Here is a 57,671-nt window from a genome sequence, read left to right on the forward strand (position 1 = left end):
GGCGAGTAGGGATATATTTTACAAGCAGGAGGTCTGTTTTCGTATATTGTACATTTGCCGTTATTTAAATATGGGCAGGATATTTCGTTACTGAGCAGCATTACCGGTCTTAAATAATCAAGTTTAGCTATTAAAATAGGAAAATAATTATAAACTTTTTTGAAATCTTCAAGTATTAAAGGTGCCAGAGGTTTTTTACAGCATTCGGTACATTCTTTGCATCCTTTGAATTTAAGCAGTTCCAGATGTCTTATATCTACAAACATATTTATACTTTGTAAAATTTTTTTAATTCTTTGTGGATATCCGGAAAATGCTTTTTTAAAATATCCGGTTTAGAAAAATAATATTCGCTCATTACTGCAAAAAATTCTGCAGGATTTGTAGCTGCATATTTGTCAATTAACGAATATTTCCCTAAAAATCTGTTTAATGAAAGTCTTTTTTTGAATTTTTTATATTCACCGTACATTATTTTGCTCCACTCGCCAAACTGTTCTTTTTCCAAAGGAGGTATTCCGTTTACGGCGCCTTCTTCAAAATCCAGCTCATGCGCAAATTCATGAATAACGACATTTCTTTTGTTGGTTTTAATTTCTTTTTTTAACTCATCCCAGGCTATTACAACCGCTTCACCCACAGCTTCTCCGCTGATCAGTACGGTTTCATGTGATGCTATATCGTTTATTATCGATTTTTGGTTAAGTATCATTGTATGCGGATATACATATATGTATTGAAGCATCGGATAACAAAAATCTTTAAAGGATATAGTCGGAATACATGCAAAAAAGCTTATAGTGTATTTTATTTCGTCTGTAATTTTTAATTTAACGCCTATGAACTGTTTTTCTTTACAAAATCTTAGAATTTTATAGTGAAGGATATTTTTTTGGTGATTGTTTAGATTTTTATACTGAGGAAAGTTTGCAATAGTTTTTATTAATAAAGGAGGGGGAGGGGTCTTTTTTAAAGACCGTATCCATATTCTGTATTTAATTTCTATTAACAGCTGAATCAGGATAAATATAAAAAAAGCAATCCATAAAACAATTAAAAATGTTTTAAAATTATCCATTATCTCAATATGGCTTCAACAGCTTTAAAACCGGCTCCCGCTAAAATAATACATCCTATTACATTTAATAAAACATATGATAACGCCTGAATATATAAAGCGTTTCTAAATAAGAAAAAGCTTTCAACGGCAAATGTTGAAAATGTGGTAAATGCGCCCATCATTCCTGTGGTAAGAAGTGATTTTAAATAAGGGTTTTGAATTCCACCGTACTGAATGGCTCCTATAAAAATTCCTAATAACAGACTACCGATAAGATTAACGCTTAAAGTACCGAAAGGTATATCGTGTTTAATGGCATTATTAACAAGTCCTGCGGTATAAGCTCTCAAAATCGCACCTATAAATCCGCCTATACCTATAGCAATCATAGTATCGAATTTCATAACTTTCCTTTATAATTAAATTAATATAATCTTATAATTTTAAACTTAAATTATTATTAAAGCTTTTGATATTCTTTATCTAAAATATTTTGCATTTTTGCTTTTGTCTCTTCAAACCAGTCAGGGTTTTCCTTAGGATTAAATGAAGGCAGAAAAATTACTTTTAAAGTCTGTTTTTCAATTCTGAACGGATGTTTCTTAAACGCATAAGGAAGGTTTATAATTACAAAAGGCTGAACCTTTAAGTTTAATTTTTCGGCAACCGCTTTTGTACCGTTTTTCCAATTAATCATTTTTGCAGGATTTTTTTGGTTTCTTGTACCTTCCGGAAAAAGCACAACTTTAAAACCTCTGTTTGTTCTTTCTTTTATTTCTTTCATCATTGTCAGGACCGATCTTTTGTTGCTTCTGTCAACCAGTATCATGTCAGTTTTTGTTACCATGTATTTAATAACGGGTATTTCTCCCAGTTCTTTTTTTGCAACCCATATCAGCTTTTCGGGAATGACCGTTTCCATTAAGGCAATATCCAGATTGTTAGTGTGGTTTCCGATAAGCAGATTAGCGTTTTTGTCAACCTCTCCTTCTATTATTATGTCATTAGCTACAAGCGATGTGAGAAATTTTGCGCAGCCTTTTCGGTATTTTAGCTCGTTTTTTGGGTTTATACCGCATAAAAGACCGGTAAAAAATACACATACCGCACCTGCGGCTAATTTTATAAAACTGATTATGCTATTTAATATCTTCATTTTTCACCCATCCTATTTTATTGTTTATTTTGACTTTTGTGTAATGTTTTTCTTTTTTTAATATTTCAACTTTTGTTCCTATCGGAGCAATATAAAACACTGTAGAGTTTATTGTAGGCAATATGTATATTTTTGTTCCTCTTGCCAAAAACGCTTCTCCTTTAGGGAGATTCATATAAATTAGCAATGCAGATAGCAAAATAGGAGGAATTAAAAGCCATATTTTCTGATAAACAAGAAATACTATAATTAAAAAGGCGATAAATGAAAGTATAAGAATGTTTACAGGCGTAAATATAGTGTTTTCTTCAGGGTTTAGATCTGTTTGTGTGCTTATTGTCTGTTCTTTTATATTAATCGGAATAGAAATTTTTTGAAAATTATCGTTTTGGGTGTTAAAGTAATAGAAAATTATCTTTTTTTTATCTTTTCCTACCAGACCGAAATATGTAGCTTTGTTTGCCGATACAAGAGTAAGATTTTCATCTTTAAGATGTAGCGTAAAATCTTTAAGGTTTGCGTTTTTTGCATTAATTGTAAAAGAAACCATATTGTGATTTTTATCATATTCGCTTGAAATAGGGTTGCTGATGTTTAATTTGTCTGCCAGTACATTGCAAAAATTTTTAACTTTAGTAAGAGGTACGCTTTTATACAGGTCGCTTAACGTAATCTGTTTATAAGTGTTTTTGCCTATAATAAAAAAATTTTTTATTTCATTGTCGTTTTTGTATTTTAAGTGAACGTTATAAATAAACTTGTTAGTTTTTGTTATGTTAATATCTGATCCTAAGGGAGGGATAAAAGTAAGATTCATTTCTTTTGGCGTGATGACTTTAACGTCCAGATTTATTATCTGATTTTCATAATATTCTTTTTTTAGATTAGGATATTGTATTATTAAATTTGAAGCAAAAATAAAAGAAGTTAAAAGAGTAATAATTAAATATCTCATTTGAGGGCTATATTATTCTCTTTTGTAAAATTTTTAATGTAAGCTAAAAATTGTTTTCTTTTTTTGCCGTAAAGAGTTACTTTTACCGAATGCTTAAGTTTAAGAGGGTTAATCCACTTTCCGTAATGCATAACTCCGAAATGCAAATGAGGGCCAGTTGAAAGTCCGCTGTTTCCAAGATAGCCTATTACCTGTCCCTGTTTTACCCATTTTCCTACATATATACCTTTTGGCCATCCGTGAAGATGCGCATAAAGTGTCATATAGCCGTCTTTGTGTTTTATCTCTACGGCTCTTCCGTAACCTCTAATCCACCCTTTATATATAATTTTTCCGTCTGCTACCGAATGGATAGGAGTGCCGATTCTGTTAACGTAGTCAATTCCGTCGTGCATTCTCCATTTGTGCAAAATAGGATGAAATCTCATTCCGAATCTTGAAGAAATACGTTTGTATCTTAAAGGTGCGGCTAAAAACATTCCTTTTAAACTTCTTCCTTTAGAGTCATAATATCTTCCGTCATAAGGATTTAAAAATGCGTCAACCTGATAGTGTCTGTTTGATATTTTTGCGTATAGTATTTTAACGTCTTTTACTTCTCCGAATTTTATTTTTTCCTGATAAACAATATCAACTTTTGTATTTTTCGGAATAGCTCTGAAATTAATTCTGTCTGAGAATATGTTAATAAGTTTTGATGAAAGACTTTTTAGTTTTGTCGCTTTGTATATATCGTAGCTCAGATAATTGTTAATTGTGGCACTTGCTTCTTTTTGAACGGTTTCGTATATTATCGGGACTATTTTAGTGACATATCCTTTGTCCGTTTTAATAATCTGAAGCTGTTGTTTAGAGTTTATAGGTATAAGCGCCTGCTTGATAATGTTGTTGTCTCTTAAAATAAAAACGCTTTCGCCCTTTGGAATAGCGCGTACGTATCTTTTGATTTTAGGCGGAAGGTTGTAATATATACTTAACGGCAGAGAGTTTTGTTTTAAAAAACCGTAAAAGGTGTCTTTACTGCCCCATTTATGTATATCAACCTTGTATGCCAGAACAAAAACAGGAATCAAAAGATAAATTAAAAATTTTTTCACTTAATAAATCCTTCTATCATTTTAATTCCGTCGCTTCCTCCTAAAAGACTTTCCATTGCTCTTTCAGGGTGAGGCATTAGTCCGAATACGTTTTTATTTTCATTGCATATGCCGGCGATTGCGTCTATACTTCCGTTAGGGTTTAATTCGTTACCGTCAGCATCGCAGTATTTTAAGATTACCTGTCCGTTATCGTACATTTTTTTAAGTGTTTCTTCGTCAACTTTATAATTTCCTTCGGCATGTGCTATAGGTATGTTTACGATATCCCCTGCATTTAGATTTTGTAAAAATTTATTGTTATTGTCGACAACTTTTAAATGATGGAATTTTGATATAAAATGAAGATTTTCATTTCTCGTCATACCTCCGGGAAGAAGGTGCGATTCAAGCAGAATCTGGAATCCGTTACAGATTCCTAGTACATATCCGCCTTTATTGGCGAATTCTTTAACTTCCTGCATAATCGGTGAAAATCTTGCAATTGCACCGCTTCTTAAATAATCTCCGTAACTAAACCCTCCCGGAAGAACAACCAAATCAGGATTTTTCAAATCATGTTCGTTATGCCATACGAATTCCACGTCGGCACCTATTTTTTCAAATGCCCATTTAGTGTCTCTGTCGCAGTTAGTTCCGGGAAAAACAATAACCGTTACTTTCATTATTTTACCTCAATTTCAAAGTTTTCAATAACAGGGTTTGCCAACAGTTCCGCAGCGGCTTCTTTAGCTATTTCAACTGCTTTTTCTTTATCTTCAGTATCTATGTCAAGTAAAATCTGTTTTCCGACTCTTACGCCTTTAACGTCTTTAAAGCCCAACGTTTCAAGTGCATGGTGTACAGCTTTTCCCTGAGGGTCAAGCACGCCTTTTTTCAAATGTACGTTAACAGCAACTATCATTTTACATCCTTTAATCTGTTTAATACTTCAGTATATGCTTCTTTTATATTTCCTAAATTAAATCTGAATAAATCTTTATCAAGTTTTTTTCCTGTTTCTTTGTCCCATAATCTGCAAGAATCTGGGGTGATTTCATCGGCTAAAATAATGTTTCCGTTTTCGTCTCTGCCGAATTCTATTTTAAAGTCTACCAAAGTTAGGCCTACTTTGTCAAAAAACTTAGTTAGAAAATCGTTTACTTTTAATCCGTATTCCCTTAATAAATCAAGTTCTTTTCTGTCTTTTACAAGTCCTAAAACCATTGCATGATCGTCATTTATTAAAGGATCGTTTAAATCGTCGTTTTTATAATAAAACTCAACTATGGTGAACGGCAGTTTTGTTCCTTCTTTAATTCCCAGTCTTTTGGCAAGACTTCCCGCTACAATGTTTCTTACAACCACTTCTATTAATATGATATCGACTTTTTTGACAAGCTGTTTAGTGTCGTCAATCTGTTTGATTAAGTGTGTAGGAATTCCTTCTTTTTCCAATGCTTCAAAAATTAAAGTGGTAATTGCACAGTTCAGCGCTCCTTTTCCTTCTTCTTCATCGGCTTTTTCACCGTTAAAAGCAGTTAAAGAATTTTTATATTCGCATATTACCTCATTGGGTTTGTCTGTTTCATAAATTCTTTTTGCTTTTCCTTCGTATAACAGTTTCATTTTTCTCCTTTACTTATTATTAAAGCTTTTAAAATATTTGCGCCTGTGAGCAGTTGTAAGTCGCCGTCTATTTTTTTAATGTTTTTATCTTCTTTTTTGGTTTTTTTCTTATGGTCTATTTTATTTAATTCCGCTTTTAAATGCGCTTTTAAATTTGCTTCTTTAATTAAATCTTCAGTTAAGTTTTCTTCTTCCACTTTCCCTGGATGTACGATAATATCCGGAGTTACACCTTTGGCCTGAATTGTTCTGCCGCTTGGCAGGTAATATCTGGCTACCGTAAGTCTTAATGCTTCATCTTTGTTTACAGGAAGAATTGCCTGAACGCTTCCTTTACCGAATGTCTTTTCGCCTACTATTACGGCGCGTCTGTGATCCTGAAGACCTCCGCTTACGATTTCTGCCGCACTTGCCGTTCCTCCGTTTACAAGCACTACTATCGGAATGTTTTTATATGTTCCCGCGCTGTGTGCGTAATATACTTCGTTTTCGCTAGGAACTCTTCCTTTTTGCGATACTAATATACCGTGGGATATAAACAGATCAAGTGTACCTGTAGCCTGATTTAACAGTCCTCCCGGATTGTTTCTCAAATCTATTATGATTCCTTTTTTACCTTGTTTTTTAAGGTTTGCGAGTACTTTTTTAAGACTAGGCACTACATTTTTGTCAAACGAAGAAATTCTTATATATTCTATATCAGGGTAATGCTGTAAATCTTTTGCTTTAACGGATTTGATTTTTATAATTCCTCTTGTAATCGTGACTTCAAAAGGTTTTTTCCCTTTTCTTACGATGGTAAGAGTAACTTTTGTCCCGGGTTTGCCTCTCATCAGATTTACCGCTTCGTCAAGCGTCATATCGATTGTGGCGTGATTGTTGATTTTTAAAATAATGTCACCGGCTTTGATTCCGGCTTTATAAGCAGGAGTGTCGTCTATCGGAGAAATTACTGTAAGTACACCGTTTTTCATTCCGATTACTACACCGAGTCCTCCGAACTCACCTGATGTCTGAACTTTTAATTCTTTATATGCTTTCTTGTCCAGGTAGCTTGAATGCGCGTCTAAATTCGGAAGAAGTCCTTTAAGCGCTTTATTTATTATAGTTGTCGTATTAATGTCGTCTACGTAATAAGCTTCGATCATATTGACGACTTTTACGAATTTTTCATATGCAGCCAGTCTAGTCTGCTGGTTTTCAGCGAATAGCGATACAATAAAAAGTGCTGCTAAAATTAGTTTTTTCAAAACGGCTCCTTGGAGTTTTTGAAATTCTATTATATTGGGCAGTTAAAATCAAGTTTTAGGTATAATGTTTAAATATATATTATTAATATGTTAATTAAAGATTATTTTTCATTATTTTTATATAAATTGAATTTTTTTAATTAAAAACCTTGACATAAACTGACTAAAGTTGTATAATTACATCAACTAAAACTTTTAAGGAGGAGAATATGGATAGAATATTTGAAAAATTAACAAATCAAATGATGGAAGCACTTGAATCAGGTTTAAGTCTGGCATTACACAACAAAAACCCGGAAGTACATCCTTTACATATAGTATGGGGGCTTGTGACTAATACAAATACGGTATTAAACCAGGCTTTAAACAAAATGGGAGTTGACAAAGTTGCTATTGAGCTTGAACTTAAAAGCGCGGTAGACAGACTTCCAAAAGTTGACAATATCACAAAAGAATCAATTAAAATAGGAAGGGAATTAATTGAAAGTCTGCAAAAAGCCGAAGGTCTTGCTACTAAACTCGGAGATCAGTATGTAGCGGTTGATACATGGCTTATTGCAAACCTTGAGAGATTTAAAGACACTCTAGGAAAATTTGTAGATTTATTCGAACTTAAAAAAACTCTTGAAGCAATAAGAGGTGATAAAAAGATTGAAAGCAAAAGTGCGGATGAAACACTTGACGCATTAAATAAATACGGAATCGACCTTACTGCAAAAGCGAGAGAAGGTAAACTTGACCCTGTAATCGGAAGAGACGAAGAAATCAACAGAATGATGCAGATTCTTATCAGAAAAACTAAAAACAATCCGATTTTACTTGGTGAGCCTGGGGTTGGTAAAACAGCGCTTGTAGAGGGGCTTGCTCAAAGAATAGTTAAAAAAGAAGTACCGACAAGTCTTCAAAACAAACAGATAGTAGCTCTTGATATGACAGCACTTATTGCGGGTGCTAAATACAGAGGTGAGTTTGAAGACAGACTAAAAGCCGTTGTGGATGAAGTAAAACAAAATCCTAACATTATATTATTTATAGACGAAATTCACACAATCGTCGGTGCAGGTGCCAGCGAGGGAAGTATGGACGCTGCCAACATATTAAAACCTGCACTTGCAAGGGGAGAACTCAGAACAATCGGTGCGACAACACTTAAAGAATACAGAAAATATTTTGAAAAAGACGCGGCTCTTCAAAGAAGATTCCAGCCTGTAATGGTAAACGAGCCAAGCGTAAATGAAGCAATCAGAATCTTAAGAGGTCTAAAAGAAAGACTAGAAGCGCATCATAACGTTATTATTAAAGATGAAGCGATTGTAGCTGCGGCAAAACTGACTGACAGATATATCAGTGACAGATTCCTGCCGGATAAAGCAATCGACGCAATTGACGAAGCTGCGGCTGAAATCAAAATGCAAATCGAAAGCGAACCGTTCGAGCTTGCAAAAATTAAAAGAGAAATCGAACAGCTGATGGTTGAAAAAGAGGCTCTTCAGATGGAAGGTGAGAGCGATAAGTCTAAAAAAAGACTTGCTGAAATTGAAAAAGAACTCGCTAATCTTGAAGAAGAAAAAAGAAGACTTGAAGCTAAATTCGAAGAAGAAAAAAGAGTTCTTAAAGAAATAGCCGAAATTAAACAGCAGATTGAAGAGCTAAAAGTTCAGGCAGATATCGCTAAAAGAGAAGGTAACTTCCAAAAAGCGGCAGAAATTGAATACGGAAAAGTTGTAGAACTTACCAAAAAATTAGAAGAGCTTGAGAAAAAATGGGACGAAATGTTAAAAGAAGGTACGCTTCTTAAAAACGCTGTTGACGAAGAAGCGGTAGCAGACGTAGTAAGCAAATGGACAGGTATTCCTGTAAATAAAATGTTGCAAAGCGAGCTTGAAAAAATATTACATATTGAAGACGAGCTCAAAAAATGGGTAGTCGGACAGGATGAAGCCATAAAAGCGGTAGCAAGAGCGATCAAAAGAAATAAAGCCGGACTTGGTGATCCAAATAGACCAATCGGAAGCTTTATGTTCCTAGGACCTACAGGGGTAGGTAAAACAGAAACAGCTAAAACGTTGGCAAGATTCTTGTTTGATGATGAAAAAGCGATGATCAGATTTGATATGTCTGAATATATGGATAAAATAAGTGTATCTAAACTAATCGGTGCTGCGCCTGGTTACGTAGGATACGAAGAAGGCGGACAGCTTACAGAAGCTGTAAGAAGAAGACCGTACAGCGTAATTCTGTTCGATGAAATCGAAAAAGCGCATCCGGATGTATTCAACATCCTGTTACAGGTGCTTGACGACGGTAGACTTACAGATAATAAAGGTGTGACAGTAGACTTTAAAAACACAATTATTATCTTAACAAGTAACATCGCAAGTGATATTATTATGGAAATTAAAGATCCGGAAGCAAGAAAAGAAGCAGTTTGGGCTGAACTTAAAAGAAGAATGAAACCGGAATTCTTAAACAGACTTGACGATGTAGTGGTATTTAACCCGCTTGGCAAAGAGCAGGTTAAAGAAATCGTTGACATATTGCTTAGAAAAATTACAAAAAGACTCAGTGAAAGAGAAATCGAACTTACTCTTACAGACAGAGTTAAAGAAGTTATCGCTGAGGTTGGATTCGATCCGATTTTCGGTGCAAGACCTCTTAAAAGAGCGCTTGCCGAAATTATCGAAGACAGACTTGCCGAACTTATCCTTGAAGGAAAAGTTAAAGAAGGCGACAGAGTTGAATTCGACGCGGATGATAACAGTATCATCATTAAAGTTAACGATCAGGAAGTTGCAAGAGATCCTAGATAAAAGGGCTCTTGCTTACTTTATTTGTTTATTAAAAGTGACAGACACTAATTATTATTTAATTTTAGCTTTATTTGTGTCATAAATGTGTCTGTAGAATATATTGATACGACAATTATTTGACAAAATGAATATTTGTTTATATAATTTTTCAAAACAGATGAGGGGGAGAGATGAACCTGCTGTATATGCATATGATGGTAGTATTTTGTTGGGGTTTGTTTATGGTGTCTTTGGCTAAGTCGGTTGGATGTAAAGAAAATTCAAAATTACTTGCAATAATCAGTATTGTGTTTATGGGACTGGTGCTTTATCTGGGTACGAAGTTGATGCTCGCAATGCCTGGTATTTCAAAAAGCGGAAACTGGCTTCATGTTAAGCTTTCCATAGATATACTTGCAATGATTACAAATATTTATCTTTCATATTTGGCTTTTAGAAACAAGAATACTTCAAAACTTCTTTCACAGATTCTGTACTGGGGAAGTGTTGTTATGTTTGTATGCATGTATTATTTAACATTATTTAAACCTTTTTAAGGTGTGAATAAAGGAAAAAGGAGAAAAAATGATTGACCAGGCAAGGATTGACGAGAAGTTGAAAGCCGGAAAAAGGCTTTCCAAGCTTGATGCTCCTAAAACTATTACCAATGATGAAAAAGTAATGAGCGAAAATGATTTTATCGTTTCCAAAACTGATACAAAAGGATACATAACATATTGTAACAGAATATTTGTGAATATGGCCGGTTGGAGCAGAAAAGAGCTTATAGGTGCAAATCACAATATAATCCGTCATCCTCATATGCCGAAAATCGCTTTTAAAATTTTATGGGATCTGATTCAGGCTAAACATGAGTTTTTCGGTTTTGTAAAAAATTTAAGAAAAGACGGAGGATATTACTGGGTTTTGGCTTATATTACCCCGGATTTGGATCTGAACGGAAATATTATAGGATATACCTCTTTTAGAAAAAAACCGTCAAGAAAAGGAATAGAAACTATAGAACCGATATATGAACAATTGGTAGATGCAGAAAAAAGCGGAGGAATCAGCGCCAGTTATGAACTGCTTAAGAAACTGTTAAAAGCCGATGACGAAACGGTTGTAGATAAGTATCACGAATTAGTATTTAACTTGCAAAAAGGGTAAAAAATGAAATTTAAAGAAATGTTAACATTAAGATTTATTGCGATTTTAATTGCAAATTTTTTGCTTTTAGCTTATATGATTTATCTTAAGCAGTATATTGCAGTAGGAGTATATGTTGTTTTTATAATACTGGCATATTTTTTACCCTCTAATAAAAAGAGGGAGTCAGACCATAAAAATATTTTTCAAAAAATCGGCAAAACCGTCGATGACGCTTACAATGGAAAACTTTCCAGCAGAGTACTCTTGGACGGAGAAAGTACTTTGGAAGAACAGATAGGCTGGAATATAAATGAAATGCTTGATCAGATAGAAGATCTGCTCAGAGAATCCAAAAACACAATACAGGCTATTATAAACGGAGACGAATACAGATATATAATGCCAAGTGGGCTTCACGGAGAATTCAGAAACGTTGCTTTGGAATTTGAAAAGGCGATTGAATCTCTGAAAGTATCAAAAAAAGTTGAAAGAATAAGCGCGCTTTCTAAAAAGTTTATTGAAATAGACGGCGGTGTTACCGCAAATATGGAAAGAGTCGGAAATGAAATTTATGAAATAGACAACGCATTTAAAGAAATAACCGCAAAAGTTAAAGCTTCTACAACACAGGCTGACAAAACATATTATTTAATGCAGGAAAGCAAAAACGATTTTACTCTTCTTAGCGAAAAAGTTCAGGAAACATCCAATGAAATAACCCAGATGGCTGAAAATATTCATTCGATTTCCAATATTGTGGAACTTATTAAAGATATCGCCGACCAGACAAATCTGCTTGCTTTAAACGCGGCGATTGAAGCAGCCAGAGCCGGAGAACACGGAAGAGGGTTTGCCGTTGTCGCCGACAACGTAAGAGACTTGGCTGAAAGAACGCAAAAAGCCACAAACGAAATTGCCATTACAATACAAACCCTGCAGCAGCAGTTTAACGGTATAGAGGAAAACACTAACCAGGTTGTTAAAATCGGAGACAAATCTTATGAAACGCTTCAGAATTTTGAGCAGGTGCTTGATATTCTGAAAAAAGAACTTACAGAAGTGAGTACCATTTCAGACAAAAACACATTAAAGCTTATTTTTATTACATTTAAAATATCTCATATTATCTATAAATCAAATATATATTCTGCCATTACGAAAGAAAAAGTTGAAGACGAAATCTTAAGTATTACGGATAAAAACTGCAAACTAGGCGAATGGCTCAATAAACCTGAAATTAAAGAAATGTTAAAAGGATTTAAGGATCTGAACAATTTGATGAAATACCATAAATTAATACATGATATAGGTATTGAAATACTTGAAAGAGTAAGAAAAGAAGGTATAACCAAACAAAATCCAAAATGGTATTACGAAAGACTGCTTGAGCTTGAAAAATATGCTAAACTTACGTTCCAAGAATTAGACAAATTAGCAGAATATGCTACAAAAGAAAATATTGTAGCGGATTTACTTGAAAAATCTAAGGAGTAAGATGTTAAGATTTGCGCCGAGTCCGACAGGTGATATGCATATAGGTAATTTAAGAGTTGCTATTTTTAACTATATAGTTGCAAAACAGAAAAACGAAAAACTTTTAATAAGAATAGAAGATACGGATAAAGAAAGAAATATAGAAGGCAAAGATGTTGAAATACTGAATATTTTAAAATTATTCGGTATAGAATACGATAACGTTGTTTACCAGTCCGCAAATTTACATTTGCATCAGGAAATGGCAAAAAAACTGCTTGATTTTAAAAAAGCGTTTGTCTGTTTCTGTGATGAAGAAGAGATAAATTTTCAAAGGGAAAAAGCAAAAATTGAAAAAAGACCTTACAGATACAGCGGTAAGTGTGAAAGTCTTTCAAGTGAAGAGATAAGAAACAAAATTGAAAAAAAGATACCGTTTGTGGTGAGACTCAGAAAACCGCAGCACAATATAAAATTTAACGATTTAATCAAAGGCGAATTTGATTTTTCACCTTTTGAAATAGACAGTTTTATTATTATGAGAAAAGATTTTACGCCTACATATAACTTTGCGTGCTCTATTGACGATATGCTGTATGACATTACTCTGGTAATAAGAGGAGAAGACCATCTGAGCAATACTCCTAAGCAGATAGCAATAAGAGAGGCGTTAGGCTATGATAAAGAGATAAAATATGCACATTTGCCAATCATTCTTAATGAAGAAGGCAAAAAAATGAGCAAGCGTGACAGTGCCAGCTCTGTTAAATGGCTTTTGGAAGAAGGGTTTTTGCCTGAAGCGATTGCCAATTATCTGATACTGCTAGGTAACAGTTTCGAAAACGAGATATTTACTTTAAAAGAAGCCATAGAGTTTTTTGATATTACTAAAATTTCAAAAGCACCGGCAAAATTCGATTTAGGGAAACTCAGATTTATAAATAAAGAACATATGAAAAGAATAGAAAAACTTACTCATTATATTGCGTACCATGAAGAGTACGAACCGTTGGCAAAACTGTATCTTGATGAAGTTTCAACTATAAAAGAGCTTAAAGAAAAACTTGACAATATATTTTCAAAACAAAACTTTAACGAATTTACAGAAGAAGTGGAAATATTAAAACAGGAAATTTTAAACAGCGAACTTGAAGACGATTATAACGATTTCAAGAAAAGAATTATGAACAATACCGGTTTAAAAGGTAAAAAACTGTTTATGCCTCTTAGAATGATAATGGTCGGTTCAAAACAGGGTCCTGAAATAAAAGATTTATATGCTATAATGAAACCGTACCTGAAAATGATTATTAAGGAGTATAGATGAATACGTTATTGATATCTATATTGCAGTTTATATCCATTTTAATAAGTATTTATATATGGGTTGTAATTATTGCCGCGCTTATTACCTGGGTGCAGCCAAATCCTTATAATCCTATTGTAAGATTTTTATGGAATGTTACAGAGCCCGTTTACAGATGGATAAGACGCTATATTCCGACTACGTTCGGAGGGTTTGACATAGCTCCGATTATACTTATTTTAGCTCTTCAGTTTCTCCAGATTTTGATTAATAATATAATTATGTCGTTATGAGGCTGATTTTTTTATTTTTTCCTCTTTTTCTTTTTTCTTTAAATCTCTCAGAACTTCTTACCCATCCTAAAAGCTACGTAAGAGATTTCTATCTGACTCAGTTTATGAGGGAAACAAATTCAACGGTACTGGCATTCAAAGCCTATAATTCAATGTACAAACAAAAACCTTTTAAACATCTGAAAATTTTGGCTCAAAAGTCTCCTTTATTTAAAAATATATATCAGTGTGTGAATGTCAAGCCCGAATATGTGAAAGATGTTGATATATCTTGTGTTTTAAATAACGGCCTTTCCCTTAAAACAATGTCTAAACTTAATAAAAAAGATTTACAGTATCTTTATAATAAACTGCCTCCTAGCAAAGAAAAAGAGGCGGTTTACGCCTTTTTGCATAATGATTTCAGCAATGTATTTAAAAGCAGGGATTTGGGATATTATTTCATAATAAATTATCCTGATAAAAAAATAGACCAGAAAATAACGGATTTTTCACTGTTTGAAGACAGATATTTTTATCTGTTTGTAAAATATGCGGTGCTTAATAATCTCCCTGAAATAGAAAAATCACTTTTGAGCCTGAATTATAAAAATTTTGACGACAGGGTTAAATGGTGGCTTTTTATTAATGCTTTAAAAAACAGTAAAGATAAGCTGGCGAAAAAAATACTTTATACGATAAATAGAAAAACTTCCAAAATATATTTTTGGATGTGGCAGCTGGGCAATAAAGCGGCAAAAGAAAAACTGCTTGAAAATCCGAGAGTGAATTTTTACACTTTATATGCGTATGAAAGTGTTAATAAGAAGTTTTTTATTAAAAACAAAATAATTTACAATTCTGTAAAAAAACCTAAATACAATCAGTATAATCCTTGGGATGTGCTGAAATTCTGGGATGAACTGAAACGCAGAGAGAATCTTTTCTCTTTTGCGAAAGAGCTTGACTCAAATAAAAGTATTGCTTTAAAAGCTATTGTTTTGGATAAAGCTTTTAAATATAAATACAATATATATATTACGCCTAAAATGTATAATGACGAAAATGTCTCTTTTAAGGCTTTTGTATATGCCATTGCCAGACAGGAAAGCAGATTTATACCTGCAAGTGTAAGCAGAAGCTATGCTTTGGGAACGATGCAGCTGATGCCGTTTTTGGTCAGGGATTATCATTCCGACGTGTTTGAACAGTTTAATTATACTGAGAATGTGAAACTGGGAGCCAAGCATTTGAAATGGCTTTTTTCCAAGCTGCACGATCCTCTTATGGTGGCTTATGCATATAACGGAGGAATCGGGTTTTTAAAAAACAAAGTGCTTTCATATTTTAAATATAAAGGGAAATACCAGCCTTTTTTAAGTATGGAGCTTGTGCCTTATGATGAAAGCAGGGAGTACGGGAAAAAAGTAATTGCGAATTTTATAATATATTCACATATATTCGGAGATAATAATATTACACTTCATAAAGAACTTAAAAGGTGAATTTTACTTCTCCCCAGTCTTTGCTTTTATATTCTAAAACATACGGTTTTTGTGTTTGGTTGAATTCTACGATATAATAGTTCATCCATTCGTTGTAAAACGGAAAATTTTTATATAATATAAAAGAAGGTATTTTTTTGGAGATTTTTACCGGTTCGGTATTGTTAAGGGTTAATTTAAACTCCTGGTTTTGAAGAGTGTTATGAAAATCGTTGTAAACTCCGATTAAAAAAGTCGGCTTAGTGAATTTTTCAGGATATAGAGGATTTAAATATACGGCGTCTATAAGCGCTTTTGTTTCAAGTGAATTTATTATTTGGCCTCTTTGTGTGTAGGTTAGTGTTTTTTCGTATAAAGGATCTTGTTTTATAGCCGTTTTGATGCTGCATCCTGTAAAAAACAGTAAAAATATAAGCAGAAATTTTTTCATTTATTGACCTTTTTTGCTTAAATTATAACAAAAAAAGGATTATGTTGAGATTTAATGTAATAGGAATAGGGGATTATATCGGCAAATGCGTTTACGACGAAGCCGAAGACGCTTTGCTGGTAGACGGCGAAATTGTTCTTGATTTTAAGAAAAAATATAAAGACTATCTGAAATATACGAAATTTATGATTCATACGTTAGACGGAAGAGAATGGATTTCTTTTCAGTTTCTTCCTCAAAACGGAGAGATCTTAAAAAGAAAATTCGCAATTATTACGGCATATAATCCAAAGGGCATGATTTATAACGATTTTCTTAATTTTTTAAGAAATACTGAACTTGAAAGCGTAATAAAAGCTTTTGGCTATGAATCTTATTTAAGCATTGGAGAGCTGTTTGACTACAGTGAAAAGTCTTTTATTATTTATGACATAGAAAAAAAAGACGCAATAGAAATAGCCCGTAAATTTGACCAGTATTCAATATTTTACAACAGCGGAGATTATATTTCGGTTACGGAATGCGAAACAGAAAAAGATATATTAAAATACGAATATAAAAAGCATTATAAATAAAGGAGCGATATGCAGGATTACAAAGACAGAAAATTTACTTTTCCGGAAATATTAGGCGTTACGGCGGCTTTTATTATGTTTATAGCAATAGGAATGATTATGGGCGGTACGGCAGCCGGAAATAACAAAGTTTTTTACGGGGGAGCGGGGTTGTTCAGCCTGGGTGCCGTTATTGCGGTTTATCTTCTTCTGAAATACGGCAAAAAAAAGGAAGACGATTTTTAAATGTATATTATGCAGCGGTTTTTCGTTTGATGTAATTTGCAAAAAGTGTCAAAAAAGATATTTACGGCCGAAAATAAGAAAAAAAGACAATATAGTTTCTTTTTACGACTATGAAACTATAGAGCATTTAATTAAATACAAATATCATAAATTCGGAAACAGGGTTTTTAAAATTTTGGCTCAAAACTCCTTAAAATATTTAGCAGGGGAAATAAAAGAGAGCTTTTATGTAATTCCCGTGGACGATAAAACAAAAAAAGGGTTTTCCCATACGGCCGTTTTGGCCCATGAAATGAAAACGGAGTTTATAAAACCTCTTTACCGCTCACTGCTCTCTTCAAGCAATGTACAATATGCGGGCAAATCTCTTGAATTCAGACTTAAAAATCCCAGAAATTTTATTTATAAAGGCAAATCAGGTATCGATGTGATTTTGATTGACGATATTGCCACAACCGGACTGACGCTTAACGAAGCGAAAGAGTGTCTGCTTGAAAACGGCGTAAATGTTGTATTAAGCGCAGTTTTGGCAAATTTAAAAAAATAATTTGGTATAATATTGCTAAAAAGAAATAAAGGATATTAATGCAAGTAATTCCTGTCAGTATTGAAGATACACTTTCAAAAAGCTATTTAGAATATTCAATGAGCGTTATAGTAGGACGTGCTCTTCCGGACGTAAGAGACGGACTGAAGCCCGTTCACAGAAGAATTCTTTATGCTATGCACAAAATGGGTATTACAGCCGGAAGCGCATATAAAAAATCAGCAAGAATTGTAGGGGACGTTATCGGTAAATACCATCCTCACGGTGACAGTGCGGTTTATGAAGCACTTGTCAGAATGGCACAGCCGTTTTCTATGAGAATGCCTCTTATTGACGGTCAGGGGAACTTCGGTAGTATAGACGGTGACAATGCGGCCGCTATGAGATATACAGAGGCCAGACTTACTAAAATTGCCGAAGAGCTGTTAAAAGATATTGATAAAGATACAGTGGATTTCATACCTAACTACGACGGGACTGAAAGAGAACCCGTAGTCCTGCCTGCAAGATTTCCAAATCTGCTTGTTAACGGAAGCAGTGGTATTGCCGTAGGTATGGCTACAAATATACCTCCTCATAACCTTGAAGAGCTGATTGACGCTCTTATTTATATGATTGACAATAAAGACGCAACACTTGAAGATATACTGCAGTTCGTAAAAGGACCTGATTTCCCTACAGGCGGTACTATTTTCGGTAAAAGCGGGATAATTGAAGCTTATAAAACCGGAAGAGGAAGTATTAAAATCAGAGCGAAACACCATATCGAACATAAAGGAAACAAAGAGGTAATCGTAATAGACGAGCTTCCTTTCCAGGTTAACAAAGCTAAACTGATTGAAAAAATAAGCGACCTTGTAAAAGATAAAATTGTCGAGGGTATCAGCGAAGTAAGAGACGAGAGCGACAGGGAAGGAATTAGGGTTGTAATTGAGCTTAAAAAAGACGCAATGAGCGAAATCATACTGAACAATCTTTATAAACACACTCAAATGCAGGTAAGCTTCGGTATCAATATGCTCGGAATTTATGACAAACAGCCTAAACTTTTCAATCTTTTCGAGCTTCTTGACATATTCATCAAACATAGAAAAACAGTAGTTATCAGAAGAACGATTTATGAACTTGAAGAAGCAAAAAGAAGAGCCCATATTTTAGAAGGGTTGCTGATTGCGCTTGCAAATATTGACGAAGTTGTGGAAATAATTAAAAAATCTAACGACACAAAAGAAGCAAAAGAAAATTTAATCAGCAGATTTGAATTAAGCGACGTTCAGGCTCAGGCGATACTAGATATGAGACTTGCAAGACTGACATCTTTGGAAGTTGAAAAGCTAGAAAACGAATACAAAGAACTTATGGAAAAAATCGAATATCTAAATTCAATACTTAAAGACGAAAATATCCTAAACGGAGTTATTAAAGACGAACTTATTGAAATTAAGAAAAAATATCCGACTCCTAGGCTTACAAACATTGAAGAGGATTATGACGCAATCGATATAGAAGATCTAATTCCTAATGAAGAGATGGTTGTAACAATTACTCACAGAGGGTACGTAAAAAGAGTGCCGCTAAAAGCTTACGAAAGACAAAACAGAGGCGGTAAAGGTAAAAAAGCCCTTACCATATATGAAGACGACTTTATTGAAGACTTTTATGTAGCCAATTCACACGATACTCTGATGATTATAACAGACAGAGGTCAGCTGCACTGGCTTAAAGTTTACAGAATTCCGGAAGGAAGCAGAACTAGTAAAGGTAAAGCCATTGTAAATCTTATTAATCTTGATAAAGACGAAAAAATTCAGACAATTATCAAAACAGAAGATTTCGATGAAACCAAATCACTTGCATTCTTTACTAAAAACGGAATCGTAAAAAGAACGAATCTGAGCGAATTTAAAAATATCAGAAGTACCGGAGTCAGAGCTATCACTATTGATGAAGGCGATGAGCTTGTAACGGCAAAAATAGTTGAACCTAACGACAAACAGCTGTTTATCGTTACTAAAAAAGGTATGGCTATAAGATTCCCTGTGGATACTGTAAGGGAAATGGGAAGAACTGCCAGAGGAGTTACAGGTATAAGGTTTAAAATAGACGGAGACGAGGTTGTAGGTGCGCTTGCTCTTGACGATGAAAATCAGGAAATTCTGACACTCAGCGAAAAAGGTTTCGGTAAAAGAACTGAAGCAAATCTGTACAGACTGACAAACAGAGGCGGAAAAGGCGTAATCGCCATGAAACTTACAAATAAAACCGGTGATCTTGTAGGTGTCGTAGCCACTGAAAAAGACCATGATTTGATGGTGCTTACAAGCAGCGGTAAAATGATAAGAGTGTCTATTGACAGTATTAGTAAAACAGGTAAAAACACTCAGGGTGTGAGAGTTGTTAAACTTGACAGCGGAGACAGAGTTGTAAGCCTTGCCAAAACACCTAGCGAAAAAGAAGAAAACACGCTTTTTGACGAGGAAGAGTAAAATGTTTTTTAAAATTGCCGATATTGGAAATAAAAAAGGTATAAAAATGAAAAAAATATTAATTGCGTCTTTTGCTCTTCTGAGTTTTGGATGTGCAGCCACTACAAGCGATATGCCCGCTCAGCAGCCAAAAGCGGAAACAAAGCCTTTTAATTCTCAGCAGGTTATTAAAAACGAGGTAAATATAATTCCTCCTGTACAGCAGCAATCAAAAAACAGCGAAGAGAAAAAAACAGCTAAAAACGACACTGTAGATGTTAATTCAATAAATGTGGACACCACTATAGAAAATACTCCAGTTCTTAAAAAAAGTCCTATCGTTACGTTACAGGTTGAAGGGTTGGGAGTAGCTCCTGTAAATGCTCAGAGCGTTCCTCAGGCAAAAGTAATGGCTAGACGCGCGGCAATAGCGGATGCATACAGAGCGCTGGCTGAAAAAATGTACGGAATCAGAGTAAAAGGAAGTGAAACAGTTAAAGATTTAATGCTTAAAAACTCTGAAGTAAGAACAAACGTATACGGTTTAATAAGAGGAGCATGTATTCAGGAAGAAAGTTTTAAAAACGGTATTTATAAAGTAGTTATGAGCGTTAAGCTTGATGTAAGGAGATGGAATAAATATATTAACGCTAATTAGTCTTCCTCTTTTTCTCTTTGCAGATTATTTTATATCTTACAATGCGGTAATTGACAACTCCGTCATCATTTCTTCTCATCTTGAATGTTCTAAAGCTTTGACACTCAGTAATAAAAATAGTAAATTCCTTTTTGAACTTAATGTAGACGGCGATAACCCTTTGCGTATATGTCAAAAATACAAAAATACCATTATCGACCGGCTTTTAAAATATCAGACGGTGGTAAACGCCCAGTATAATAAAAACGACAGGGTAAAAATTGTGTTTTTGCCTCACAGATTTGATATTATTATAAAAAACGGAACAGCGTATTTTTATATAAAAGGTGATAATTAATGAAAGTGGCCATTGTTGAAGACGATATTAATATGAGAAAATCTCTTTCACTTGCTTTAATAAGCGAAGGCTATGAAGTGGTTGAGTTCCGTCATGCTCTTGACGCTTTAAAAAAGCTGGATGAGAGTATAGATGTAATAGTCAGCGATATTACGATGCCGAAGATGGACGGTATTGAGTTCGTAAAAGAGCTCAACGGCAAATACGACGTAATTATGATAACGGGAAACGCAACGCTTAATAAAGCGATTGAAGCTTTAAGACTGGGAGTAAAAGATTTTTTAACAAAGCCTTTTGAAATTGAAGAACTGATTGCGGCAATTGAGAGAAAAAGAAAAGTAAAAGAAAAAACAAAAGGTAAAAAAGCTGAATTTAAACCTGAATTTATCGCTGTGGACGAAAACACCAAAAAAATTTTGGAAATGGCTAAAAAGGTTGCTCCAACGACGGCTAATGTAATGCTGCTCGGTGAAAGCGGAGTCGGAAAGGAAGAGTTTGCGAAATTTATTCATAAAAGCTCCGGCAGAGGAGAATTTATAGCCGTAAATATGAGCGCTATTCCGGAAAACCTGATAGAAAGCGAACTTTTCGGATATGAAAAAGGCGCGTTTACAGACGCTGTTCAAAGTAAACCGGGACTGTTTGAACTTGCGCAGGGAGGTACGCTTTTTTTGGATGAAATCGGTGAAATGCCTTATAATTTACAGGCTAAACTTTTAAGAGTGTTACAGGAGAGGGAGTTTTACCGTTTAGGCGGTACGAAACCGATTAAACTGGATGTAAGAATAATAAGCGCGACTAATCAGAATATAGACGATATGATTAAAAACAACAAATTCAGAGAAGATCTGTATTACAGACTAAATACAATTCCTATAAAAATACCTCCTTTGAGAGAGAGAAAAAACGATATAATTCCAATTGCGGAAAATATTCTTAAAAAAACCGCTGCGGAATATAATTTTGATAATAAAACTTTAAGTGAAGAAGCAAAAAAAGTACTGCTTGAGTATGAATGGCCGGGAAATATAAGAGAACTGGTTAATGTTATTGAAAGAGCCGTTATTTTAAGCGATACGGATGTAATAGAAAAAAAAGATTTGATTTTAATATAAGGAGAGTAAATGTATAATGTTGCAATAGCCGGAGCTACAGGAGCGGTTGGAGAAGAGCTGTTAAGGGTAATAGAGGAATATGAAATACCTGTTAAAAAACTTGTGCCTCTTGCAAGTGCCAGAAGCGTCGGAAGAGAAGTTGAGTTTAAAGGTGAAAGTATAAAAGTAAAAGAGCTTACCTGTGATGTTTTTGAAGAAGAAGAAATTGATATAGCTTTTTTCAGCGCAGGAGGCAGTATAAGTGCAAAATTCGCACCGTGCGCAGCAAAAGCGGGAGCGGTTGTAATTGATAATACCAGTTATTTCAGAATGAATCCGGACGTTCCTTTGGTTGTGCCTGAAGTAAACCCGGAAGATATAGCCTTATGGAAAAAAACAGGAATAATAGCCAATCCGAACTGTTCGACTATTCAAATGGTAATATCCCTTGCTCCGTTACATGAGGAATTCGGTATTAAAAGAGTAGACGTTGCCACTTATCAGGCGGTGAGCGGAGCTGGTAAAAAAGGTATGGAAGAGCTGTTTGAACAGATGAGGGCAGTGTTTAACTTTAAACTGGATAAAGCAGTGGAAGAAAGAGAAGTTTTCCAGCATCAAATCGCACTTAACGTAATTCCGCATATAGATAAGTTTATGGATAACGGATTTACAAAAGAAGAAATGAAAATGGTAAATGAAACCAACAAAATTATGCACAGCAATATTCAGGTTGCTCCTACTTGTGTAAGAGTGCCTATTTTAAGAAGCCACAGTGAAGCGATTACTATTTACTGTGAAAAAGATGTTTCTGTGGAAAGAGCAAGAGAAGTTCTTGCGAATTTTGAAGATGTTAAAGTAATAGACAACCCTGAAAAAAACGAATATCCTATGCCTGTAATAGCTACTGACACGGATTATGTTTATGTGGGTAGAATAAGAAAAGACCTGTATGATCCGAAAGTTCTGCATTTCTTTAACGTTGCGGATCAGATCAGGGTAGGGGCTGCTACCAACGCCGTAAGAATTGCTAAAAAATGGATAGAAATGGAGGGAGGAAAATGAAACTGATTGAAGCGCTATTTGAGGGGGCTTTGTGGAAAAGCAGGTTTATTGTTATTTTAGCCGTGGTATTTGCGGTACTGGGTGCTATATCTTTATTTGCGGTTGCGAGTGCGGACATATGGAAAATGGTTGTTGTTACGTGGAATGTTTTTGTAAACAACGCCCATCCTGAAAATTTCCATGAAAACTTGATAGGTAAAATTATCGGGGCTATAGACCTTTATCTTATCGGAGTAGTTCTTTTAATTTTTGCTTTCGGTATTTATGAGCTTTTTATCAGTGAAATTGACGAAGCAAATAACAGCGAAGTGGGCGACAGTATTTTAGCGGTACACAGTCTTGATGAACTTAAATCAAAACTCGGTAACGTTATTGTAATGGTTCTTATTGTTATTTTCTTTAAAAAAGTAATTCACATGCATTTTGAAACACCTCTTGATATGCTTTATTTGGCAGTCGGTATATTTGCTCTTGCACTTTCATTATACTTCATGCATAAATCGCATGCCGTACATGAAAAAGAAGCAGAGGAAGAAAATTAGGTGTTAATATGAAATATATTTTCGGCCCCGTGGCTTCAAGACGCTTCGGAATGAGTCTTGGAGTTGATCTTTCCCCTGATAAAAAAAGATGTAATTTCGATTGTATTTACTGTGAGCTGGATCCTGCAAAACCCGTTAATATTTACGATAATGCTCCGAAACCTGATGAAATACTCAAAGAAATAAACCTGGCCGTCAAAAAATTCTCTTTTGATGTTTTAACACTTACCAGTAACGGAGAACCTACATTATATCCTTATCTTGAAGAACTGGTAAAAAACCTGTCTGAATATAAACTGCTTATTTTAAGCAACTCTTCCACAATAGACAATCCTGAAATTCAGAAAACTTTATGCAGGTTTGATATGGTAAAGCTTTCTTTAGATGCGGTAACTCCTCAGATTTTTAAAAAAATAGACAGACCATATAAAGAAATTAAAATCGAAAATATTATCGCAGGAATGAAAAAGTTCAGAAAAATATATAAAGGCGAACTTATTATCGAGATTCTGGTAGTAAAAGGAATTAACGACAAAGAAGAGGAATTTGAAAAAATAAATGAAGTTTTAAAAGATATCAAACCTGAAAGAGTGGATATTTCAACTATAGACAGGCCTCCTGCATATAAAGTCGAGGGAGTTGATACGAAAAGACTCTTTGAACTGTCAAGAAAAATAGAAAATCAGCATATTTTTATTCCGACAAGAGACAAACTGGATTTTAAAGTAGAAAACCTTACAAAAGAAGAGCTGCTTACGACTTTGAAGAAAAGACCTTTCAGTCAAAGTGATATTGATAATATATTCGATGAACATACGCTAAGAATTTTTAATGATTTAAAAAAAGAAAATCTGCTTGAAGAGATCTGGGTGGGCGGAATTAAATTTTATAAAGCTCTTGTTTAGAATATACGGTTATAAAAGGAGATTAATGCGTGAGTTTTTAAATATTTTAAGGGTGTTAATTGCAGTTGATGTAGGTATTGCTGTGTTTTGTTACTTGGAAGACAATACGATCTGGCTATACAATACACAAATAGCGTTTTTCAGTGTCAGTTTAATTATATTAGGTAGTTTTATCGGATATTCAAATATGGTTAAAGCCCATATTAAAAACGGAAATGTAGGAGAAGACATATTAAAAAAATATGAGGACCCTTATAATCTTGATGACGAAGAAGATGAAATTCAGGAAAAAGAGCTTGAAAAATATAAAAACAGAAAATTAAAATGGTACGAGGCTGTTTTGTTTTATTTTAAAGGCGGTTTTAATTTTTTAAGAATAGCCGGTTATGTTGCATTAATAGCTGGATTTATATGGCTGAGCAAAAATAATATTTTTGATTATTTAAGTTTTCTGTTTGGAGTAAGCGTAGTGCCTGCCGTTTCGATGATTTATCTTTTTGCTCTAAGGAGAAAAGCTCAAAAAAGTTGATTGACAAAAACTCAACTCCTGTGGTATAATATATAAAATCAACAAAAGGAGTTGAGATGAGCAGAATATATGGAAAAGTAGAAAATATTGAAGATATAAGCAGAATAAACTGTCTTATACGTGATGAAATGTTAAATGTTACAACTCCTGCCGAACTTAGCGAATTAAAAAAGAGAAGCAATTATCTCTGTACACTCACTTATTCACCGTTCTGGAAGAAAAAATTTAATAATGAAATAGAAAAATTAAGAGATTTAGCTATAAAAGAGAACAGAGCCACCGTAAAAACTGCAAATTACATCGCAAAGTATAAAAACTTTGAAAAACAGTACGAACCCTGGAAAAAAGAGATAGATGTTGAAGAAGAACTAAAACAGATACCTCAGTCAGTTGTAAAAGAGCTGACCGAATCTATTTTTGAGCTTCAAAACAGTGTTGAAATACTTGAAGATTTTAGAAAAAGTTTTTGTGAAATAAGAAAAGCCATGGTTTTATGTGAAAATGTCGAATGCCTTGATAAATTAAAAAGAGCGGTGGATATATTAACTGTATTGCCGTTTATCGAAAGTTTTGCACAGCACTTTGACGAAGGTATATTAGGAGCAGTAGATAACTTAATAAATAAAGAAAAAAACAGAAGTATAACTCTTGCAAATATAATTGCGGAAGTTAATGGATGGAACAGGTATTATGAAAGTGTTTCACAAAGCAGTTTTGAAACAACAGCTGAAGCATATCTTGATAAACTTCTAGAAGAGGAAAACAAAGCTGATACATATATTCCGACTGAAGCAAAATATAAAAAAGGCGCTAAAACATTATGGGTTGTGTATTATCACCCTGTAAAAAAAAGAGAATACGCAAAAAGAATTTATTTGCCTGCTGATGCAGAAGATATTGAGTTTGAAGGTCCCGGAAAATATAAAAACAGATTCGGCAACGAAGTATGGGGTATAAAAGTAAGCTATGTAATTACAGTCGTTCCTACAACTATTCACGTAAGGGGCAGGGAAATAAAACTTCCGGAAAGAAAAATGAGAAAATCTAAAATTGTAGAATTGCCGGAAATTGCACAAAATATAAAAATAACTTCAGAAAAACCGCAAAGTGCGATGGATATCGCTTAATCTTTTGCGGTCTGATAAGCGAAATAAGCACTAAAGAATGTGAAGTAGGTGATAATTGTCGTTATAGCTACCAGTAGAGGGATAATTATTAGAGTCATATTAGGATGGTTTAAAATCAGCGGGAAAATATAAAACAGATACGCGAATGCTATAATGGAATATATTATGCTTACAATAACACTCCATACGAAATAGATAAGCATATATTTGAAATTAAACGTATTTACCCAGAATTTAAAATCTATCAAAGAAGAAACCATGCTTAAAAAACTTTCTTTAAAAGTTTCTTTGCTTAACGCTTCTCCGAATTTTCCCAGGAATATATATGAATAAAACAAAAGATACACTGAATAAAATCCCAATAATATTTTGGCAATATATGTTGTTTTTGATAGGGCAAATAAGAAGTTATGCGGGTCTGCTAAAATAAAAATTGAATTGGTGAATTTAAGTATTATTATCATAAAAGCTCCGAAAAAAGTGACAATAATAAAAAGCCCCAGCATTATTCCCATTGCGCTTGGAAGAAAATGAAGTAAAAAAGTGCTAAAAGGCTGTTTTTCTAAAGTTGCAAAATATTCTTTATCGTTATCGGTGATTTTTAATATATAAATCAGCAATACTCCGATGCTTAAATAAAACAGTTTTTCAAAAATAAATGAAACGATGCTTATTACCGGATATGCTTGTATAAGAGTCAAAATTGAAAACAGTATAATAACGAACAGAAATTTTTTAATTTCGGCTATTGTCAAAAACGTATATTTAAAAACGTCTTTCATATTTTTCCTTTTTGGTAGAATTTTAACAAAAAAGGTTTAATTTGTGTGCAATATTTGGAATTATAGGGAAGATTGACATTAAAAAAATTGAATATTCATTAGATTTGATGCATAATAGGGGAAAGGATTTTGATTCAATAAAAAAAACTTCCAATGCGGTTTTCGGATTTAACAGGCTGGCCATAGAAAATATAGATACAAATATACAGCCTCTTGTTTTAGGTAAAAAAATGTTTGTATTTAACGGGGAAATATATAACTATAAAAATCTTATTAAAGATTACAATTTAAAAGCACAGACAGAAATCGAAGTTATTGCGTCTTTATGGAATAAGTTCGGAGTGGAGTTTGTAAAAAAACTCGACGGTATGTTTGCTATTGCAATATACGACAAAAAACTTTATCTTTTTAGAGACGAGTTCGGTAAAAAACCTCTTTATTTTACAAAAAACGGTATTTTTGCAAGTGAAATTAAAGCTATATTGCCTTTTTTTGAAAAAAAGCTGAATTTACAGGCTCTTAGTGAATATCTGGCATATAATTCTTCACTGGCTCCAAACACCATATATGAAGGTATATATAAGCTGCCGGCAGGCTGCTATTTTGACGGAGAAATAAAAAGATGGCACGATTTTAATAGAATTGAGAATGGAGAATGGAAAATTGAGAATTGTATTATTGAGATTGAAAAACTTTTAACAAATTCTGTTGAAAAAAGGCTTATGGGTGAGGTTGAGGTCGGTTCACTTCTAAGCGGTGGGGTTGACAGCAGTCTGATTGCCGCGATAATGTCAAAACAAAGAAAAATAAAGACATTCAGTATCGGTTACGACGGATACGAAAACTATGACGAAAGAAGATATGCGAAATTAACAGCCGAACATATCGGAAGCGAACATTATGAGGTGAATTATACAAAACAGAACTTTTTTGATGAATTTGAAAACGTGCTTTTTTCCATGGACGAACCTATAGCCGACAGCAGTTTTTTCCCTGCTAATTTTTTAGCTAAACATATTCCTTTAAAAGTAGTATTAAGCGGAGAGGGGAGCGATGAACTGTTTTTGGGATACAGAAGATATAATGAATATCTGGGTTTTTTCGATGCATATCTTCCGAATAAAAAATGGCTTAAAAAATATCTTGAAAGACATCCGGAAGATATCAAAGAATGGGAAATATTCAGGAGGTTTTTTGCCGATGAGGTTGTTTTCAGAGGGATTAACGAAACTTTTTATCAAAGACAGATAAACAGAGTTTTGAAAAAAAATGCGTATGAAGTTGATTATAAAAGATTTGTAAAGGGATGGGGGAGTTTTGATTTTACTTATTTCGATTTGAAAGTATGGATAGGCGAAGTGCTTTTAATGAAACTTGATAAAATGTTTATGGCTAATACAATTGAAGCCAGAAGTCCTTTTTTAGACAAAAATCTGGTAAACTTCGTTTTTTCTCTGCCGGAAAATATCAGAGGCAAAAATAAATGGATTGTTAAAGAAATAGCAAAAAAACATGTTCCTATAGAAATTGTAAACAGAAGGAAAAAAGGTTTTGCTTTTCCTTTTTTAGAATGGCTCAAAGAAGAAAACGAATTAAGAGTCATTATTGACGTAAACAGAGAAACTAAAATTTTTAATGAGGAATATCTTAAAGAAATAATAAAAACAGGTCACAAAAGATACAAACAGCATCTTTGGACGCTGTATCTTTTCAGCCGTTTTGTAAAAAAGGAATTTTTATGAAATTTAAAATAAACAAGTATTTAATAGATGATATTGAAAACAAAGACCATCCGAGCGATTTTGAAGTAGTGAGCGATTATTCCATACTGATATTAAGACTGCCTTTTATAGATAAAGAAGCTGTTGAAGTGGTTTCATATGCGTTTTTGATAAAAGACGGCAAGGTTTATAAATACGACAGAAAAACTAAAGAATTTGAAATGCTTGGCACATTCAGCGATCTTTATGATTATCTCGATACGAGAATAGATAAAATTTTGGCTAAAATCAGTAAACTGCACATAGCTATTGCAAAAATGGAAGATGAACTTTATGAAAATGATATGCCTGTTGATTTTTCAAATAACTGGCTTAAATTTAAAAAAGAGCTTGTATTGATAGAAAGGCTTATGGGACATTCATTAATAGCGTTTGAGAGATTTATAAAATATTACAAAAACAGTATTGACGAACTTGCATTTAAAGATTTAGCCGAGCATATCGACAGGGCTTTCAGGTTTTCGAAAAATGCAATTGAAAAACTGGATTATTTATATGAATTTTTTAAAGCAAAGCAGGATGAAAAGATGAATAATATAATGTTTATTTTAACGATTCTTTCGGCCATATTCTTACCGCTGACATTGATAACTGGATTTTTCGGGATGAATACGGGAGGGCTTCCTTTTACCCAGGATCCGAGCGGAACGCTTAAAGCCATAGGGATTTCCCTTCTTTTTGAAGTGCCTTTTGTGTTTTTTATATGGAAAATGATGAAAAGTTAAAGGGAAATTTAAGACTCCCTGTACAGCATATACGGATTTCTCTGATTCGTAGGCATTATGTCGATATACTGAATGTTTACGTGAGGCGGAGTATTTAATGCACATATTATTGTATTTGCAATATCCTCAGCGCTTAAAGGCGTAAATCCTTCATAAACTTTTTTTGCCTTTTTCTTGTCACCTTTAAATCTTACGTTTGAAAATTCAGTTTCAACTGCTCCGGGTGCAATGTTTGTGACTTTTATATTTGTTCCGTATGCATCGATATTCATACTGTCATTCAGAGAATGTAGTGCCGCTTTTGTAGCACAGTATACATTACCGCCTGTGTATGCAGTTTTACCCGCGACGGAGCCTAAATTTACTATATGCCCTTCATTTCTTTCTTTCATGTGTCTGAATATCGGTTTTGTTACGTAAAGGACCCCTTTGATGTTTGTGTCAATCATTATGTCCCAGTCTTCGGGATTTCCTTCATCGATCGGTTCAAGTCCTAAAGCCAGCCCGGCGTTGTTAATAAGAATATCTATGTGTGTTATTTGTAAAATTTCTTTGATTGTCTGTGTTACGGCTTCTTTATCTCTCACGTCAAAAGTAAATGTAAGAGTCTGTACTTCAAGGGTGTTTTTTAGTTCATTGAGTTTTTTTTCATCTCTTCCGGTTAAAATCAGATTTACACCCATGTTGTTTAACGCTTTTGCCGTTGCTTTGCCTATTCCCGAGGTGGCTCCCGTAATTAACGCAATTTTGCCTTCTATGAAATTCATTACCATTCCTTTATATTTTTATTAGGTATTATTTGTACATAAAAAGAAAACGGTTTGTTTTCTTTTGCTTTTTTTTCTTCTGATGTGGTCATATATGTCTGATAGTATATCCAACCGGTTAAAGTTTTGTTTTTTTCATATATTCCGTAATCACTGCCTGTCCATAAAAATGTAGAAAAATTTTTATTTAATACTTTTCCTGTAACTTTTGCTTTACACAGATATCTTCCGCTTTTATAATCCCAAATCACAATATTTTCCGGATCAATTTTCAATGGTGAAATATCTTTGTTTTTGATGTCCTGATTCAATATGTCTTGATTTAAAATTTCTTCTGCCAATGTAATTGCGTCTTTGTCGTCACAAATTACTCCCGGTTTTTTAGAAGAATTAAAGTTTAAATTACAGCCGCTTAATAAGAATGCAATAATTAAAAATCCCCCGATTTTCTTTTTCATCCATTTCTCCTTTTTTAAAAAATTATAACAAATAAGTAAATAAAAAATAGAAAGAAATTGCTTATATTTATAGTGTCTGACACTATTATTTGAATGGTGGAGATGTGGGGAATCGAACCCCAGTCCAGAAGTAGAGTACCCTAAGCGTCTACACGCTTAGTCCGTTGATTATACTGCAACTCCAGGCTCAGCGGACAAAGCCTTGACGGAGTTGAGGGGTGTTATTGTTTCGGATGTTCTCCCACACCCGAAGGAGAACCTCCTATCCGCACTTTACTCTCTCTCCAAGGTGGCGGAAGGCCTTAGTGGAGAGAGGCGCCCGAAACTACTTAATTAAGCAGCAGCTCTAGCTACTGCTGGGCTGTAATTTGTATTATTTGCTGCGTTTATTTTTTTTGGGCCGTTTTAGCGCTTACCCAGGCGCGCGTGCAGCTTAGGGCTTTCTACCCCTGTCGAAATCCATGTCATCCCCGGGAGATTCTCATTAAGAACCACCCGCGAATGACTGTTGTAATAATATCAAATTTTCCTTAAAAAATCAAGATTTGTTTAAGAAAACTTTAAGATATTAATATTGTATTATTTTACTAATCTTTATTGACAAATTCCGGCGTTTTATAAAATTTATGGACTATTTTGGCAATAATTAAAATTAAAAGCCAGGCAAACTCCATTGTTAAAATAGTATGGCTTAAAAAATGATCTCCGATTAACATTTTGTACAGTCCCATTGCCCATCCTACACTTAATCCCAGTATTAATGCTAAAAATTTGTTTCTTCTGTTTTCAAATAAAAAAAAGAGGCTAAGCAGTGCAAAGCCGCCACTTGCATGGCCTGCCGGCCAGCATTTGATTTTAGATTTATGAAAATTTTTGGGATAGTGTTGCCATACATATGTTTTTGGATATACTCCTCCGTATTCTATTCTGTTTTTAGGGCACGGCATATTAGTTTCTTTTTTTAAAAACCCAATAAATACAGGGACTATAATAGCGGATAAAATCACAATCAAAATGCCTTTTTTATAAGGTTTGAATTTGGGGATGAAAAAGGCGACTAAAAATCCGATAGCAACAAGTATTAATAATTTTTTTATGCCATCGTAAAAAATAAACTTCCAAGGCTGTGCATCTCTGTTTAAAATCCATGAATGCGTATGAAAATTATAAAATATATTTTGGGTTTTTTCATCTACATTTGTAAATGCGAAAAACAGTATAGTAATGATAATAATAATTACCGTAATCAAAATCTGTTTATTAATATCTGGTTTCACCGTAACACTTTCTTTTAAAATATTAAAAATCTATTAAAAATATTATTTTTTAGAAAATATTTGTTATTTAATAAAAACTAAGCAGAATTTTGCCAGATATTTATTAATTTTTAATTAAAATAAAGGAATAATAAAAAGAGGAGAAGATTAAATATTGATTTCTTCTTTGATGATCTTTGCTATTGAGGATATTTTTTTTATTTTTTCGGAATTGCTGATATCTTCAAGCAGAACTTTTACAAATGCGCTTCCGACAATAACGCCGTCAACGCCTTGAGATTTTTCTCGTGCAGTTTTTTCGTTTACACCGAAACCGATATATAACGGCGTGTCTGTAATCTCTTTTATAGTTTTTATGATTTCGCTCAAATCTTCCTGTTTTTCCGCACCGGTTATACCGGCATAGGCTACCATATATATAAATTCTTTAGGGTTTTTTAAAATTTGTTTAATTCTTTCTTTGCTGTCTGTCGGGGCGACGAATGAGATTAAAGGGAATTTGTCTTCGTAAATTACTGCTTCTTCATAGGGTAAATCAGGAATTATAAAACCTTTAACCCCGTATTCTTCTGCTTTTTGAGTCATAAAGTCATAGCCTTTGTGATAGAAGTTGTTAAAGTATCCCATCCAGTAGGTGTCAAGGTTTTTTGCTATTTGTTCAGTTACATAGAAGGTGTCTTGAATTTTGTAACCCTTTTCAAGAGCTCTTTTGTTTACTTCTTGAATAATAGGGCCGTCTGCAACGGGGTCAGAAAAAGGAAGCCCAAGTTCGATTCCGTCAACACCGTTTTCTTTTAATGAATAAATCAGATCAACGGTAAAATTTTTATCGGGATAGCCGGTTGTTATATATGCAATTAATTTTTTCATGCCAAACCTTTGGTATAATTAAGTTTATGAAATTATAGCAAAGGAAGCGAATGAAAAATACGCTAAACAAGCTTTATAAAAAAGAAAAACTTACAATGATTACGGCATATGATGCGTTATTTGCGAAAATTTTTGATGATATTGCTGATATTATTTTGGTAGGCGACAGTTTAAATATGAGCTTTTTAGGAGAAAGCGATACTTTAAATGCTACTGTAGACCAGATGATATATCATACCCGTGCCGTATGTAACGGAGCAAAAAAAGCGTATATCGTATGTGATATGCCGTTTGGCAGTTATATAACACCTCAAAAAGCTCTTGAAAACGCCGTAAGAATTTACAAAGAGACAAAAGCCGATGGCGTAAAGCTTGAAGGCGGTGCAGAAAAAGCCGAGCAAGTAAAGCTTTTAACTGACAACGCAATTGCGGTAGTGGGGCATATCGGGCTTATGCCGCAGTTTAGCCGAAGCGAAGGCGGATATATTGTAAAAGGAAAAGATGAAGATTCAAGAAAAAAACTCCTTGAAGATGCCAAAGCTATAGAAGAAGCCGGGGCGGTAATGCTGGTAATAGAAGGCGTAAAAGAAGACGTGGCGCGTGAGATTACCGAAAGCGTGAAAATACCTACTATAGGAATAGGTGCAGGAAGATATACAACCGGGCAGGTGCTGGTATGGAGTGATATGCTCGGGTTTTTTGAAGACTTTAAACCGAAATTCGTGCGCCGCTATCTAAACGGTGCGGAGCTTGTAAGAGATGCCGTAAAAAAATACGTAGATGACGTAAACAACGGAAGATTTCCGGGCGAAGAGGAAATATATTAATGAGAATTGTTGAAGTAGAAAAGGTCAGTTTCGACGAGGCTTATGAGAAATCTTTAAGGCCTCAGAATCTTGATGAATATATCGGTCAGGAGCAGATTAAAAAAAATCTTAAGGTTTTTATAGAAGCGGCAAAAAAAAGAGGCGATTCTTTGGATCATATTCTGTTTTTCGGACCTCCGGGACTAGGTAAAACAACATTGGCAAACATAATAGCAAATGAAATGGGAAGCTCTCTTAAAACCATTTCGGCTCCTATGCTTGAAAAGTCCGGCGATTTGGCTGCGATTTTAACGAACCTGGAAGACGGGGATATTTTATTTATTGACGAAATACACAGATTAAAGGCGGCAATCGAAGAGGTGCTTTATTCCGCAATGGAGGATTTTAGGCTGGATATCGTAATCGGAAGCGGTCCTGCAGCCCAGACTATTAAACTCGATGTTGCGAAATTTACCCTTATAGGTGCGACAACTAGAGCGGGAATGCTTTCTAATCCTCTTCGTGACAGGTTCGGAATGAGTTTCAGACTGAATTTTTACAATCATGAAGAACTGGCTGAAATTATACGGCTTGCAAGTCATAAATTAGATAAAGATATCGTACCCGATGCGGCTATCGAAATAGCAAAACGCTCAAGAGGGACTCCTAGAATTGCCCTAAGACTGCTTAAAAGGGTAAGGGATTTTTCTGAAATAAAAGATGAAAAAACAATTACGCATAATACAACCAAATACGCTCTTGATGAACTGGGAATCAACGAACACGGTTTTGACGAACTTGATATTAAGTTTTTAACACTTCTTGCCGATGCGAAAAAACCTTTGGGACTTTCGACAATCGCAGCGGCATTAAGTGAAGACGAGGGAACTATTGAAGAGGTTATAGAACCGTTTTTGCTGGCTAACGGGTTTATAGAAAAAACACCCAAAGGCAGGATAGCAACAAGAAAAGCATATGAAATATTAAGATTTCCTCCGGGGAGTCTTTTTTAAGGAAAAAAAATGAAATTTTTAACATTTCTGACTATAGTTGTAGGATATTTTGTGTATCTTACATACAAGCCGTATCTTTTAGATATCGCTATAGCTTCATTGATGGCGATTGCTTTTGGTAAAGTGAGCGTTTTAATAAACAGCCGTATTAACAATAAATATATTTCTTCAAGCATAGTTACATTAATATTCGCAGTTCTGATTTTCGGCCCGATATTATATTTTGTTGTAACTGCAGGGAAATTTATATCACATATTAATATTGAAGACGTAAAAAACATAATATTGAAAGCTCAGGATTTATTGAAATATTTTCCTGATTTTATTGCAAACAGGGTTCATGAATATATTAATCCTGACAATATTGCACAATTATATAATACTATAGCGCCTATAGTGGGAACATTGACTGCGAAAAGCGCAGTGTTTATTAAAGACGCTTTTTTAATTGTAATCTTTTTCTTTTTTGCCACTTTATATGGAAAAGAGATTATGAATTTTTTTAAAAAAATAATCCCGCTTGAAGAAAATCAGCTGGAAAAACTATTTTTTGGTACCAGCGAAGTTATGAGTGTTGTTTTTTATTCTACCGTTTTTACTGCTATTTTAGAAGGGATATTATTTGGAATAATAGCCAAATTTTACGGGTTTAATTTCTTTTTCTTTACAATAATGTATGCATTTTCATCATTAATTCCCGTTATAGGGGGAGTTATTATGTGGGGACCGGTAAGTTTATATTTATATTCCGTAGGTAATACCACAGGAGCTATAGTAGTTGCGTTATATTCAATTGTAGTTATTTCTATAGTAGCTGATACTTTTGTAAAACCGATGATTATAGAGTTTGTGAAAAAAACATTTGAAGCTGATACGGAGCTTAATTCACTTCTGATATTCTTCTCAATTGTAGCGGGACTTTCATCTTTTGGGCTTTGGGGTATTATTATAGGACCTGCGGTAACAGCCATGTTTATCTCAATATTACGCTTTTATGAAAAGATTTAGTCATATACGCTCAAGTTTTTTAAAAAAAACAATTAAAAAACTTGACATTTTATTTTTAATGTTGTATAATCTCACTGTCAAAAATCAAAAAAGAGTGCCAAAATGAACGAAAAAGTTGAGTTAGTTTTAAATCAGTTAATACAGGTTTACTTAAATAAAAGTGAGCCTCTTAGCTCAACTAAATTAAAAGAAATAGCGAATTTGCCTTTTTCGGCTTCGAGTATTAGAAGTTATCTGAAAAAACTCGAAGAAAACGAACTGGTAAGAAAAGAGCATTTTTCGAGCGGTTCGTATCCGAGTATTAAGGCAATGAAAACATTTTGGCGTAAAAATTTAAAAGATCGTACAATTGACACCAGTGATCTTGAGAATGTCTCTGAAGAATTAGATATATACGTTATGATTGAGATGTTTGAAAACCAGTTGCTTGTTGACGTATACAATCTTAATAATAAATTTATAATTTTAGAATTTGAAAAAGATGAGGTTGTGTTTAAATTCGACAATAATTTATATACTTTTTTTCAGTCTGTAAAAGGTATGCTTTTAGATGAACTTAAAAAATATCTTTTACATTTAGGACTGGAAAAAGAATATACAAAATTAAAAAGCCTTTACAAATATCAGTCTTTTAATAAACAGTTTATATATAAAGAAAATATTGATTCCAGTATATTTGAAGGTTATAAATTCGACCTGTTTCCTAAAGGAATAAGTTTTATTAATGAATACCTTGTATTCAGAACTATTCAAAATGAACATAAACAGTATAAACATATACTGTTAATAGGAAATATCTATACGGATTTTTTCGAAGTAATCAAACCCGTGAAAGGAGGGGAATAAATGAGCAAAAAAAAGCACCATGATAAACATCATGAAAAACACGAAGAAAAAGAGACTCAGGTTGATGTAGAAGCTCTGCAAAAACAAAATGAAGAGCTTCAGGCTAAACTTGACGAAGCCTTAAGGGCTTACGCAAAATGCGAAAACGACAAAAAACTTCTTCAAAAAGAAGCTGACAGCGCAATAGAATACGCATATGAAAAATTTGCAAAAGATCTGTTGCCGGTGGTTGATTCACTTGAGCTTGCAATAGCGCATTCAGGTGATATTGAAGATAAAGCCGAGGCGTTTGACAAACTTCTTGAAGGAGTTGAACTGACTCTTAAAAAACTGCTTGATACTTTCAAAAACCACGGTATCGAGCAGGTTGAACATGATGAGTTTAATCCTGAGTTTCATCAGGCAATTCAACAGGTTCAAAGCGAAGAACATGAAGACGGTCAGATAGTTGATATCTATCAAAAAGGATATACTCTAAAAGGCAGAGTAATAAGACCGTCAATGGTAACAATAAATAAAAAATAAACTTTAAGGAGGAAATAATGGGAAAAGTAATAGGAATTGACTTAGGAACAACAAACTCAGCAATGGCATACTATGATGGTAAAGATGCGAAAATCATTGCTAATAAAGAAGGTAGAAACACTACTCCATCAGTTGTGGCGTTCACTGACAAAGGTGAAGTGTTAGTGGGTGAACCTGCAAAAAGACAGGCGATTACAAACCCTGAAAGAACAATCTATTCTGTAAAAAGAATTATGGGTATGATGTGCAACGAGCCTAAAGCTCAGGAAGCTAAAAAACACGTACAGTATAAAATCGTTGACAAAAACGGAGCATGTGCGGTAGAAGTAGACGGAAAAGTATACACTCCGCAAGAAATCAGTGCAAAAATCTTAATGAAACTTAAAAAAGACGCTGAAGAGTTCTTTGGTGAAGAAGTAACTGAAGCAGTAATTACAGTACCTGCATATTTCAACGACAGCCAAAGAAAAGCGACTCAGGAAGCCGGTAAAATTGCAGGACTTAACGTACTAAGAATTATCAACGAACCGACAGCGGCGGCGCTTGCATACGGACTTGATAAAAAAGGTGAAGAAAAAATCCTAGTATACGACCTTGGTGGTGGTACATTCGACGTAACTGTGCTTGAAATCGGTGACGGTACATTCCAAGTACTTTCAACTGACGGTAACGCATTCCTTGGCGGGGACGACTTTGACAACAGAATCGTTGACTGGTTAATCAGTGAATTTAAAGCTGAAACAGGAATCGATTTAAGCCAAGACAAAATGGCGCTTCAAAGATTAAAAGATGCAGCAGAGCAGGCTAAAAAAGAATTATCAACAAAAGAAGAGACTGAAATTAACCTGCCGTTCATTACAGCTGACGCAAGCGGACCAAAACACCTTGTTAAAAAATTAACAAGAGCAAAATTTGAAGCAATGATTGACGATTTATTACAAGAAACATTAAAACATATTGATACTGCATTAAACGATGCGGGATTAAGCAAAGACGAAATCGATGAAATCGTAATGGTTGGTGGTTCAACAAGAATCCCTAAAGTACAAGAGCTTGTAAGCAATTACTTTAACGGTAAAAAACTAAATAAATCAGTTAACCCTGACGAAGTTGTAGCACTTGGTGCGGCAATTCAGGCAGGTGTATTGAAAGGTGACGTTAAAGATGTATTATTACTTGACGTAACACCGCTTAGCCTTGGTATTGAAACACTCGGTGGGGTTATGACTAAAATTATCGAAAAAGGTACAACTATACCTGTTAAGAAATCACAGGTGTTCAGTACTGCTGAAGATAACCAGACAGCGGTTACAATTCACGTATTACAAGGTGAAGCGGAACTTGCAAAAGACAACAAATCGCTTGGACAGTTCAACCTTGAAGGAATTCCGCCGGCACCAAGAGGAGTACCTCAAATCGAAGTTACATTCGACATCGACGCAAACGGTGTGCTTAATGTAAGCGCTAAAGACAAAACAAGCGGTAAAGAGCAAAAAATTACAATTACAGGAAGTTCAACTCTAAGCGAAGAAGAAATCGAAAGAATGGTTAGAGAAGCTGAAGAAGCTAACAGAAAAGAAAAAGCTAGAATCGAAGCTATTAAAGCAAGAAATGAGCTTGACGCTGTAGCATATCAGGCTGAGAAATTTATTAACGACAATAAAGACAAATTAGGCGACGTAAGTGCACTTGAAGCTAAAATCAAAGAAGCTAAAGAGCTTATTGAGCAGCAAAGTGAAGATAAAGCTAAAATTGACAGCCTTAAAAATGAAATTACAGCTGAAATGCAAAAAGTTGCACAAAATATGCAACAAAATGCCGGAACACAGCAAAACACTCAAAACGATCAAAACAAAGGCGGTGACGACGACGTTATCGACGCTGAAGTGGAATAATCCACTTCTTCTTTTTTATTTTATTTAACTAATTAGCGTCTGACACTAAATAAATATATATTTTAGTATAAAATAAGAAAATCAATTAGAAGAGTTTGCGTCTTCTATGATTTTAAACTCTTTTGTATCAATAGTAGTATTGCCGTCAACAAGACTGACTCTCCACTCTCCTTTGAAAAAAGGTCTTATTGTTATGTTTGAATATGTTCTCCATCTTACTCCCGCAAAAATAGGCAGTTGAATATCTGCATATAATTTCCATTTTCCGTCTACTTTTTTTTCCCATACAAAATCAATAAGAGAATTTTTCTTAATATCCGTAAAATAAGCAAATGCGAAAACCTTTTTATCCTTTGTTGTAAATGTGTCAGTTTTGTTTATTGGAGTGAGGTCTTGTACGTCTTTACATGTTACGAATTCTTTTATGTTATATCCGAATAAAGATACGGCAAATAATATTGCAAAAAGAAATTTTTTCATTTTATACCTCCAAAATGATTGTCACAGGTCCGTCATTAATAATTTCGACTTTCATCATAGCACCGAATATACCAGGTTTTGTTGGGACTATGCAATTTAATTCTTTTACCATTTTATCATAAAATTCTTTTGCCTGTGTGGGAGGCATTGAATTTTGAAAATTAGGTCTTGTGCCTTTTTTTGTAATGGCCGGTATGGTGAAGTTCGGGATTAAAAGGATTTCTCCTTTTATATCCGTTACGCTTTTTTCAAACCTCTCACCGAATATTCTTAAAGAGGCGATTTTTTTAGCCATTTTTTTAAGTTTTTCATCATTGTCGTCTTTTTCAAAACCTATAAGAACGTTTAAGCCTTCATTTATTTCATTTATAAGTTTCCCTTCAACGCTTACGCTCGAGTGTTTAACCCTCTGAAGTAATGCTTTCATTTGCAAGCTCCACTAAAAATTTTGCCACTTTTTCACTTTCATTCGGGCATTCTACGACTTTATACTCTTTTATTCCGATTTCATCGGCCAGATGTTTATATTCCACTTTCAGTTCCAGATCCGTTTCACTGTTGTCGATCATAAATGAAATAGGGTAGATTAAAACTTTTTCGTTTTTGTATTTTTCAAGTTCTTCGTGAAGATAGGGTTTGAGCCACTCGGCAAATCCGAATCTTGACTGGTATGCGAGGTTTACTGATTTGAAATTTAGAAGTTTTTCTTTTAAAAGATTTACATGTTTTTCTATGTGAGACTGGTATTTGTCTCCTCTTTCAATCATCTTTTTCGGAAGACCGTGGGCGGAGAATATCAGGTGCCATTCATCAGGATTTTTGACGGAATTTAGTATATTCTCAATTATGATTTCATTAAACCTTTCATCTTCAAAAAACGGTTTTACTATATTTACTTTGCCTGAATAGTTTGTTTCTTTCAGTTCATCTAATGAGCTTTCGTATGTTGTAAAAGAGTAGTGCGGATAAAGCGGAATAAGAGTGACTTCATCGTATTTGCCGATAACGTCTTTAAGATGGGGTTTTGTATAGCGCATTGCGTAAATTACGGCGGTATCGGTGTGTTTTTTCATATTTTCACACAGTTTCCCTGTCAGTTCATATATTCTGCTTCCTCCTATGCTTTCATAGTTTTCCCATACTTTTTTGTATCTGAGGTTAGAAATAAGAGGAGCCAATATATGTCTTATCGGAGAAGATATTATTCTTTTGTCTTTAAACATATTGTATAAAAACTCTTTAAGCTCCTCAGGGCTTCTTGCCCCTCCCATATTGAGTAATATTATTGCTTTCATTAAACCTCCAGATATTTGTTTATGTTTATTCCGAATCCCTTAAGGGCTTTAAATTCGTTTTTGTGTCTGCTGAAAAGATTAAGGTTTTCTATTCCGAGTGCCTTTAGAATCTGTGCTCCTATTCCGTATTCTTTATCCGCTTCTTTTGAGTTTGAATCTATGAATATAATCACCCCGCCGTTATATTTAATGTATTCAAGTACTTTTTCGTATTCTTTCAAAATATCGCTGTTAAGCAGGAAATCCACGTTTTTGGTTACTTTGTAAAACTTAACGTTTGTAGTGTTTTTAGGGTTGTTTGCGAGTACGTAGTGTTCGTGACCCAAATGGTCTTTAAAAATAATTTTTTTAAATTTCACGCTGTCTATTTCAAGGGTTTGTTCTTTTTCTTTTGTTATAAGTGTTTCAAACTGGAGTCTGTATTCTACTATGTCTGAAATATATACGACTGCAAGGTTGTGTTTTTTAGCAAAATCGGCGAGGTCTTTTCTTCTTGCCATTGTGCCGTCTTCATTCATTATTTCGCATATCACTGCACTCGGATATACTCCTGCGAGTTTACATATATCCACGCTTCCTTCGGTGTGACCGGTTCTGACAAGCACTCCCCCTTCTTTTGCAATAAGTGGAAAGATGTGTCCCGGTTTTACGAAATCATCCGGTCTGCTTGTAGGGGATGAAAGTTTTTTAATGGTAAGATCTCTTTCAAACGCACTGATTCCGGTTGTACATTCTTTAGCGTCCACACTGATTGTAAACGCCGTGGAAAAACTCTCCTTATTGGAATCCACCATAGGTTTAAGTTCAAGCGAATTTGCAATTTCGTTCGTAATGCTGACACATATAAGCCCTCGTCCTTCTTTAGCCAGGAAATTTACTTTTTCAGGAGTAGAAAATACACCCGCATATACTAAATCTCCTTCGTTTTCCCTGTCTTCGTCGTCTATCATAATAATAATATTGCCTTTTTGAATTTCTTCAATTGCTTTTTTTACTCTCTCAATAGGATTTGGCATAAATTACCTTTTTTATGGAATTTTACTATATAAACCGCTGAAATTGATAAACATTCTGATTGCGTTCATCATTGCCTGGTACTGTACGTAGTTTCTCTCACCCTTAAAATGAAACTCTTCGACTTTTAACTGTTTATGATCCGCCACACCTATAAATACCGTTCCTACCGGTTTTGCCGGAGTTCCTCCTGTAGGTCCCGCTATGCCGCTGACAGCAAGTGCGTAGTCTGCTTTGCTGATTTCTATGGCTCCAAGGAGCATCTCTTTTACAGTCTGCTCACTTACCGCTCCGTATTTTTCAAGTGTCAATTCTTCGACTCCCAGCCATTCGTGTTTGATTCTGTTGGCGTATGTTACGACGCTTCCGTCAAAGCAGTTGCTTGATCCTGATATTTTAGTAAGATGGCTTGCAATCAGTCCACCCGTGCAGCTTTCGGCAAAGGTGATTTTTTTAGGCGGCAGGTTGTTTATTATGTGTTCGAAAATATTTCCAAAAACAACACTCGGAAGAACGTTTAATATCTCTTTTTTTACAATATCTTCCAATGTTTCGGTTATGATTTCTACAAAACCGCCTTCGTTTTCAATAACAGTATAGTTTAGTTTGTGAGCGTTGAAAATAGGATCCAGAAACATTATAGCCGTGTCTTTGTCGAATTTGAATATGTTAATGCTTTCATATTCCGGGGTGATGATAAAAATTTCCGGAACTTTGTCTTCAAGCAGTATTACGTTTATAGGATAAAAATAATCAATTAAAAAGCTGTTTTTGGTGTATTTGGCGTGTTCGGGAATTAAAAAATCGTCTTTAACCACTAACTGCTGGTTTGTAAGGTTTGCGAGTATTCTTGCAACGAGAGGGTATGTTTTTTTATTAGCAACAATCAGCGTTTCCTGGGATGGTTTAAACTCTATATCAAATGTATCGATGTATTTTACCGAATTGTAATCTATGTGTTTAAACAGTTCATTTTTAAGAGCCTGTTTGTATTTCCATTCTTTTCCGACAAATAAAACTTCCATTTTGATCCTTTGTGATATAATAAAGATATTGTATCAAAAAGGAGCTTTTATGAAAAAAATAGATTTGCCCGAATACCAGCTTCCAAAAGACAAAGTATTTAAAAAAAACGGAAAAATGAAAGACAAATTTTATGAAAAAGAGCTTTTAAAGCTTCAAATTGAACTGGTAAAACTGCAGACGTGGCTGAAACTGCACAATAAAAGATTGTTGGTTGTTTTTGAAGGAGTTGATACCGCGGGAAAAGACGGTACCATTAAAAGAATTCTTGAATATCTAAATCCGCGTTTTGCTAGAAGTGTAGCGCTTGATAAACCGAGTGATAAAGAAAAAACCCAGTGGTATTTTCAAAGATACGTGCCTCACTTTCCGGCCGGAGGGGAGATGGTGTTTTTTAACAGAAGCTGGTACAACCGTGCAGGGGTAGAAATAGTTATGGGATTTTGTACGCATGAGGAGTATCTTAAATTTATAAGGCAAGCTCCGAGATTTGAAGAGATGATAGTGGATGACGGAATTAAGTTTTTTAAATATTATCTTGATATTACGAAAGAAGAACAGTATAAAAGACTGAAAAAAAGAGAAACCGATCCGCTAAAAAAATGGAAGCTTTCAACGCTTGACTGGAAAAGCTATGAACATTATGACGATTATCAAAAATATAAAGAAGATATGTTTGCAGCTACGTCCACGCCTTACGCTCCGTGGGTGATTGTTGACGCAAACGACAAGAAAAGAGCAAGAATAAATGTAATAAGGGATCTTCTTTCCCAGTTTGACTATGATGAAAAAGAATATTTTTATCCGGCCGATCCGGAGATCGTAAAAGTTGTTTCACACATTGAGTAGAAGCTGTGAAGTGGATAAGCAGTTAAGTTGTGAAGGAAATTAGTGAAATTTGAAAATGTTTTTTCTTCACAACTTTACAACTACACAACTTGCCTACTTTTTTTGGTATAATACCTTGCAAAAAAGGAAAACCTCAATGGATTACAAAGACACTCTTCTTTTGCCTAAAACCACCTTTCCGATGCGTGGTAATCTTCCTCAAAACGAGCCTAAAAAATACAAAAAATGGTTCAGCGAACACGTATATGAAAGAATGAAACAAAACAGGGTCGGAAACGACAAATTTAACCTCCACGACGGACCTCCGTATGCAAACGGACATATTCACATAGGACACGCACTTAATAAGATTTTAAAAGATATGATTGTTAAATATTACTATTTTCAGGGATTTGACGTAAGATACACTCCGGGATGGGACTGTCACGGACTGCCTATTGAACAGCAGGTTGAGAAAAAAATAGGACGTGAAAAAAAAGAAAGTCTTCCTAAAAGCAAAATCAGAGAGTTATGCAGACAGCATGCAGCTAAATTTATAGAAATACAAAAAGAAGAGTTTCAAAACCTGGGAGTTATCGGAGATTGGGATAATCCGTATAAAACAATGGATTTTGAATTTGAAGCTAATATTTATAAAGCACTTGCCGAGATCGCTAAAAAGGGTCTTTTGGTAGAGAGAAGCAAGCCGGTATTTTGGTGTATGCACGATAAAACGGCATTAGCAGAAGCAGAAGTAGAATATGAAGATAAAGAAGACTATTCAATTTACGTTGCGTTTCCTTTAAGCAATGAAGCTAAAAGCAAACTCGGAATCGATAACGCAAGTATTGTTATCTGGACGACAACTCCTTGGACGCTACCTGCTAATATGGGAATTGCCCTAAATCCCGAAGAGAGATATGTATTAAGTGAAGACGGAAAAATCGTAGCAAAAGAACTGTATGAAAACTTAAAAGAAGCTGAGGTTGTAAGCGGCGAAATAGTTAAAGAATTTGACGCAAGCGAGCTTGAAAACCTAAAAGCAATCAACCCTCTAAACGGAAGAGAGTCTGTAATAATACTCGGCGAACACGTTACAATGGACGGAGGAACGGGGTGTGTTCATACGGCTCCGGGACACGGTGAGGAAGACTACAGAGTATGGCTAAAATACGGATTTAGTGAAATAATTCAGCCCGTGGACGATGAAGGTAAATACTCAAACTTAATCGTAACTGAAAAGCTGTTGCCTGAAGAATTTAAAGGAATGCATATATTTGAAGCTAATCCTAAAATTTTAGATCTTTTAGGTGATAACCTTGTTAAAGTATCTAAATTTACGCACAGCTATCCGCACTGCTGGAGATGCCATAACCCTGTTATTTTCAGGGCTACTAAACAGTTTTTTATCGCAATGGATAAAGAAACAAACGGGGATACGTTAAGAAACAGAGCGCTTAATGAAATAGAAAAAGTGGAATTTACTCCAAAAACAGGTAAAAACAGGCTTCATACAATGGTCGCAAACAGACCTGACTGGTGTATAAGCCGCCAGAGAGACTGGGGTGTTCCTATTGCGTTTTTCAGAAACAAAGATACGGGCGAGCTTATTATCGATGATGAAATAATCGAAAACGTTTATGAAATATTTAAGGTAAAAGGCGCGGATGCGTGGTATGATTTAAGCATTGAAGAGCTGCTGCCTGAAAGCAAAAAAGATTTGGCTTCTAAATTAGAAAAAGTTAACGATATTTTAGACGTATGGTTTGACAGCGGGTCAACATGGTTTGCCGTACTTAAAAACGGACCTTACGACGCCGGGGAATATCCTGCGAATATGTATCTTGAGGGAAGCGACCAGCACAGAGGATGGTTCCAAAGCTCACTTCTTGTATCAACTTCTATTGAGGAAAAAGCTCCTTATAAATCAATCCTTACTCACGGATTCACCGTAGACGAGAAGGGTGAAAAAATGAGTAAGTCTAAAGGAAACGTTGTAGCCCCTCAGGAAGTTTCTAAAAAATTCGGAACCGAAATCTTGAGATTATGGGTTGCTACGAGTGATTACAGCGGGGATATCAAAATCAGTGACGGTATCTTAAAACAGGTTGCGGAGCAGTACAGAAAAATAAGAAACACTATCAGATTCCTGCTTGCAAACGTAAACGATTTAGAAGAGATCAAGCTGACAAATCCTTCAATGATCGACAGATGGATTCTGGCAAGAAGCAAAGAAGTGTTTGACGAAGTGGTGGCACTTTTCGGAAAATACGACTTTTCTAAAGCGTTTAATATTTTAAACAACTTTATCGTAACCGAGCTTAGTGCGATTTATATGGACGTTTGTAAAGACAGACTCTATTGTGAACCTTTGAATTCTGAAAAAAGAAGAAATTCTCAAAGCACAATGGCTGTGATTGTGAAAGAGCTTATTTCACTGCTTGCACCGGTACTTACATATACAATGGATGAAGCGGTTGAACACGCTCCAAAAGTTATAAAAGAAGACGCAAAAGACGTGTTTGATTTCGTATATACGCCGCTTACCGCCGTGGAAAATCCTATTGATGAAGAGATTTTGGAAATTAGAAGAAGATTTTTTGAAATTGTAGACAGACTTAAAAAAGAAAAAGTTATAAAAGATACACTTGAACTTGCGATTGAGACAAATTATGATAAATTACTGGTTGACGAAATGGCCGACTTTTTTGTCGTAAGTTTAATAAGCGATAATATTGAAGGCGAAACACTTGAGGAGTTCCATATCGGGGATGAGCAGTTTGTTGTTAAAATCAAACGTTCACCTCTTCATAAATGTCCTAGATGCTGGAGATTTTTAGCCCAGGAAGAAGGCGCTTTATGCGAAAGATGCGAAAAGGCTATTAATGGATAAACCGGTTTCTTCTTGGTTTATTTTTTTAAATATTATAATTATAATAGGCGTTAGTTACGCAGTGTACAGATGGCTTAAAAGTATAAAAGGAGATTTTTAATGATAACACTTAAAGAAGCACTAAAACTATCAAAAGAAGAGCTAAAAGAGCTCAAAAAAGAGATAAATGAAAAAGCAAAAGAAAATAAAGAACTTGGCGGATATGTCGAACAGTTTTTGGATAGAGACCTAAGTGAAGCTGGTGATGGAGTGCCTATCGCAGTTAAAGACAACATTAACGTAAAAGGATGGGAAGTTACATGTTCTTCTAAAATCCTTCAGGGATATGTGAGCCCTTATAATGCGACCGTAATTGATAAAATGCTTGAAGCGGGACTCTCTCCATTTGGTAGATGTAATATGGATGAATTTGCAATGGGAAGTTCGACTGAGACAAGCTACTACGGTAAAACATTGAATCCGCATGATGTTAACAAAGTTCCAGGGGGAAGCAGTGGTGGTAGTGCCGCTGTGGTAGGTTCCGGGCTTGCGGTTGCCGCACTTGGAAGTGATACGGGCGGATCTATCAGACAGCCGGCGGCGTTCTGCGGAGTTGTAGGAATGAAACCGACGTATGGGAGAGTTAGCAGACTTGGGCTTGTAGCATTCTCAAGCTCACTTGATCAAATAGGACCGATTACACAAAACGTGGAAGACGCAGCTATTTTATATAACATTATTGCAGGGCATGATCCTAAAGATTCGACTTCCGCACCGGTTGAGAATAAAAAAATAGAAATCAATGAAAACAGAAAACTAAAAATTGTAGTAATTGACAACTATATTGATGAAGCGGACGAGGATATTAAAAACAGACTAAACGATATTATCACTGAACTTGAAAAAGAAGGGCATACAATTATTCATAAAACCCTTATGAATTCAAAATACGACGTTGCGACTTATTACGTGGTTGCTACTGCGGAAGCAAGCTCAAACCTTGCGAGATTTGACGGTATGAGATACGGAAACAGAATCGAAGGAAAAGATCTGAAAGAAACATATAAATTAACAAGAGCTCAGTTCGGAGATGAAGTAAAAAGAAGAATTATGCTAGGAACGTTCGTTCTTTCAAGCGGATATTACGATGCTTATTATTTAAAAGCGCAAAAAGTAAGACATTTAATTAAAAACGAATTCGATAAACTCTTTGCGGAAGCCGATTTGGTTCTTACTCCTGTAACGCCTTCTACGGCATTTGAATTCGGAAGTAAAAAAGACCCTCTTGAGATGTATTTAAGCGACATATACACAATCAGTGTAAACCTTGCGGGAGTTCCGGCTATTTCACTTCCTGTAGGAAAAGATAAAAACAATATGCCAATCGGACTTCAGCTTATAGCTAAACATTTTGACGAGCAGACACTGTTTGACGGAGCGAAAATAGTTGAAAATTTAGTAAAGGAAAGCAAATGAGAATAAAATACAAAGCATTAACTTTTGAAGACGTTTTACTGGTTCCAAAATATTCAAACGTATTACCTAAAGATGTTGATTTGTCTACTAAATTCACCAGAAACGTCAGCTTAAACATTCCTTTGGTATCTGCAGCAATGGATACCGTTACGGAAGCAAGAGCCGCTATAGCTATTGCAAGACTCGGAGGAATTGGTGTAATTCACAAAAATATGGATGTTGAAACTCAGGCAAAAGAAGTTGAAAAAGTTAAAAAAAGCGAAAGCGGTATTATTATCGACCCTGTAAAAGTTTTCCCTGACGATACTATCGCAAAAGCTCTTGATATTATGGCGACATATAGAATTTCAGGTGTTCCTGTAGTTGATAGAGATGGTAAGTTAGTGGGTATTCTTACCAATAGAGACCTTAGATTTGAAAAAAATACAACAAGATTCGTAAAAGATCTAATGACTCCAATGCCTTTAATTACTGCAAAAGAGGGAATTTCTTTAGAAGAAGCTGAAGATATACTTCATCAGCATAAAATCGAAAAACTGCCTATAATTGATGATAATGGATATTTAAAAGGTTTAATTACTATCAAAGATATTCAAAAGAAAAAAACTTATCCTAATGCAAACAAAGACAAATTCGGCAGACTAAGAGTAGCTGCGGCTGTAGGAGTCGGAAACGGAGTTGAAAGGGCTGCTGCGCTTGTAGGTGCAGGAGTTGACGTAATTGTTGTGGATTCAGCGCACGGACATTCGCAGGGGATTTTGGACGTTGTTAAAGCCATAAAAGAAAGATTTGACGTTGACGTTGTCGGCGGTAACGTAGCTACTGCGGAAGCTACAAGAGCTTTAATTGAAGCGGGTGCTGACGCTGTTAAAGTCGGAATCGGTCCGGGAAGTATCTGTACTACAAGAATCGTAGCGGGTGTCGGGGTTCCGCAAATCAGCGCTATTGACGAATGTGCAAGAGAAGGGGCTAAACACGGTGTTCCTATTATTGCTGACGGAGGTATTAAATATTCAGGCGATATTGCAAAAGCATTGGCTGTAGGGGCTAGCAGCGTAATGATCGGAAGTCTTCTTGCTGGTACTGAAGAAAGTCCGGGTGAAACTATCATGTATCAGGGAAGACAGTATAAAGCATACAGAGGTATGGGAAGTATCGGTGCAATGCAAAAAGGAAGCAACGACAGATATTTCCAAGAAGGTACTGCTGCTGATAAACTGGTTCCTGAAGGAATTGAAGGTATGGTTCCGTACAGAGGAAGAATCAGAGATGTGGTGCATCAATTAATCGGTGGACTTAGAGCTTCTATGGGATACTGTGGTGCGAAAAATATTCCAACATTCTGGGAAAATGCAGAGTTTGTAGAAATTACAAGCGCGGGACTTAAAGAATCTCACGTACATGACGTTACTATCACAAAAGAAGCTCCTAACTATCACCAATAATTTTCTTCTTTTTTAATCTTTTTTTCCTTTATTTACTTTTTGTTAACTTTACTATATTATTATTTTAGAAATAAAAAAAGGAGTGCCTATGCTGCTAAATGAAATGATAATTGATGAAAACAATATGGCGTTTATACCGTCACTCGGAACATCCTATCAGCTTAATAAAACGGCAAAAGAAATTATTGACCTTCTTAAACAGGGCAAAAATAAAGACGAAATAGTAAAAATAATAGCGGAAAACACCGGAGCCAATTGGCGAGACGTGTATGTTGATGTTGAAGATTTTTTCCAAAAACTTAAAATATACGGACTAATTCAATGAAAATAGCTATCAGCGGACTAAATAACACTGACAATCCGGCTCCGGGAATACCAGTTGCCAAAAGTTTGATGGATGAGCATTCTTTAATAGGACTCAGTTATGACCCTAATGAACCGGGTGTTTATCAGGGACTGTTTGAAAAAATATATCTTATGCCTTATCCAAGTTTAGGATATGATGAGTTTAAAAAAAGAATTACCGATATTAAAGAAAAATCTGATATAGAAATGGCGATACCAAATTTGGATGCGGAGCTTCCTCTGTACATTAAATATCAAAAAGAGATAGAAGAATTAGGTATAAAAACATATTTGCCGTCTCTTGAGTGTTTTGAAATGAGAGACAAAAGTAAACTGCCGGAATTCAGTAAAAAGCTGGGAGTAAAACATCCAAAGACTATAGAAGTCGTTTCGCTTGACGATTTAATAAAAGCAACTAAGGAGCTTGGATTCCCTGTAATGGTAAAAGGAAATTATTATAAAGCTTATAAAGCTTATAACCTTGATGAAGCTATTGAGTATTATTATAAAATTTCCAACGAGTGGGGATTTCCTCTGCTTGTTCAGGAAGTTATAAACGGTAATGAAATAAATTTTGTCGGAATCGGAAACGGTGAAAAACTAATAGCCGGGGTAGGTATGAAAAAACTGACTACAACGGAGCTTGGCAAGGTTTGGAGTGCCATAAGCATAAAAAATGAAAAGCTTTTTAATGCCAGTAAACAGTTCGTGGAAACTATCGGATGGAGAGGTGCATTTGAATTTGAAGCTATGAGCGACGGAAAAGACATATATTTAATAGAGATTAATCCAAGGTTTCCGGCATGGGTGTATTTTTCAACGATGTTGGGAATTAATCTTCCTAAAATTTTATTAAAACTTGCAAACGGGGAAAAAGTTCAAGAACAGTTTGATTATCCGTTGGAAAAAATGTATGTCAGATATGTAGAAGAGACTATGGCTGATTTTAATAAATTTTCAGCATTAATATCAAAAAAAGAGATATAAATTAAGGAGTATAAAATGTATGAAAAACCTACAATAAACAGAGTTGATTTCGCAATGGCCAGCAAATACGGCTCACCACTTAAAACACAGAAAATCAGAAGCGAAATTGACGGAGTAGGAGTTCATGAACTAGTAGAAAAGTACGGTTCTCCTCTGTTTGTATTCAGCGAAAGAGTAATAGAAGAAAAATATATGGAATTTAAAAACGCATTTACAAGCAGATATCCGGAAGTAGAATTCTGGTGGAGTTATAAAACCAATTATCTGGATGCAATATGCAAAATATATCATAAACTCGGAAGTAAAGCCGAAGTTGTAAGCGAATTTGAATATGAAAAAGCCAGAAGACTCGGAATAGAAGGTAAAAATATTATTTTCAACGGTCCTTACAAACCGAAAGAAGCTCTTAAAAAAGCTGTAGAAGAAGGTGCAAAAATTCATATTGACCACTGGTATGAAATAAATGATCTTGAAGAAATAGCGGATGAACTCGGCATAGAAATTCCCGTAGCAATCAGATGTAATATGGATACGGGAGTATATCCGCAGTGGAGCAGATTCGGATTTAATATCGATAACGGTGAAGCTTATGATGCGATTAAAAGAATCTATGAAGGTAAAAAGTTATATTTAACAGGGCTTCATTCTCATATCGGAACGTTTATGCTAAGTGCTAACGCGTATGCAAACGAAACAAAAAAACTTATAGAACTTAAAAATAAAATTGAAAAAGATTTCGGTTATGAAATAGAATATATCGATATAGGAGGAGGGTTTGCCAGCAAAAACAGATTAAAAGGCGTATATCAGGCTCCTGAAGTTATTGTTCCTAGTGCCGATGAATATGCTGAAGCCGTTACAAATGCGATATTTGAAACAAATAAAGGAAAACTTCCTAAACTTTTCCTTGAAACCGGAAGAGCGCTAATTGATGAAGCGGGTTATCTGCTTACAAGCGTGTTTGCCGCTAAAAGAATGCCTGACGGTAAAAAAAGTTATATTGTAGATGCGGGAGTGAATCTTTTATATACAGCATTTTGGTATAACTTTGAAATAGCTTTGGATAAAAGATATGAAGGATTAAACGAACCTTCTCAGATAAACGGACCTTTATGCATGAATATTGATGTTATTTCAGAGAATATAATGCTTCCTGCTTTGCAAAGAGGAAGTGTTTTAAGTATTTGGCCTGTCGGAGCATATAACGTGACTCAGGCTATGCAGTTTATCAGATACAGACCTAGAATTGTTTTGATCGATAAAAATTCAAATACTCATATTATCAAAGAAGCTGATGATTTGGATTACATTGTAGAAAAAGAACATATTCCTGAATATTTAAAAGGTTAAAATGTTGCATAAACTGAAGTTTGTTTTTAAACCGTATGTTTCCATACTTTTTTTAAGGGATGTTAAAGCGGGGGTAATACTTTTCCTTCTTTCTTTCTTACTTCCGAGTGTAGGGATATTAGGTATCGTTGCGATATTGGCAACAGTAATGTTTGCTGAATTTATAAATGTCAGGGATGAATATTTAAAATACGGATTTTATTTATATAATTCGTTGCTGGTCGGTATGGGGGTCGGATATTTTTTTGATGTTACTGTTGTGACCGTTCTTTTGACGGCTATGCTTTCTATACTTACTTTTTTGGTGTCTTTTAGTATAAATAAAGTGTTTATTAAATACTCTTTACCTCTTTTATCTCTGCCTTTTGCATTTGTAAGTATGATTTTTTATCTTGCAAGTTTAAAATATACTTCTCTTTTGAGTAATATTTTATATCGTAAAGCGCTTTTTGATATTAATTTCCCTTTTGAACAGTTTTTTAAGTCTATGGGGACTATTTTCTTTCTTCCGTATGTTTTTGCAGGAGTTGTTATCTCTTTGATCATATTATTTTATTCAAGGATTTTGTTTTTGCTTGCTTTTACAGGATTTTGGGCCGGTGTATGGTTCCATTCGTTTTTTATACCTTTTTCAAAAGCGCTTAATTCTCCGTATAATTTTAATTTTATACTGATAGCCATGGCTCTTGGAGGAGTGTTTTTAATCCCTAATTTAAAAAATTTCTTTCTTGCATTTTTGGCAATATTTTTATCAATAGTTTTAATTGATGCGATGGAAGTGTTTTTTAATATATACGCACTTCCGGTATATACGCTTCCTTTTAATATTATGACGCTTCTTTTTATTATGATTCTTTTTAGTATGGGATACGCTTATTTTAATTACAATATTAAAGGAACGCCCGAAAAATCACTTATTTCTTTTTTAAGCAATTATTACAGATTTGGCGGAAACGATATTAAAATAAATCTGCCTTTTACCGGAAAATGGACTGTTTATCAGGCTTTTGACGATGAATGGACTCATAAAGGAAACTGGAAATACGCTTATGATTTTGTAATCAAGAAAAACGGTAAAAGTTATGAAAATGACGGACTGTTTTTGGAAGATTATTATGCATTCGGCAAACCTGTTACCGCTCCAGTAAACGGTTACGTTATCGCGTTAAGGGATGATTTGGCTGATAACTTTATAGGCAATGTGGACAGAACCAATAACTGGGGGAATTATATTATTATAAAAAGCGATTACGGATATTTTGTAGAAATTTCGCATTTAATGCAAAATTCGATAAACGTAAAAGTAGGGGATTATGTAAAAGTTGGAGATATAATTGCGAAATGCGGTAACAGCGGTTATTCTCCGGAGCCTCATATTCATATCCAGGTTCAGAAATTTGGTGTTTTGGGAAGTGAGACTATTCCTTTTAAATTTATTGACTATATAAAAGACAATAGGCTTTATTTTTATGAGCTGCCTAAAAAAAATGAAACTGTTGAATCAACGACGGTGGATAAATCTATGAAACTGAGACTGACGTTTATTTTGGATGATTATTTTAAATATGAAATTTATAAAAATAACAGTAAAATTAAAGAAACAGGATTTACTGTAAAAATGAACGATAAAGGGGAATTTTATTTTACAGACGGACAAAACAGACTCTATTTTTATACAGATGAGAAACTTTTTTATTTTTATGAATATGAAGGAAAAGACAGTTTGTTAAAAAGCCTGTTTAAGGTGGCTCCAAAAATACCGTTGATAAATAAAGAAGTGGAATATGAAGATGTTATTCCGCCTCAGTTTAAATACGGTTTATTTAAGAAAATTATAATTGAACTTGTTTTGCCTTTTAATTATAAAATGTTTGCAAAAAAAGTTTTATATTATAAAGAAATGCTGAAAATAAAATCAGAATACGGGGAAGTTACTTTTTCATTTTATGAAAAAGGGTTTGATAAAATAAGATTTGAAAACACGGAATTAAGGAGAATATATGAAAAAGCTGATAATTCTGATTAGCATATGTGCGTCACTTTTTGCTCTTGATATAAAAAAAGCGTATTATGAATCTTATAATTATGAAAAAATGGGTGATTATAAGGATGCGATTAAGGTTTTAATACCTGTATATAATAAATATCCTAACGGATATACGTTAAATTTAAGACTCGGATGGCTCTTTTATTTAAGCAAAAAATATCAAAATGCGCTTGACCATTATAAAAAAGCATCTTTAACGGCTCCTTATTCCATAGAGGCTAAGCTTGGTATTATGAGAACTTATTTGGCTGCAGGGGATTATGATAATGCTTTGAAAGTCGGAGATGTTGTTTTAAAAATAGACTATTATAACTATTACGGCAATTATTATGAAGTTGTGGCTTTAATAGCTAAAAAGCAGTATGATACCGCACTTAAACTGACTGATAAGATGCTAAGTCTTTATCCGACAAGTGTTTTATTTTTGGTAGAGCTTGGAAAAATATATTATATAAAAGATAAAACAAAAGCAAAACAGATTTTTGAAGATGTATTAATTCTTGATCCGAATAACGTTATAGCAAAAGAGTATTTGAATAAATGAAAATACTCTGTTTTACTCCTTTTGATTTAAAATTAAAAAAATTCGACTGTATGTATGCATTGGATGAAAATGATTTTTACGAAAAAATATTAAACAGAAAATATGACGTAATAATTGTATCTTTTGATTTTTATTCGGAATTTATAAATATTAAAGACTATGTTCATTCGACTGTTGTTTTTTTAAACAGTTACTGTGACAGTTTTATATATAAAAAGGTTCTGGAAGTAGGTGATTACTGCTATACATATGCAGAGTTTGATAAGTTTTTTTTGCGTTTGGAATATTTACAGAAAAAAATACTTAAATCAAAATCAACGGTATACAAAAGAGACAATCTTTTATATAATTTCAACACAAACGAACTGTATATTGATTCAAAGCCGGTTAAATTAAGCAGTGCAGAGAATGAACTTTTAAAAACACTGATAAAAAACAAAAATACATATCTTTCGAAAGAAGATATATTAATGGAGTGTGACAGTATAGAAAGTATTGACTCTATTAAAGTTCTGATTTCTCATTTGAGAAAACTGGGGATAGAAATAGAAAATCAAAAAAATTTAGGATATAAAATAAAGGAGAAGGAATGAAAAAACTGATTTTAAGCGCAATTGCGGTCTCAGCAGTGTTTGCAACTGAAATCATGCCATATACAAGTTTTATAAACTACAGTAAAGACACCAGCAAAGATTATGCGAATGTTTTTGGTGTGTATCTGTCTCAATACAAAAGTCCTTATAAAATTGAATTGGACGGAGAATATATGAGACTGAAATATAAAAATTCACCTGATTACAAGCAGTCTGATTTAACATTAATAATAAATTATTTTCAAGGCAGTAATTATAAATACAGAGTGGGTATTCATAATATTTTTGCCAGTAACCCGGAAACGGTTGTAAATTATCAGCCTCCTAGCATGAGAAATCCAAGTGGCACAACAACTACAACTACAAAATATGTCAATTCTTATGATTATGTGCTGTTTGGAGGAGTTACATATTATCAGTATTTAAAATTTGATGCCGATTTAAATATTTACTATTCTAATTATGAAAATTTAAATGTAGTTCAGGTATCTCCTTCTTATGGTTACAGTTTTGGAAATTACTATTCAACAATAGGGTCTTTTTATTTAAAAGGAACGTTAAATTATATTAATTTAAGCAATTCTGATGCGGCTCCAAAAGACAATTATTTTAATGTTGATTTAAAACTGGAAAATTATAAAGGTCCGTGGGTTACTACGTTAAATGCAAGTTTAGGAAAAACCGCATATAAAGTAGCTAAAGACGGTTTTGTTGTTTATAACCTTGGTGAGGAGTATAAAAACAGTTATTCTGTAAGCGTTGGTAAAAAATTAAAAAACAACGATTATGTTTCCGGTTCGGTAGAATACAGCACGTTTGAAGAAACTCCGGGATATGAAGCTTCCTCTACTACGTTTTTAATTAACTATATGCACAATTTTTAAAACAGCTCTTTAACCGTTTCAAAACGGTTTGCTGTCATTATATGAATTTTAGGATGCTTTTTTAAAAGTTTCTGGAACAAGTTTCTGCTTAATTCCATTCCGACTTTATATTCTTCCTCTTCACTGATCTTATGTGCTTTTATTAGTTTTTCGATCCATTTTTCAGGCACATAGATTCCGGGAACGTGCGAGTGTAGAAACTGAGCCGTTTTTAGTTTTGTAATAGGGAAAAAGCCTAAAACAATTTCACTTTCTTTTCTTTCGTCCTGGAATTCTGAAACAATTTTATTTTTTATTTCTAATAGTTTGTCTACAATGTTTAAGTCGTAAACCGGCTGCGTTATAATTCCTACTGCATAATTTTGTATTTTTTTATACATTTTTCTTTCTATTGAAACAAAATTTTTAGCATACGAATTACTTACGACAAAAGGCGTTATAGGTTTAGGTTTTATTTTAAATTCTTTACCGCTGTAATCCATTCCGTTATTAAAAGCTCTAATTATTTCCAGCAGTAAAATACTGCTGCCTTCTACTACGGCTTTGGCTTTCGGCTGGTCTGACATATTGGCCGGATCACCTGTTAATGCTAAAATATTTATTACGTTTAAATCGTTTGCCCCCAGTAGATCGCTTTGAAGGGCTATTTTGTTTCTGTCTCTCATAGTCATGGTTGCAATAACCGGTTTTTTAAATTTTTCCTGTAATTTATATGCAGCGATAATAGAGTTATATTTCAATTTGCTTAAAGGACAGTCTGTTGTTGAAAATCCGTCAATATATTTTAATGCTCCGCTTTTTTCGATTTTTTCTATCATTAAATCCACTGTAGGAAGTTTCGGAGGTGTGGTTTCAAGTGTAATATATTTGCCTTTTAGCTTTTCTTTTAACATTCAGATCCTTTGTCAATTTATTACGAAATGATATAATAAAAATAAAAAAATAGGAATATAATGGATATTAAAGGGAATTTCTGGATAGAAAAAGAGGGTAAAAGTTTTTTGGGAAGAGGCAGAATTGAACTTTTGAAGAAAATAGACAAATACGGTTCTATTTCCAAAGCGGCAAAAGAAATGAAAATGAGCTATAAAGCTGCATGGGATGCGGTTGATATAATTAACAATCTGGCAAAAGAGCGTGTAGTTGAAAAAATAAGCGGCGGTAAAGGCGGCGGAGGAACCAGACTTACTGAGTACGGAAAAAAGCTTATTGATATGTTTGAAAGTGCCCAAAAAATATTTGAATCAGATTTGAAAGCATTGGAAGAATTTTTTAATAAAAAGATTTAATTTGCTAAAATTTCAATAAAAAGGCGCTTAATGATTTTAATGATAGACAATTATGACAGCTTTACATATAATATTGTTCAGTACTGCCTGGAACTCGGCGCTAATTTAAAAGTTATCAGAAATGACGAAATGAGCGTTGAAGATGTTAAAAAACTAAATCCTGAAAAAATAATTATTTCCCCAGGCCCTTCCACTCCTAAAGAAGCAGGTATAAGTGTTGAAGTTATAAAAAATATTCAAAAACCGATTCTTGGAGTATGTTTAGGTCATCAGTCTATTGCTTACGCATTCGGCGGAGAAATAATAGAAGCCAAAAATTTGATGCAC

Annotated in this window: 63 protein-coding genes and 1 other RNA gene (2 of these 64 cut by a window edge); 41 read left to right on the forward strand and 23 right to left on the reverse strand. The window is 34.3% G+C overall.

All coding sequences use genetic code 11. The annotated features are described in order from the left end of the window. The 10 genes in view from C3L23_RS03355 to C3L23_RS03400 are tightly spaced (at most 56 nt apart) and all read right to left on the reverse strand, a layout consistent with a single transcriptional unit that may run on beyond the window. Positions 1-266, reverse strand: partial view of a YkgJ family cysteine cluster protein gene (locus C3L23_RS03355; RefSeq protein ID WP_127679846.1) — the 5' end (the start) only. Its footprint begins 292 nt before the window's first position; 266 of the gene's 558 nt are visible here — the first part of the coding sequence; its start codon is at positions 264-266; its stop codon lies off the left edge, out of view. Positions 267-268: 2 nt separating this feature from the next. Beyond that, the gene (locus C3L23_RS03360; RefSeq protein WP_127679848.1) at positions 269-1,078 is read right to left on the reverse strand and encodes a zinc-dependent peptidase; all 810 of its coding nucleotides are present in this window, start codon (positions 1,076-1,078) and stop codon (positions 269-271) included. Next, positions 1,078-1,464, reverse strand: a complete 387-nt coding sequence (gene crcB / locus C3L23_RS03365; RefSeq protein ID WP_127679850.1) for a fluoride efflux transporter CrcB — start codon at positions 1,462-1,464, stop codon at positions 1,078-1,080. Before crcB ends, C3L23_RS03360 begins: the two co-directional genes overlap by 1 nt. A gap of 56 nt (positions 1,465-1,520) precedes the next feature. Next, positions 1,521-2,216 carry a lysophospholipid acyltransferase family protein gene (locus tag C3L23_RS03370; RefSeq protein WP_127679852.1) on the reverse strand — a complete coding sequence of 232 codons (696 nt, stop codon included), beginning with the start codon at positions 2,214-2,216 and terminating at the stop codon, positions 1,521-1,523. After that, positions 2,200-3,171, reverse strand: a complete 972-nt coding sequence (locus tag C3L23_RS03375) for an SH3 domain-containing protein (protein WP_127679854.1) — start codon at positions 3,169-3,171, stop codon at positions 2,200-2,202. Before C3L23_RS03375 ends, C3L23_RS03370 begins: the two co-directional genes overlap by 17 nt. Continuing rightward, positions 3,168-4,268: a peptidoglycan DD-metalloendopeptidase family protein gene (locus tag C3L23_RS03380; RefSeq protein WP_127679856.1), complete on the reverse strand. Its 1,101-nt coding sequence runs from the start codon at positions 4,266-4,268 to the stop codon at positions 3,168-3,170. The genes C3L23_RS03375 and C3L23_RS03380 overlap by 4 nt, the downstream gene beginning before the upstream one ends. After that, positions 4,265-4,933: a phosphoribosylformylglycinamidine synthase subunit PurQ gene (gene purQ / locus C3L23_RS03385; RefSeq protein WP_127679858.1), complete on the reverse strand. Its 669-nt coding sequence runs from the start codon at positions 4,931-4,933 to the stop codon at positions 4,265-4,267. The genes C3L23_RS03380 and purQ overlap by 4 nt, the downstream gene beginning before the upstream one ends. Continuing rightward, entirely contained in the window at positions 4,933-5,172 is a 240-nt protein-coding gene (gene purS, locus C3L23_RS03390; RefSeq protein ID WP_127679859.1) for a phosphoribosylformylglycinamidine synthase subunit PurS, read from the reverse strand. The genes purQ and purS overlap by 1 nt, the downstream gene beginning before the upstream one ends. Beyond that, positions 5,169-5,876: a phosphoribosylaminoimidazolesuccinocarboxamide synthase gene (gene purC, locus C3L23_RS03395; RefSeq protein ID WP_127679861.1), complete on the reverse strand. Its 708-nt coding sequence runs from the start codon at positions 5,874-5,876 to the stop codon at positions 5,169-5,171. Before purC ends, purS begins: the two co-directional genes overlap by 4 nt. Beyond that, positions 5,873-7,126 (reverse strand): S41 family peptidase, encoded by a 1,254-nt coding sequence (locus C3L23_RS03400; RefSeq protein WP_127679863.1) that lies wholly within the window; start codon positions 7,124-7,126, stop codon positions 5,873-5,875. The genes purC and C3L23_RS03400 overlap by 4 nt, the downstream gene beginning before the upstream one ends. Before the next feature lie 209 nt (positions 7,127-7,335). Between C3L23_RS03400 and C3L23_RS09640 the strand changes: the two genes are divergently transcribed. From C3L23_RS09640 to C3L23_RS03435, 7 genes are all read left to right on the forward strand, one after another. After that, positions 7,336-9,936: an ATP-dependent Clp protease ATP-binding subunit gene (locus C3L23_RS09640; RefSeq protein WP_127679865.1), complete on the forward strand. Its 2,601-nt coding sequence runs from the start codon at positions 7,336-7,338 to the stop codon at positions 9,934-9,936. 170 nt (positions 9,937-10,106) lie between these two features. Continuing rightward, complete coding sequence (locus tag C3L23_RS03410; protein ID WP_127679867.1) at positions 10,107-10,472, forward strand: hypothetical protein; 366 nt, start codon at positions 10,107-10,109, stop codon at positions 10,470-10,472. 28 nt (positions 10,473-10,500) lie between these two features. Beyond that, complete coding sequence (locus C3L23_RS03415) at positions 10,501-11,085, forward strand: PAS domain-containing protein (protein WP_127679870.1); 585 nt, start codon at positions 10,501-10,503, stop codon at positions 11,083-11,085. A gap of 3 nt (positions 11,086-11,088) precedes the next feature. Then, positions 11,089-12,561: a methyl-accepting chemotaxis protein gene (locus C3L23_RS09710; protein ID WP_127679872.1), complete on the forward strand. Its 1,473-nt coding sequence runs from the start codon at positions 11,089-11,091 to the stop codon at positions 12,559-12,561. 1 nt (position 12,562) lies between these two features. Further along, entirely contained in the window at positions 12,563-13,867 is a 1,305-nt protein-coding gene (gltX, locus tag C3L23_RS03425; RefSeq protein ID WP_127679874.1) for a glutamate--tRNA ligase, read from the forward strand. Next, a complete protein-coding gene (locus C3L23_RS03430; protein WP_127679876.1) occupies positions 13,864-14,139 on the forward strand; it encodes a YggT family protein in 276 nt (91 codons plus the stop codon). The genes gltX and C3L23_RS03430 overlap by 4 nt, the downstream gene beginning before the upstream one ends. After that, a complete protein-coding gene (locus C3L23_RS03435) occupies positions 14,136-15,623 on the forward strand; it encodes a transglycosylase SLT domain-containing protein (RefSeq protein ID WP_127679878.1) in 1,488 nt (495 codons plus the stop codon). Before C3L23_RS03430 ends, C3L23_RS03435 begins: the two co-directional genes overlap by 4 nt. Here C3L23_RS03435 and C3L23_RS03440 read toward each other — a convergent pair. Continuing rightward, positions 15,613-16,053, reverse strand: coding sequence for a hypothetical protein (locus C3L23_RS03440; RefSeq protein ID WP_127679880.1), 441 nt, complete (start codon positions 16,051-16,053; stop codon positions 15,613-15,615). The two genes, C3L23_RS03435 and C3L23_RS03440, sit on opposite strands and share 11 nt — an antisense overlap. 41 nt (positions 16,054-16,094) lie before the next feature. Between C3L23_RS03440 and C3L23_RS03445 the strand changes: the two genes are divergently transcribed. From C3L23_RS03445 to C3L23_RS03495, 12 genes are all read left to right on the forward strand, one after another. Next, positions 16,095-16,628 carry a DUF3293 domain-containing protein gene (locus C3L23_RS03445; RefSeq protein ID WP_246831094.1) on the forward strand — a complete coding sequence of 178 codons (534 nt, stop codon included), beginning with the start codon at positions 16,095-16,097 and terminating at the stop codon, positions 16,626-16,628. Between the two features lie 9 nt (positions 16,629-16,637). Beyond that, entirely contained in the window at positions 16,638-16,853 is a 216-nt protein-coding gene (locus C3L23_RS03450) for a hypothetical protein (RefSeq protein WP_127679884.1), read from the forward strand. A 175-nt stretch (positions 16,854-17,028) separates the two neighbouring features. Beyond that, positions 17,029-17,400, forward strand: coding sequence for a ComF family protein (locus C3L23_RS03455; protein ID WP_246831095.1), 372 nt, complete (start codon positions 17,029-17,031; stop codon positions 17,398-17,400). Between the two features lie 38 nt (positions 17,401-17,438). Beyond that, the gene (gene gyrA / locus C3L23_RS03460; protein ID WP_127679888.1) at positions 17,439-19,886 is read left to right on the forward strand and encodes a DNA gyrase subunit A; all 2,448 of its coding nucleotides are present in this window, start codon (positions 17,439-17,441) and stop codon (positions 19,884-19,886) included. Positions 19,887-19,932: 46 nt separating this feature from the next. Then, positions 19,933-20,523: an LPP20 family lipoprotein gene (locus tag C3L23_RS03465; protein ID WP_168175701.1), complete on the forward strand. Its 591-nt coding sequence runs from the start codon at positions 19,933-19,935 to the stop codon at positions 20,521-20,523. Between the two features lie 97 nt (positions 20,524-20,620). After that, entirely contained in the window at positions 20,621-20,860 is a 240-nt protein-coding gene (locus C3L23_RS09450) for a hypothetical protein (RefSeq protein ID WP_145962126.1), read from the forward strand. After that, positions 20,860-21,975: a sigma-54 dependent transcriptional regulator gene (locus tag C3L23_RS03470; protein WP_127679892.1), complete on the forward strand. Its 1,116-nt coding sequence runs from the start codon at positions 20,860-20,862 to the stop codon at positions 21,973-21,975. Before C3L23_RS09450 ends, C3L23_RS03470 begins: the two co-directional genes overlap by 1 nt. Positions 21,976-21,984: 9 nt before the next feature. Next, entirely contained in the window at positions 21,985-23,016 is a 1,032-nt protein-coding gene (locus tag C3L23_RS03475; protein ID WP_127679894.1) for an aspartate-semialdehyde dehydrogenase, read from the forward strand. Next, positions 23,013-23,558 carry a YqhA family protein gene (locus C3L23_RS03480; RefSeq protein WP_246831096.1) on the forward strand — a complete coding sequence of 182 codons (546 nt, stop codon included), beginning with the start codon at positions 23,013-23,015 and terminating at the stop codon, positions 23,556-23,558. Before C3L23_RS03475 ends, C3L23_RS03480 begins: the two co-directional genes overlap by 4 nt. An 8-nt stretch (positions 23,559-23,566) precedes the next feature. Continuing rightward, on the forward strand, positions 23,567-24,463 hold the full coding sequence (locus C3L23_RS03485; RefSeq protein WP_127679898.1) for a radical SAM protein: 897 nt from the start codon (positions 23,567-23,569) through the stop codon (positions 24,461-24,463). 25 nt (positions 24,464-24,488) lie between these two features. Continuing rightward, positions 24,489-24,992 carry a hypothetical protein gene (locus C3L23_RS03490; RefSeq protein ID WP_127679900.1) on the forward strand — a complete coding sequence of 168 codons (504 nt, stop codon included), beginning with the start codon at positions 24,489-24,491 and terminating at the stop codon, positions 24,990-24,992. Between the two features lie 56 nt (positions 24,993-25,048). Further along, entirely contained in the window at positions 25,049-26,119 is a 1,071-nt protein-coding gene (locus C3L23_RS03495; protein ID WP_127679902.1) for a hypothetical protein, read from the forward strand. On the opposite strand, the gene C3L23_RS03500 is transcribed toward C3L23_RS03495, so the two are convergent. After that, positions 26,116-26,901 (reverse strand): hypothetical protein, encoded by a 786-nt coding sequence (locus C3L23_RS03500; RefSeq protein ID WP_127679904.1) that lies wholly within the window; start codon positions 26,899-26,901, stop codon positions 26,116-26,118. The two genes, C3L23_RS03495 and C3L23_RS03500, sit on opposite strands and share 4 nt — an antisense overlap. 41 nt (positions 26,902-26,942) lie before the next feature. Here C3L23_RS03500 and asnB point away from each other — a divergent pair, with 41 nt between their 5' ends. Together asnB and C3L23_RS03510 are read left to right on the forward strand one after the other, a co-directional pair. Then, positions 26,943-28,643: an asparagine synthase (glutamine-hydrolyzing) gene (gene asnB, locus C3L23_RS03505; protein WP_127679906.1), complete on the forward strand. Its 1,701-nt coding sequence runs from the start codon at positions 26,943-26,945 to the stop codon at positions 28,641-28,643. Then, positions 28,640-29,407, forward strand: coding sequence for a magnesium transporter CorA family protein (locus C3L23_RS03510; protein ID WP_127679908.1), 768 nt, complete (start codon positions 28,640-28,642; stop codon positions 29,405-29,407). The genes asnB and C3L23_RS03510 overlap by 4 nt, the downstream gene beginning before the upstream one ends. A gap of 8 nt (positions 29,408-29,415) precedes the next feature. Here C3L23_RS03510 and C3L23_RS03515 read toward each other — a convergent pair whose 3' ends face one another. The 5 genes from C3L23_RS03515 to trpA form a co-directional block, all read right to left on the reverse strand. After that, positions 29,416-30,174 (reverse strand): SDR family NAD(P)-dependent oxidoreductase, encoded by a 759-nt coding sequence (locus tag C3L23_RS03515; RefSeq protein ID WP_127679910.1) that lies wholly within the window; start codon positions 30,172-30,174, stop codon positions 29,416-29,418. Next, positions 30,174-30,632, reverse strand: coding sequence for a hypothetical protein (locus tag C3L23_RS03520; RefSeq protein WP_127679911.1), 459 nt, complete (start codon positions 30,630-30,632; stop codon positions 30,174-30,176). Before C3L23_RS03520 ends, C3L23_RS03515 begins: the two co-directional genes overlap by 1 nt. A 94-nt stretch (positions 30,633-30,726) precedes the next feature. After that, positions 30,727-31,104: a transfer-messenger RNA gene (ssrA, locus tag C3L23_RS03525) on the reverse strand. Between the two features lie 115 nt (positions 31,105-31,219). After that, a complete protein-coding gene (locus tag C3L23_RS03530; RefSeq protein WP_127679913.1) occupies positions 31,220-31,909 on the reverse strand; it encodes a phosphatase PAP2 family protein in 690 nt (229 codons plus the stop codon). Positions 31,910-32,056: 147 nt separating this feature from the next. Next, the gene (gene trpA / locus C3L23_RS03535) at positions 32,057-32,779 is read right to left on the reverse strand and encodes a tryptophan synthase subunit alpha (RefSeq protein ID WP_127679914.1); all 723 of its coding nucleotides are present in this window, start codon (positions 32,777-32,779) and stop codon (positions 32,057-32,059) included. Positions 32,780-32,829: 50 nt separating this feature from the next. On the opposite strand from trpA, the gene panB reads away from it, so the two are divergent. The 6 genes from panB (at position 32,830) to dnaK (ending at position 38,872) form a co-directional block, all read left to right on the forward strand. After that, complete coding sequence (gene panB / locus C3L23_RS03540) at positions 32,830-33,606, forward strand: 3-methyl-2-oxobutanoate hydroxymethyltransferase (RefSeq protein WP_127679916.1); 777 nt, start codon at positions 32,830-32,832, stop codon at positions 33,604-33,606. Continuing rightward, complete coding sequence (gene ruvB / locus C3L23_RS03545; protein ID WP_127679918.1) at positions 33,606-34,598, forward strand: Holliday junction branch migration DNA helicase RuvB; 993 nt, start codon at positions 33,606-33,608, stop codon at positions 34,596-34,598. Before panB ends, ruvB begins: the two co-directional genes overlap by 1 nt. 9 nt (positions 34,599-34,607) lie before the next feature. Then, positions 34,608-35,606 carry an AI-2E family transporter gene (locus C3L23_RS03550; protein ID WP_127679920.1) on the forward strand — a complete coding sequence of 333 codons (999 nt, stop codon included), beginning with the start codon at positions 34,608-34,610 and terminating at the stop codon, positions 35,604-35,606. Between the two features lie 102 nt (positions 35,607-35,708). Then, positions 35,709-36,452: a hypothetical protein gene (locus C3L23_RS03555; RefSeq protein WP_127679922.1), complete on the forward strand. Its 744-nt coding sequence runs from the start codon at positions 35,709-35,711 to the stop codon at positions 36,450-36,452. Further along, on the forward strand, positions 36,453-36,977 hold the full coding sequence (gene grpE / locus C3L23_RS03560; RefSeq protein ID WP_127679924.1) for a nucleotide exchange factor GrpE: 525 nt from the start codon (positions 36,453-36,455) through the stop codon (positions 36,975-36,977). A 17-nt stretch (positions 36,978-36,994) separates the two neighbouring features. Further along, positions 36,995-38,872 carry a molecular chaperone DnaK gene (gene dnaK, locus C3L23_RS03565; protein WP_127679926.1) on the forward strand — a complete coding sequence of 626 codons (1,878 nt, stop codon included), beginning with the start codon at positions 36,995-36,997 and terminating at the stop codon, positions 38,870-38,872. Between the two features lie 81 nt (positions 38,873-38,953). On the opposite strand, the gene C3L23_RS03570 is transcribed toward dnaK, so the two are convergent. Genes C3L23_RS03570 through C3L23_RS03590 form a run of 5 tightly spaced genes read right to left on the reverse strand, consistent with a single transcriptional unit; the run spans position 38,954 to position 42,686 of the window. Then, a complete protein-coding gene (locus C3L23_RS03570) occupies positions 38,954-39,352 on the reverse strand; it encodes a DUF2914 domain-containing protein (protein WP_127679928.1) in 399 nt (132 codons plus the stop codon). A 1-nt stretch (position 39,353) separates the two neighbouring features. Then, positions 39,354-39,779: a D-aminoacyl-tRNA deacylase gene (gene dtd, locus C3L23_RS03575; protein WP_127679930.1), complete on the reverse strand. Its 426-nt coding sequence runs from the start codon at positions 39,777-39,779 to the stop codon at positions 39,354-39,356. Beyond that, on the reverse strand, positions 39,754-40,647 hold the full coding sequence (gene hemH / locus C3L23_RS03580; RefSeq protein ID WP_127679932.1) for a ferrochelatase: 894 nt from the start codon (positions 40,645-40,647) through the stop codon (positions 39,754-39,756). Before hemH ends, dtd begins: the two co-directional genes overlap by 26 nt. Continuing rightward, positions 40,647-41,663, reverse strand: coding sequence for a bifunctional 3,4-dihydroxy-2-butanone 4-phosphate synthase/GTP cyclohydrolase II (locus C3L23_RS03585; protein ID WP_127679934.1), 1,017 nt, complete (start codon positions 41,661-41,663; stop codon positions 40,647-40,649). Before C3L23_RS03585 ends, hemH begins: the two co-directional genes overlap by 1 nt. 12 nt (positions 41,664-41,675) lie before the next feature. Beyond that, a complete protein-coding gene (locus C3L23_RS03590) occupies positions 41,676-42,686 on the reverse strand; it encodes a CinA family protein (RefSeq protein ID WP_127679936.1) in 1,011 nt (336 codons plus the stop codon). Between the two features lie 49 nt (positions 42,687-42,735). Between C3L23_RS03590 and ppk2 the strand changes: the two genes are divergently transcribed. The 12 genes from ppk2 (at position 42,736) to C3L23_RS03650 (ending at position 56,055) form a co-directional block, all read left to right on the forward strand. After that, a complete protein-coding gene (ppk2, locus tag C3L23_RS03595; RefSeq protein ID WP_127679938.1) occupies positions 42,736-43,533 on the forward strand; it encodes a polyphosphate kinase 2 in 798 nt (265 codons plus the stop codon). A gap of 136 nt (positions 43,534-43,669) precedes the next feature. Further along, positions 43,670-46,405, forward strand: coding sequence for an isoleucine--tRNA ligase (ileS, locus tag C3L23_RS03600; RefSeq protein ID WP_127679940.1), 2,736 nt, complete (start codon positions 43,670-43,672; stop codon positions 46,403-46,405). Next, positions 46,398-46,505, forward strand: a complete 108-nt coding sequence (locus tag C3L23_RS03605) for a glutamyl-tRNA amidotransferase (RefSeq protein ID WP_127679942.1) — start codon at positions 46,398-46,400, stop codon at positions 46,503-46,505. Before ileS ends, C3L23_RS03605 begins: the two co-directional genes overlap by 8 nt. After that, the gene (gene gatA / locus C3L23_RS03610) at positions 46,505-47,860 is read left to right on the forward strand and encodes an Asp-tRNA(Asn)/Glu-tRNA(Gln) amidotransferase subunit GatA (RefSeq protein ID WP_127679944.1); all 1,356 of its coding nucleotides are present in this window, start codon (positions 46,505-46,507) and stop codon (positions 47,858-47,860) included. Before C3L23_RS03605 ends, gatA begins: the two co-directional genes overlap by 1 nt. Next, positions 47,857-49,305 carry an IMP dehydrogenase gene (gene guaB / locus C3L23_RS03615; RefSeq protein ID WP_127679945.1) on the forward strand — a complete coding sequence of 483 codons (1,449 nt, stop codon included), beginning with the start codon at positions 47,857-47,859 and terminating at the stop codon, positions 49,303-49,305. Before gatA ends, guaB begins: the two co-directional genes overlap by 4 nt. Positions 49,306-49,393: 88 nt before the next feature. Next, positions 49,394-49,630: a PqqD family protein gene (locus tag C3L23_RS03620; RefSeq protein ID WP_127679947.1), complete on the forward strand. Its 237-nt coding sequence runs from the start codon at positions 49,394-49,396 to the stop codon at positions 49,628-49,630. Beyond that, complete coding sequence (locus tag C3L23_RS03625; RefSeq protein ID WP_127679949.1) at positions 49,627-50,637, forward strand: ATP-grasp domain-containing protein; 1,011 nt, start codon at positions 49,627-49,629, stop codon at positions 50,635-50,637. The genes C3L23_RS03620 and C3L23_RS03625 overlap by 4 nt, the downstream gene beginning before the upstream one ends. Positions 50,638-50,652: 15 nt before the next feature. Continuing rightward, positions 50,653-51,987 carry an alanine racemase gene (locus C3L23_RS03630; RefSeq protein WP_127679951.1) on the forward strand — a complete coding sequence of 445 codons (1,335 nt, stop codon included), beginning with the start codon at positions 50,653-50,655 and terminating at the stop codon, positions 51,985-51,987. Between the two features lies 1 nt (position 51,988). Further along, positions 51,989-54,013 (forward strand): urea transporter, encoded by a 2,025-nt coding sequence (locus C3L23_RS03635; protein WP_246831097.1) that lies wholly within the window; start codon positions 51,989-51,991, stop codon positions 54,011-54,013. Further along, entirely contained in the window at positions 53,988-54,578 is a 591-nt protein-coding gene (locus C3L23_RS03640; RefSeq protein WP_127679953.1) for a lipopolysaccharide assembly protein LapB, read from the forward strand. The genes C3L23_RS03635 and C3L23_RS03640 overlap by 26 nt, the downstream gene beginning before the upstream one ends. Continuing rightward, complete coding sequence (locus C3L23_RS03645) at positions 54,575-55,171, forward strand: winged helix-turn-helix domain-containing protein (RefSeq protein WP_127679956.1); 597 nt, start codon at positions 54,575-54,577, stop codon at positions 55,169-55,171. The genes C3L23_RS03640 and C3L23_RS03645 overlap by 4 nt, the downstream gene beginning before the upstream one ends. Next, on the forward strand, positions 55,168-56,055 hold the full coding sequence (locus C3L23_RS03650) for a hypothetical protein (protein WP_127679958.1): 888 nt from the start codon (positions 55,168-55,170) through the stop codon (positions 56,053-56,055). The genes C3L23_RS03645 and C3L23_RS03650 overlap by 4 nt, the downstream gene beginning before the upstream one ends. On the opposite strand, the gene C3L23_RS03655 is transcribed toward C3L23_RS03650, so the two are convergent. Beyond that, positions 56,052-56,948 carry a methylenetetrahydrofolate reductase gene (locus C3L23_RS03655; RefSeq protein WP_127679960.1) on the reverse strand — a complete coding sequence of 299 codons (897 nt, stop codon included), beginning with the start codon at positions 56,946-56,948 and terminating at the stop codon, positions 56,052-56,054. The genes C3L23_RS03650 and C3L23_RS03655 overlap by 4 nt on opposite strands. Positions 56,949-57,008: 60 nt before the next feature. Between C3L23_RS03655 and C3L23_RS03660 the strand changes: the two genes are divergently transcribed. Next, complete coding sequence (locus tag C3L23_RS03660; RefSeq protein WP_127679962.1) at positions 57,009-57,344, forward strand: winged helix-turn-helix domain-containing protein; 336 nt, start codon at positions 57,009-57,011, stop codon at positions 57,342-57,344. Between the two features lie 30 nt (positions 57,345-57,374). Further along, a protein-coding gene (locus C3L23_RS03665; protein WP_127679964.1) for an aminodeoxychorismate/anthranilate synthase component II crosses the window boundary here: on the forward strand, positions 57,375-57,671 show its 5' portion. It continues 267 nt past the right edge of the window; only the first 297 of its 564 coding nucleotides appear in the window; its start codon is at positions 57,375-57,377; its stop codon lies beyond the right edge, outside the window.

The sequence above is a fragment of the Nautilia sp. PV-1 genome, assembly GCF_004006315.1.
GTDB lineage: Bacteria > Campylobacterota > Campylobacteria > Campylobacterales > Nautiliaceae > Nautilia > Nautilia profundicola_A.

Coding starts and splice junctions, on each gene's coding strand:
- dnaK (WP_127679926.1), top strand. CDS start 36,995: ATGGGAAAAGTAATAGGAATTGACTTAGGAACAACAAACTCAGCAATG.
- C3L23_RS03550 (WP_127679920.1), top strand. CDS start 34,608: ATGAAATTTTTAACATTTCTGACTATAGTTGTAGGATATTTTGTGTAT.
- hemH (WP_127679932.1), bottom strand. CDS start 40,647: ATGAAAGCAATAATATTACTCAATATGGGAGGGGCAAGAAGCCCTGAG.
- ruvB (WP_127679918.1), top strand. CDS start 33,606: ATGAGAATTGTTGAAGTAGAAAAGGTCAGTTTCGACGAGGCTTATGAG.
- C3L23_RS03415 (WP_127679870.1), top strand. CDS start 10,501: ATGATTGACCAGGCAAGGATTGACGAGAAGTTGAAAGCCGGAAAAAGG.
- dtd (WP_127679930.1), bottom strand. CDS start 39,779: ATGAAAGCATTACTTCAGAGGGTTAAACACTCGAGCGTAAGCGTTGAA.
- C3L23_RS03645 (WP_127679956.1), top strand. CDS start 54,575: ATGAAAATACTCTGTTTTACTCCTTTTGATTTAAAATTAAAAAAATTC.
- ppk2 (WP_127679938.1), top strand. CDS start 42,736: ATGAAAAAAATAGATTTGCCCGAATACCAGCTTCCAAAAGACAAAGTA.
- C3L23_RS03655 (WP_127679960.1), bottom strand. CDS start 56,948: ATGTTAAAAGAAAAGCTAAAAGGCAAATATATTACACTTGAAACCACA.
- C3L23_RS03585 (WP_127679934.1), bottom strand. CDS start 41,663: ATGCCAAATCCTATTGAGAGAGTAAAAAAAGCAATTGAAGAAATTCAA.
- trpA (WP_127679914.1), bottom strand. CDS start 32,779: ATGAAAAAATTAATTGCATATATAACAACCGGCTATCCCGATAAAAAT.
- C3L23_RS03570 (WP_127679928.1), bottom strand. CDS start 39,352: ATGAAAAAATTTCTTTTTGCAATATTATTTGCCGTATCTTTATTCGGA.
- C3L23_RS03590 (WP_127679936.1), bottom strand. CDS start 42,686: ATGGAAGTTTTATTTGTCGGAAAAGAATGGAAATACAAACAGGCTCTT.
- gyrA (WP_127679888.1), top strand. CDS start 17,439: ATGCAAGTAATTCCTGTCAGTATTGAAGATACACTTTCAAAAAGCTAT.
- guaB (WP_127679945.1), top strand. CDS start 47,857: ATGAGAATAAAATACAAAGCATTAACTTTTGAAGACGTTTTACTGGTT.
- C3L23_RS03440 (WP_127679880.1), bottom strand. CDS start 16,053: ATGAAAAAATTTCTGCTTATATTTTTACTGTTTTTTACAGGATGCAGC.
- C3L23_RS03430 (WP_127679876.1), top strand. CDS start 13,864: ATGAATACGTTATTGATATCTATATTGCAGTTTATATCCATTTTAATA.
- C3L23_RS03465 (WP_168175701.1), top strand. CDS start 19,933: ATGAAAAAAATATTAATTGCGTCTTTTGCTCTTCTGAGTTTTGGATGT.
- purQ (WP_127679858.1), bottom strand. CDS start 4,933: ATGAAAGTAACGGTTATTGTTTTTCCCGGAACTAACTGCGACAGAGAC.
- C3L23_RS03520 (WP_127679911.1), bottom strand. CDS start 30,632: ATGAAAAAGAAAATCGGGGGATTTTTAATTATTGCATTCTTATTAAGC.
- C3L23_RS03625 (WP_127679949.1), top strand. CDS start 49,627: ATGAAAATAGCTATCAGCGGACTAAATAACACTGACAATCCGGCTCCG.
- C3L23_RS03650 (WP_127679958.1), top strand. CDS start 55,168: ATGAAAAAACTGATTTTAAGCGCAATTGCGGTCTCAGCAGTGTTTGCA.
- C3L23_RS03630 (WP_127679951.1), top strand. CDS start 50,653: ATGTATGAAAAACCTACAATAAACAGAGTTGATTTCGCAATGGCCAGC.
- crcB (WP_127679850.1), bottom strand. CDS start 1,464: ATGAAATTCGATACTATGATTGCTATAGGTATAGGCGGATTTATAGGT.
- C3L23_RS03435 (WP_127679878.1), top strand. CDS start 14,136: ATGAGGCTGATTTTTTTATTTTTTCCTCTTTTTCTTTTTTCTTTAAAT.
- C3L23_RS03490 (WP_127679900.1), top strand. CDS start 24,489: ATGCGTGAGTTTTTAAATATTTTAAGGGTGTTAATTGCAGTTGATGTA.
- C3L23_RS03510 (WP_127679908.1), top strand. CDS start 28,640: ATGAAATTTAAAATAAACAAGTATTTAATAGATGATATTGAAAACAAA.
- C3L23_RS09710 (WP_127679872.1), top strand. CDS start 11,089: ATGAAATTTAAAGAAATGTTAACATTAAGATTTATTGCGATTTTAATT.
- C3L23_RS03375 (WP_127679854.1), bottom strand. CDS start 3,171: ATGAGATATTTAATTATTACTCTTTTAACTTCTTTTATTTTTGCTTCA.
- C3L23_RS03370 (WP_127679852.1), bottom strand. CDS start 2,216: ATGAAGATATTAAATAGCATAATCAGTTTTATAAAATTAGCCGCAGGT.
- panB (WP_127679916.1), top strand. CDS start 32,830: ATGAAAAATACGCTAAACAAGCTTTATAAAAAAGAAAAACTTACAATG.
- C3L23_RS03660 (WP_127679962.1), top strand. CDS start 57,009: ATGGATATTAAAGGGAATTTCTGGATAGAAAAAGAGGGTAAAAGTTTT.
- gatA (WP_127679944.1), top strand. CDS start 46,505: ATGATAACACTTAAAGAAGCACTAAAACTATCAAAAGAAGAGCTAAAA.
- C3L23_RS03620 (WP_127679947.1), top strand. CDS start 49,394: ATGCTGCTAAATGAAATGATAATTGATGAAAACAATATGGCGTTTATA.
- C3L23_RS03470 (WP_127679892.1), top strand. CDS start 20,860: ATGAAAGTGGCCATTGTTGAAGACGATATTAATATGAGAAAATCTCTT.
- purS (WP_127679859.1), bottom strand. CDS start 5,172: ATGATAGTTGCTGTTAACGTACATTTGAAAAAAGGCGTGCTTGACCCT.
- C3L23_RS03485 (WP_127679898.1), top strand. CDS start 23,567: ATGAAATATATTTTCGGCCCCGTGGCTTCAAGACGCTTCGGAATGAGT.
- ileS (WP_127679940.1), top strand. CDS start 43,670: ATGGATTACAAAGACACTCTTCTTTTGCCTAAAACCACCTTTCCGATG.
- grpE (WP_127679924.1), top strand. CDS start 36,453: ATGAGCAAAAAAAAGCACCATGATAAACATCATGAAAAACACGAAGAA.
- C3L23_RS03410 (WP_127679867.1), top strand. CDS start 10,107: ATGAACCTGCTGTATATGCATATGATGGTAGTATTTTGTTGGGGTTTG.
- C3L23_RS03360 (WP_127679848.1), bottom strand. CDS start 1,078: ATGGATAATTTTAAAACATTTTTAATTGTTTTATGGATTGCTTTTTTT.
- C3L23_RS03445 (WP_246831094.1), top strand. CDS start 16,095: ATGTTGAGATTTAATGTAATAGGAATAGGGGATTATATCGGCAAATGC.
- C3L23_RS03450 (WP_127679884.1), top strand. CDS start 16,638: ATGCAGGATTACAAAGACAGAAAATTTACTTTTCCGGAAATATTAGGC.
- C3L23_RS03555 (WP_127679922.1), top strand. CDS start 35,709: ATGAACGAAAAAGTTGAGTTAGTTTTAAATCAGTTAATACAGGTTTAC.
- purC (WP_127679861.1), bottom strand. CDS start 5,876: ATGAAACTGTTATACGAAGGAAAAGCAAAAAGAATTTATGAAACAGAC.
- C3L23_RS03640 (WP_127679953.1), top strand. CDS start 53,988: ATGAAAAAGCTGATAATTCTGATTAGCATATGTGCGTCACTTTTTGCT.
- C3L23_RS03500 (WP_127679904.1), bottom strand. CDS start 26,901: ATGAAAGACGTTTTTAAATATACGTTTTTGACAATAGCCGAAATTAAA.
- C3L23_RS03635 (WP_246831097.1), top strand. CDS start 51,989: ATGTTGCATAAACTGAAGTTTGTTTTTAAACCGTATGTTTCCATACTT.
- C3L23_RS03475 (WP_127679894.1), top strand. CDS start 21,985: ATGTATAATGTTGCAATAGCCGGAGCTACAGGAGCGGTTGGAGAAGAG.
- gltX (WP_127679874.1), top strand. CDS start 12,563: ATGTTAAGATTTGCGCCGAGTCCGACAGGTGATATGCATATAGGTAAT.
- C3L23_RS09640 (WP_127679865.1), top strand. CDS start 7,336: ATGGATAGAATATTTGAAAAATTAACAAATCAAATGATGGAAGCACTT.
- C3L23_RS03495 (WP_127679902.1), top strand. CDS start 25,049: ATGAGCAGAATATATGGAAAAGTAGAAAATATTGAAGATATAAGCAGA.
- C3L23_RS03480 (WP_246831096.1), top strand. CDS start 23,013: ATGAAACTGATTGAAGCGCTATTTGAGGGGGCTTTGTGGAAAAGCAGG.
- C3L23_RS03515 (WP_127679910.1), bottom strand. CDS start 30,174: ATGAATTTCATAGAAGGCAAAATTGCGTTAATTACGGGAGCCACCTCG.
- C3L23_RS03605 (WP_127679942.1), top strand. CDS start 46,398: ATGGATAAACCGGTTTCTTCTTGGTTTATTTTTTTAAATATTATAATT.